Source organism: Nocardioides solisilvae, assembly GCF_003194625.1.
Classification (GTDB): Bacteria; Actinomycetota; Actinomycetes; order Propionibacteriales; family Nocardioidaceae; genus Nocardioides; species Nocardioides solisilvae.
This window is the reverse complement of sequence record NZ_QHKX01000004.1, coordinates 1-56,914: the sequence shown is the minus strand read 5'-3', so window position 1 is coordinate 56,914 and position 56,914 is coordinate 1. Positions and strand designations below refer to the sequence as shown.

Genomic DNA, 56,914 nt, shown 5'->3' with positions numbered 1-56,914 from the left:
GCCGTCGATCTTGTCGGTGATCATGGCGACCGCGAAGAGGGCGAAGGCGACCCATCGCCACGTCACCGAGTCGCCGCCGTCCTGCAGCAGCGCCCAGCCGAAGACCGGCACGAGCAGGATCCGCAGCGTCGTCAGCGCGTTGGGCACGTTGAGGTTGCTGGTCCGTCGCGCCTCGGCGGTCATCGGACAGCCCCCTGCACCCGGGCCACCAGGTCCACGCCCACCGTGTCCACGACCTCGGCCCGCAGCAGGTCTCCGACCCGCGCTCCCGCCGGGGCGCCGGTGAGGGTCGTCGTGCCGTCCACCTCGGGGCCCTGGTGCCGGGCGCGGCCCTCGACCACGCCGTCCTCGACCGACTCGACCAGCACCTCGACCTCCTCCCCCAGCCGCTCCTCGGCGCGCTGGGCAGTCAGCTCCTCCACCAGGGCGGTCACGTGCGCCACCCGCGCGGCGACCTCGTCGGCGTCCAGCTTGCCGTCGTAGCCCTCGGCCTCGGTGCCGTCCTCGTCGGAGTAGCCGAAGACGCCCGTGACGTCGAGCCGCGCGGCCTCCAGGAAGTCGCACAGCACCTCGAGGTCGTCCTCGGTCTCCCCCGGGAAGCCCACGATGACGTTGGAGCGGACGCCGGCCAGCGGCGCCTCCCCGCGGACCCGCTCCAGGAGGCCCAGGAAGCTGTCGGGGTCGCCGAAGCGACGCATCCGGCGCAGCACCGGCGCGCTCGCGTGCTGGAAGGACAGGTCGAAGTAGGGCACGACGCCCTCGGTGCCTGCGATCGCCTCGACCAGGCCCTGCCGGGTCTCGGCGGGCTGCAGGTAGGAGACGCGCACCCAGTCGATCCCGTCGACCGCGGCCAGCTCGGGGAGCAGCGTCTCGAGGAGTCGCAGGTCGCCCAGGTCCTTGCCGTAGGAGGTGGAGTTCTCGCTCACCAGGAAGAGCTCGCGCACCCCCTGCTCGCCGAGCCACCGGGCCTCGGCGAGCACGTCGGACGGGCGACGGCTCACGAACGAGCCGCGGAACGCCGGGATCGCGCAGAAGGCGCACCGGCGGTCGCAGCCGCTCGCCAGCTTGAGCGGCGCCATCGGGCCACCCTCCAGCCGGCGGCGCAGCACCCGGGGCCCGCTGGCGGGCGCCACGGCGGGGTCCAGGTCGGGGACCGCGTGCCCGGGCACCGTCACGTCCGCCACCGCCGCCCGGTCCACCGGGGAGATCGGCAGGAGCCGACGGCGGTCGGACGGCACGTGCGGGACGTGCTTCTCCCCCGCCACGATCGAGCGCAGCCGGGCGGCGATCTCGGGGTAGTCGTCGAACCCGAGCACCGCGTCGGCCTCGGGCAGCGACTCGGCGAGGTCCTGGCCGTACCGCTCCGCCATGCAGCCCACGGCCACCACCGCGCGGGTCGTCCCGTGCGCCTTGAGGTCGGCCGCCTCCAGCAGCGTGTCGACCGAGTCCTTCTTCGCGGCCTCCACGAAGCCGCAGGTGTTGACCACCACGGTCTCCGCGGACTCCGGGTCGGCCACCAGCCGGAAGCCGTCGGCCTCCAGGCGTCCTGCCAGCTCCTCGGAGTCGACCTCGTTGCGGGAGCACCCGAGGGTCACCACCGCCACACTCATCGGCGCCCCTGGGGCGTCCGTCCTCTGCATGGTCATAGGAGGTCGAGTATGCCGTCCCGGACCCCGCGGAGCGGATTCGCCGGGCCCGTGACGTCAGTCGCCCGCGTAGGTGCCCTGCGCCGCGATGCCCGGCTCGCCCACCGGGCCGCGGTCGACACCGTTGACCTGGACCGTGACGGCGCCGTCGCTGGACTGGACCCGCACGGGCGGGGAGGCGTCCACCGTCCGGCTGTCGCCGATGGCGAGGTTGCCCTGGAAGACCACGGCCCCGGAGCTGTCGCGCACCACGACTCGGGCCCCTCCCGCGGGCGCGGCCACGACGATCGGCACCGGGTCGGCCGCCACGGCGCTGCCCGCGTGCGGGCCGCCGGAGCCGTTGAGGACGGGGGCCTGGGTGAGGTCGGACGGCGTGTCCATCACGAGGCGGGCCACCGACCACGCCAGCACCAGGGCCATCACCGCCGCCACCAGGATCGACCAGTTCGCACCGCCGCGGGTCCCGCGGATCGGGCCGTGCGCCCCGGTGGCGAGCTCCGCCTCGAAGACCCGTCGCGGGTCGATCGGGGCGTGGGCGTAGCGCTCCTCGTAGGTCGCCAGCAGCGGGGCCACGTCGACCCCGAGCACCCGGGCCAGGGTCCTGAGGTGTCCCCGGGCGTAGAAGTCCCCACCGCAGGGGACGAAGTCGTCGACCTCGAGGGCCTCGATCACGTGCGGGCGGATCCGGGTCCGCTCGGCGAGCTGGTCGACCGAGAGCCGCAGCCGGGTGCGCGCGGCCGCCAGCTCGGGACCGACCACGGGGTCGCGCGCCGGCTCCACGGCGAAGTCGTCGAAGACCACGGGGGCCACCGGGTGGCCGCCCCGGGCGATCGGCCGGACGCGGTCGCCCCACGTCTGGGTGTCCTCCACCAGCTCCACCGCGGAGGGCAGCACCACGGTCTCGTCCTGCGCCGCGTCACGGCGGACCTCCGCACGCGCGGGCTGGGCCACCTCGCGCCCCGGCTCGGGGGCCGGCGACGCCTCGAGCGACCCGGCGAGCGCCTCGTCCGACGCCTCCGGAGAGACCTCGTCCGCGACGCCGTCCGACCCGGCCTCGTCCGCTTCGACGTCGTCGGGCGACACCTCCTCCGTGCGCGTGCGGCGGCGGCCCAGCGGGGCCGAGACCCGCGTCAGGGCACCGGCGAGCAGCGGACGCGGGTCGCGCAGGCGCGGCGTGCGCGCGGCCCCGGACTCCTCCGTGCCCTCCGTGGACGGCTCGGCACCGGCCGGCGACGCCCCCCGCTCCGCAGACGTCGAGGACGACGTGGGCTCAGCGAGCTCCGCGGCCTCCGGGGCGGCCGTCGCGAGGTCGGCCGTCGCGTCGGCGTCTGCCGCGCCCGAGCGCGCCTGCGGCGCGTGGACGACGACCTCCGCGCCCCGGTCGGCCAGCCGGGTGAGCGCCTCGGTGACGTCGACCCCCTCGCTGCTCACGCGGGTGGTGAGGCCCAGCGGCAGGGCGAGCGGACCGCCGTACATCCGGGTGGCGACCTTCGCCTGGCGACTGCCGGACCGGTCCAGCTCGGCGAGGAGCAGGTCGGGGTTGCGGGGCACGACGACCAGCCGGCCGTCCCGCAGCAGGCCGCGACGGGGCGTGTGCTCGACCCGCTCGACGGCCGACCAGGGCAGCCCCCGCCACGTGCGGCCGAGCCGGACCCGGACGCCCTGGGCGTCGGCGACGAGCAGCGGGGTGCGGGCGTCGAGGAAGGACGCGAGCCACGTGCCGGCGAGGACCCCCATCACCCCCACCAGGGCCCAGTCGAGGATCGTGCCGGTGCTCGTGGCCCGGGCCAGGTAGGCGATCGCCACGGCGGCCGACAGGCCCCCGACGGCGGCGGCCAGCCCGGCGTTGCGGCGGACCTCGACGAGTCCGGCGGCCAGCCGCAGCGCCGGACCGTCCGTCCCGTCCCCGGCGCCGGCCTCGTGGTCGAGGTGCTCCTCGGCTGCGCTCATCGCTCCCCCTCCAGTGTCGCGATCACGGAATCGATCTCGTCGGGCTTGACCAAGACGTCCCGGGCCTTCGAGCCCTCGCTCGGGCCGACCACGCCGCGGCTCTCCAGGATGTCCATGAGCCGACCCGCCTTGGCGAAGCCGACCCGCAGCTTGCGCTGCAGCATCGAGGTCGAGCCGAACTGCGTGGAGACCACGAGCTCGATGGCCTGGACGACCAGCTCCATGTCGTCGCCGATGTCGTCGTCGAGCTCGCGCTTGGCAGACGCCGGCGCGGTGACCTCCTCGACGTAGGTCGGCTCGAGCTGGTTCTTGCACGCCGCCACGACCTGGTGCACCTCGGCCTCGGTGACCCACGAGCCCTGCACCCGGACGGGCTTCGAGGCGCCCATCGGCAGGAAGAGCCCGTCACCCTGGCCGACCAGCTTCTCGGCACCCGGCTGGTCGAGGATGACCCGGCTGTCGCCGAGGCTGGAGGTGGCGAACGCGAGCCGGGACGGCACGTTGGCCTTGATCAGTCCGGTGACGACGTCGACCGACGGGCGCTGGGTCGCGAGGACGAGGTGGATGCCCGCCGCGCGGGCCAGCTGGGTGATCCGGACGATCGCGTCCTCGACGTCCCGCGGGGCGACCATCATGAGGTCGGCGAGCTCGTCGACGATGACCAGGAGGTAGGGGTACGGCGAGAGCTGGCGCTCGCTGCCGGGCGGCACCTCGACCTTGCCCGCCCGGACCGCCTTGTTGAAGTCGTCGACGTGCCGGAAGCCGAAGTTGGCCAGGTCGTCGTAGCGCATGTCCATCTCGCGCACCACCCACTGGAGGGCCTCCGCGGCCTTCTTGGGGTTGGTGATGATGGGCGTGATCAGGTGCGGGATGCCCTCGTAGGCGTTGAGCTCCACCCGCTTGGGGTCGACCATGATCATCCGGACCTCGTCGGGCGTGGCCCGCATCATGATCGAGGTGATCATCGAGTTGATGAAGGACGACTTGCCGGAGCCGGTCGCACCCGCCACGAGCAGGTGCGGCATCTTCGCCAGGTTGGCGACGACGAAGCCGCCCTCGACGTCCTTGCCGAGGCCGGCGATGAGCGGGTGGTGGTTGGAGCGGGCGGTCTCCGAGCGGAGGACGTCGCCGAGGGAGACGATCTCCTTGTCGGTGTTGGGGATCTCGATGCCGATCGCCGACTTGCCGGGGATCGGGCTGAGGATCCGGACGTCGGCCGAGGCCACGGCGTAGGCGATGTTCTTCGACAGCGCCGTGACCTTCTCCACCTTGACCGCCGACCCGAGCTCGACGACGTACCGCGTGACCGTCGGGCCACGGGTGTAGCCGGTGACCTGCGCGTCGATCCCGAACTCCTCCAGCACCTGCTGGAGCCGGTCGACGACCGCGTCGCTCGCCTTGGAGCGGGCCTTGTGGACCGAGCCCGGCTTGAGCACGTCGCTGGCGGGCAGGGTGTAGGTGATGTCGCCCGACAGGGCGAGCTGCTCGACCCGGGGCGGCAGCGGCGTGTGCGGGGGCGGCTCGACCTCGCCGGTGGCGGCGTCGTCCTCGGCGGCCGCGGTAGCGGCGTCCAGGATCCCGAGCCCCGCGTCGCCCTCCTGCAGCGCGACGTCGACCGGGTCCGGCTTGCGCCGGCGCTTGCGCACCTCGCGCTCCTCGAGCACCGGCGAGTCGTAGGCGGGGTCGCCCATGTCCTCGTCGACCGGCAGGCTGCGTCGGCGCTGCCGCACGGGCCTCGCCTCCAGCCCGTCGGGCTCGGCCTCCGGGGCCGCGGAGCGGCCCAGCAGGCGGTCGCGCAGGGCCGCGAGGCGGACCGGGACCTGGTAGAGCGGCGTCGCGGTGATCACCAGGACGCCGAAGACGGCGAGCAGGGCCAGGAGCGGGACGACGACCCAGGGGGTGCGGAGCAGGTCGAGCAGCAGGCTCGAGACCACGAAGCCGACGGCACCGCCGGCCTGCTGCAGGTCCTTGGCGTCCCCCACGCTGGGCTGCGGGTTGCCGTTGGCGATGTGCACGATCCCCAGCACGCCCAGGACGAACGCCGACCAGCCGATCACCTGGCGCCCGGCCGGGCCGTTGTGCTCGGGGTCGCGCAGGGTGCGCCAGCCGAGGTAGGCCAGCCAGAGCGGGACCGCCCAGCCGACCTTGCCGACGCTGCCGGCGGTGAGGGAGCGGACGAGGTCCATGGCGCCACCGGGCGGCTGCCACCACACGGCGCCGGCGACCACGAGGGCCGCGCCGAGGAGGAACAGCCCGACGCCGTCGCGGCGGTGCGCGGGATCGAGGTCGCGGGCCCCGTGGCCGACGCTGCGGGCCGTGGCCCCCACCCCGTGGGCCAGGCCCAGCCAGGCCGAGCGCACGCCACGGCCGAGCGCGCCGAAGCCGCGCGAGACGGGTCCGGGCCCGTTGCGGACGGCACGGGGCGCGGGACGGCGCGCGGCGGACTTCGCGGGCGACTTCTGGGGTCGCGAGGGGCTCTTGCCGGCTCGGCTCGAGCCAGTACTCCGGGATCGGGCGCTCGAGGGCTTCTTGGACGCGCTCGAGCTCCGCGACCCCGGCGGGGAAGACGTACGGGTCGCCATGCTCAGGACAGTAGTCGAACCGTCACTCCAGTCACACGCACCACAGCGTGCGTGTCGCGGGCCTCAGCCCAGCGAGGCCAGCCAGGGCTGGACGACCAACGCCGTGGGCAGCACGAGCACCGCCCAGGAGGCCAGGACCAGCGCGACTCCCTGCGCGCGGCGCGGCCGCCGGTCGGCCAGGACCCGCACCCGCTCGACGAGGTCGGAGCCGGAGGCCCCCATGGAGCCGGCCGGGACCCGGCCGTGGGCCATCGCGAGCAGCGCGGCGCCCAGGTCGTGGGCGCGTCCGACCTTGAGCGCCGCGCGGTCGGCGAGGATCTCGACCAGCAGCTGCACCTCGCGCAGGGCCGCGTCGCTGCTGACCCAGCGGGGGAAGGCCCGGTGCAGCACGGTGAACGCCTCGAGGACGAGGTCGTGCCGGGCGGCCAGGTGGGCGCGCTCGTGGGCCAGCACGGCGTCCAGCTGGGCGGGCTCGAGGTGCTCCAGCGTGGCGGCCGAGACCACGACCCGGGAGTGGGCCACGCCCGGCAGGCAGTAGGCCACCGGGACGTCGTGCTCGAGCACGTGCAGGTCGTCGTGCCGGCCGGCCACGAGGTCCACCTGCTCGCGGTGCTCGCGGCGCAGCGTCCGCAGCGACGTGCCGACCCGGTGCCCGGAGAGCAGGAGACGGGCGGCGACCACGAGCGTGACGGTCAGGGCGAGGACGGCCACGACGCCCCCGACCGGCCCGGGCTCCTCCCGCAGGGTCTGGCCGGTCGCCAGCGAGAGCCCGGCGCCCAGGGCGGCGAGGACGGCCGCGAGCGCGACGGCCTGCCAGAGCGTCATGGCGGCGAAGGGGGTGAGGTGCAGGCGCGAGGCCCGGGCCATGAGCGCCGGGACGGGGCCGGCCAGCGCGACGGCCAGCGCCCCCAGCACCAGGGGGGTGAGGTCCACGCCGGTCACGACTCCAGGGCGGCGAGGGCCTTCCGCAGGGCCGCCAGGTCCTCGGCCGAGGCGTCCTCGACGAAGGCCACCAGCGCCGGGGCGCGCTCGCTGCTGCCGAGGTCGGCGAGGGTGTCCCGCATCAGGTCGGCGGTCATCTCGGCCCGCGTCGCCTGGGCCCGGTACCGGTAGGCGCGCCCTTCCTTCTGCTGGACCACCACGCCCTTGCGCGCCAGCCGGTCCATCACCGTCATCACCGTCGTGTAGGCGACGTCGCGCCCCTCGGAGAGTCGCCCGTGCACCTCGCGCACCGTGGCGTCGGCGTCGGGCCCGAGGTCCCAGAGCACGTCCATGACGGCGCGCTCCAGCTCGCCGAGGCCGGCCTTGCCGGCACTGCCGGGAGCGGTCCGGGTGGTCCTGGTGGTCCTGTCCGTCTTGCGCACGGACCCAGCATACCTACGGATCCCCGTAGTACTACCCATCTCGTACTACCCGGCACGTACTACCCGGCACGTACTACCGGACACGTACTACCGGACACGTACTACGCCAGACGTACTACCGTGTGTAGTATCCAACCGCCGCCGGGCCCCACCGGCGCGTTCGACAGCTGGAGGCAAGGTGGACGTCCTCGAGATCGCTCGGTGGCAGTTCGGCATCATCACCGTGTACCACTTCCTCTTCGTCCCGTTGACGATCGGCCTCACGGCCCTGGTCGCCGGGATGGAGACCGCGTGGGTGCGCACGGGCAAGGAGGAGTACCTGCGGCTCACGAAGTTCTTCGGGAAGCTCTTCCTCATCAACTTCGCCCTGGGCGTCGTGACCGGCATCGTGCAGGAGTTCCAGTTCGGGATGAACTGGTCCGACTACTCCCGCTTCGTCGGGGACGTCTTCGGGGCCCCGCTGGCCATCGAGGGCCTGCTCGCGTTCTTCCTCGAGTCGACCTTCCTGGGTCTGTGGATCTTCGGCTGGGACAAGCTCCCCCGCGCGCTGCACGCCGCCTGCATGTGGCTGGTCCACCTCGGCACCCTCGCCTCGGCGTACTTCATCCTGGCCGCCAACAGCTGGATGCAGCACCCGGTCGGGCACGACTACAACCCCGAGACCGGCCGCGCCGAGCTCGTCGACTTCTGGGCCGTGATGTTCAACAAGGTCCAGCTCGTCACCTTCCCCCACGTGGTGCTCGCGGCCTACATGACCGCCGGCGCCTTCATGGCCGGCGTCGGCGCCTACCTCTACGTGAGCCGACGGCACCGCGACGACCAGCCGCTCTACCGCAAGGCGATCCGGATCGGCGCCGTCACCGCGCTGGTCGCGGGCCTCGGCGTCACCGTCTCCGGCGACGTCCAGGGCAAGATCATGACCGAGGTCCAGCCGATGAAGATGGCGGCGGCCGAGGCGCTCTACGACACCACCAGCAACGCCCCCTTCTCCGTGCTGACGCTGGGCCGCCTGGACGGCTCCGACCCGCAGCACCTCATCGAGGTCCCCGGCCTCCTGTCGTTCCTCGGCACCGGCTCCTTCGACGGCGAGGTCCAGGGCATCAACCAGCTCCGCGAGCAGTACGCCGAGACCTACGGCCAGGACCCCGGCGCGGCGTACTACCACCCCACCGACTACGTGCCGGTGATCCCGGTGACCTACTGGTCCTTCCGCTTCATGATGGGCCTGGGCTTCGCGGTCGCGGCCGGCGCCGCCCTGCTCCTCTGGGCCACCCGCAAGGGGCGCACCCCGTCGGGCCGCTGGCTCGCTTGGCTCGGCCTGGCCCTCCCGATCGGCGCCGTCGCCGCCAACTCGTTCGGCTGGATCTTCACCGAGATGGGCCGCCAGCCCTGGGTCGTCTTCGGCCTGATGACCACGCAGTCCGGCGTCTCCCCCGGCGTCTCCGTCTTCGAGGCCGCGACGTCGTTGATCGTCCTCACCCTGTTGTACGCGGTGCTGGCCGTCGTGGAGCTCGGCCTGCTGGCCAAGTACGTCAGGATCGGCGCCGAACCGTTCGTCGAGCCGCCCCAGGTCCCCGTCGGCGGAGCCGACGACGACCGTCCGATGGCCTTCGCCTACTGAGGGAGAGAGACCCATGGAGCTCACCACCGTCTGGTTCGCCCTCATCGCGATCCTCTGGATCGGCTACTTCACCCTCGAGGGGTTCGACTTCGGGGTCGGCATGCTGCTGCCGGTCCTCGCCCGCGACGAGCGGGAACGCCGCGTCATGTACAACAGCATCGGCCCCACCTGGGACGGCAACGAGGTCTGGGTGCTCGTGGCCGGCGGCGCCACCTTCGCCGCCTTCCCCGAGTGGTACGCCACGCTCTTCAGCGGCTTCTACCTCCCGCTGCTGCTGATCCTGGTCGCCCTGATCGTGCGCAACCTCGCCTTCGAGTACCGGGGCAAGAAGGACGACGACGGCTGGCGAACCCGCTGGGACGTCGCCGCGATCCTCGGCTCCTGGCTGCCCGCCGTCCTGTGGGGCGTCGCCTTCGCCAACATCGTCGCCGGCGTCCCGATCGACGCGGAGAAGGAGTTCACGGGCAACCTCTTCACCCTGCTCAACCCGCTGGGCCTCCTCGGCGGCGCCGTCACCGCGGCGCTGTTCGCGACCCACGGGGCGCTCTTCCTGGCGCTGAAGACCGACGGGGAGATCCGGCACCGCGCCCGGGCGCTCGCCGGACGGCTGGGGGTCCTGGCCGCCGGGCTGGCGGTGGTCTTCATGCTGTGGATCCAGCTGCGCACCGGGGACGCGGCCTCGGCCGTCGCCTTCGTGCTCGCCGCCCTCACCCTGGTCGGCGCCCTGGTGGCGAACCTGGCGGGTCGCGAGGGCTGGGCCTTCACCGGGACCTTCGCCACCATCGCGCTGGCCGTCGCCGGCCTCTTCCTGGCGCTCTTCCCCGACGTGATGCCCTCGACCACCGACGCCGCGTTCTCGCTCACCACGACGAATGCCGCAGCCACGGCGTACACGCTCAAGGTGATGACGTGGGTGGCGGTGGTCTTCACGCCGATCGTGCTCGGGTACCAGGCCTGGACCTACTGGGTCTTCCGCAAGCGGATCAGCGTCGACAGCATCCCCGCCGTGGCCGTGCCCGTCGCCCCGGCCGAGCCCGCGGAGCGCTGACCCCGTGGCCAAGCCCCTGGACCCGGCGCTCCTCCCCCACCTGCTGCCGGCCCGGCGCCACCTGGCGTCGGGCCTGGTGGCCGGGGTCGTGGGCGGGCTGCTGGCCGTCGCGCAGGCGTTCGCCGTCGGTCACCTGATCGTCCGGCTCGTCGACGACCCCGGGGGTGCGGGCTGGCTGGAGGGGCTCCGGGGCCCGGCGCTCGCCCTGGCCGCGGTCGTGGCGCTCCGGGCGGCGTGCGCCTTCGTCGTCGACGTGAGCGGCGCACGCGCCGCCGCCGTCGTCTCCGGCACCCTGCGCCGCCGGCTCCTCGAGGCGGCGGCCCGGATGGAGCCGCTGGCACTGTCCCGGCACCGCACCGGCGCGCTCGCCGCCCTCGCCACCCGGGGCACCGCCGCGGTGGAGCCCTACCTCACGCGGTACCTCCCCTCCCTCGTCCTCGCGGCCGTCCTGCCGGCGGCGACCGTGGCGGCGATCTTCTGGCTGGACTGGCTCTCGGGGCTGATCGTGCTCGCCACCCTCCCCCTCGTGCCCGTCTTCGCGGTCCTCATCGGCCTGAGCACCAGGGACCGCGCCGACCGGCAGTGGCGCCAGCTCTCGGCGCTCTCGGGGCACTTCCTCGACGTGGTCCGCGGGCTCCCCACCCTCGTCGCCCACCGCCGCGCCGGCGCCCAGTCGGCCGCCATCCGCCGGATCACCGACCGCTACCGCCGGGCCACCCTCGACACGCTCAGGGTCGCCTTCGCCTCCTCGGCCGCGCTCGAGCTGATCGCGACGCTCTCCGTGGCACTCGTCGCCGTCTGCGTCGGGCTCCGGCTGGCTGCCCAGGGCATCGACTTCCCCACCGCCCTGGTCGTCCTGCTCCTCGCCCCCGAGGCGTACTGGCCGTGGCGCCGGGTGGGCGCCGAGTTCCACGCGGCCGCCGAGGGCACGGCGACCTTCGCCGCGGCGACCGAGCTCCTCGCCTCCGCCCCGCCCGAGGCCGGGGCCGCAGACGACCGGGCCCTCCCCCACACCGCCCCCGTCCGGCTGGCCGTCCTGGGCGTGGGGCTCACCTACCCCGGTCGCGACGAGCCCGCCCTCGCCCCCCTGACCCTGGACCTGCCCGCCACCGGCCTGGTGGCGGTCGCGGGCCCGTCGGGCGCGGGCAAGTCGACCCTCCTGGCCCTCCTGGCCGGCGAGCTCACCCCCACCGTCGGCACGGTCCTCGTGGACGACCTGCCCCTCGACCCCTCGCGCCGGGCACGGTGGCGCGCCACCGTGGCCACCGCCCCGCAGCGGCCGTGGCTGACCGCCGGGAGCATCGCCGACAACCTGCGCGTCGCCCGGCCCGGTGCCGACGACGCCGCCCTCTGGCGCGCCCTGGCCGCGCTCGACCTCGCGGAGGTCGTGAGCGACCTCCCGCGCGGGCTGGACACCCCCCTCGGCGACGACGGCGCCGGCCTCTCGGCCGGGCAGCGGGCCCGGCTCGGCCTGGCCCGCGTCGTCCTGGCCGACCGCCCGGTGGTCCTGCTCGACGAGCCGAGCGCCCACCTGGACCGGGAGACCGAGGCCGTCCTGCTGCGGACCCTGCGGGTGCTGGCGCGGGACTCCCTGGTCGTCGTGGTCGCCCACCGGGACGCGGTGCTGGACGCCGCGGACCGGGTGGTGGAGCTCCGCGCCCCGGAGCCGGCTGGGGCGCCGCCGCCCGCCGGCCCCACCGCGTCCTGCGACGCCGAAGGTCCCGCCGCTGCCCGCCCCGGCGCACGCGAGCGGGACGCCGCTCCGGACGCCGCCCCGGCGCCCGCGCGCTTCGGGCTGCGCACCGGCACCCTGCTCGGCGCGCTGTCTGCCGCCTCGGGCGTCGCGCTCACCGCCACGGCCGCGTGGCTGATCACCCGCGCCGCCGAGCACCCGCCCGTGCTCATGCTCATGGTGGCCATCGTCGGCGTGCGCACCTTCGGCCTCGCGCGCCCGGTGCTCCGCTACGCCGAGCGTCTGGTCTCGCACGACGCGGCGCTGCGACTGCTGGCCAAGCGCCGGGCCGAGGTGTACGACGTCCTGGTCCCGCTGGTGCCCGGGCGTCTCGGCACCCGGCGCGGCGACCTCCTGGCCGGCGTGGTCGACGACGTGGACGCGCTGGTCGACGAGCAGCTGCGGGTCCGTCAGCCCCGCTGGACCGCGCTGCTGGTGGGTGCGCTCGCCGTCCTGCTCTCCTCGCTCGTGCTGCCGGCTGCCGGCGCCGTCGTGGCCGCCGTCTGCCTGGTGGCGGCGGCCGGGCACCTGGTCGCCCTGCGGGGCGTGCGACTCGCCGAGCCCGCGTTCGTCGCCGCCCGCGCCGAGGTCTCGACCCGGGTGGAGGCGGTGCTGCACAGCGTCCGCCAGCTCGAGCAGTGGCAGGCCACGGGCCGGGCGCTGGACGGCGTCGACGCCGCGGGCGCCGCGCACGGCGCGGCCGCGGTCCGGTCGGCCCGCGCGACCGCCCTGGCCCGGGCGCTGCCCGCCCTGGCCTGCGGCCTCGGTGTGCTGGCCGTGGCACGGGTCGTGGCCGACCCCCTGCTCGCGGGCGAGGTCTCCCCGGCCATGGCCGCGCTGCTGGTGATGCTCCCGCTGGCCCTGCAGGACGTCTTCCTGCCGCTGGCCGACGCCGGCGCCGTGGCCGTGCGCACCCGTGCGGCCGCCGCACGGCTCTCGCACATCGCCGCGCAGCGCCCGGCCGTCGTGCCCGATCCGTCCCGGGCCGTCGGACGGGTGGGCCCCCACCCGGCGGGGGCGCTGGAGTCGGTGACGGCGGGCTGGGACGAGCGCCCGGCGTTCCGCGGCCTCTCCCTCGACCTCCCGCCGGGCGCCCGGGTGGGCCTCGTCGGGCCCAGCGGTTCGGGCAAGTCGACGGTGGCCGCCCTGCTGATGCGCTTCCTCGACCCCGTCGCCGGCCGGGTCACCTGGGACGGCACCCCGGCGACCGACCTCGACCCCGACGCGCTGCTCGGCGCCGTGGGGCTCGTGGACGACGACCCGCACGTGTTCGCCACCACCCTGGTCGAGAACGTCAGGCTGGCGCGACCCGACGCCGACGACGGCCAGGTGCTGGCCGCGCTGGAGGAGGCCCGGCTGGGCGACTGGCTCCGCGCGCTCCCGCACGGCCTGGACACCATGCTGGGCGAGGGACACGCGCACGTCTCCGGCGGCGAGCGGGCCCGGCTCGCGCTGGCCCGCGCCGTGCTCGCCGACCAGCCCGTGCTGGTCCTCGACGAGCCCACGGCCCACCTCGACTCCGCGACGGCCGCGGCGGTCGCCGAGGCCCTCCTCGCCGGCACCGGGCGGTCGGTCCTGTGGATCACCCACGGCACCGTCGGCCTGGACGCGATGGACCACGTCGTGGCCCTCTCCCCCGAGGTCAGTCCCGGGCGCTCCCGGACGGAGGGCGCAGCGGCAGGCGCACGGTGAAGGTGCTCCCGACCCCGAGCTCGGAGTCGACCTCGATGGTGCCGTCGTGGAGCTCCACGATCCGCCGGGAGATCGCCAGGCCCAGGCCGGTGCCCGGCACCGACAGCGCGTCGGGGTTGGAGGAGCGGTGGAAGGGCGAGAAGAGGTGGGCCTGGTCCTGCCGCGAGATGCCGAGGCCCTGGTCGGTCACGGCCACGAAGGCCGTCCGCCCCGCCTGCCCGACCTCGACCGCGACGCCGCCGCCCGGGCGCGAGTACTTGACCGCGTTCCCGCAGATGTTCTCCACCACCCGCCGCAGCTCCTCGGGGTCGCCGAGCACGGTCACCGGGCCCGCGGGGCGGCGTACCTCCCAGCCGAGCTCGCCGCGGGCGACCTGGATCGCCAGCGCGTCGGCGACCTCGTCGACGAGGGCCACGAGGTCGACGTCGCGGCGGGCCGCCGACCGCTGCTCCTGGACCCGGGAGTAGCTCAGGAGGTTGTCGATCAGCCCCTGCAACCGCTGGGCGTTGCGCGCGATGGCCGCCAGCGACCGGGCCGGCGCGCCGCCGTCGGCGAGCAGCTCGGTGTGCCCGACGATCGAGGTCAGCGGCGTCTTGAGCTCGTGCGAGATCGTGGCGATCAGCTCGCCCTTGTAGCGGTCCAGCTCCTGCAGCTCGGCCACCAGCAGCTGCTCGGTGCTGCGGAGGCGGGCGTTGAGGACCATCTGGCCGAGCGCGCGCCCCACCTCGGCCAGGGCGTCGCGCTGGGCCCGGGTCAGCGCGGTCTGGTCGGCCGTCTGCATGACGACGACGTAGCCGAGGAGGTCGGCGCCGACCCGCATCGGGCTGACCGTCGCGCGGGTGGCGCCGTGCTCGCGCATCCTGCGCTGCAGCGCCCCGCAGCTCTCCGGCAGCGACGGGCACCCGTCCTGGTCGACGTGCAGCCCCACCGAGACCTCGTCGCCGCTCTCGAGGAGCCGGGACATGTCGTGGCGCAGCGACGGGATCCCGGCCGACAGGCGGTTGGGGGCCGGGTGACCCGCCGCGTGCTCCCCCGTCCCCCCGGGGCTCTCCGGGAAGCAGCGGAGGAACGTCTGCGAGACCCCGAGCCCATGGGTCACCGCCCGCGCGGCCTGCTGGACCACCATGTCGAGGTCGCCGAGGTTGCCGGCGAGCGCCACCTGCTTGAGCATCTCCCCCAGGGCCAGCCGCTCGGCCATCCGGCCCCGGTGCTGGGCGTTGGAGAGGGCCAGGCCGGCCTGGATGACGAACATCTCGAGCAGCTCGCGCTGCTGCCGGTCGGGGATCCGCCCCTCAGGGGGCAGGTCGACGGCCATGATGCCGAGCAGCTCGCCCGTCGCGGAGTAGAGCGGGGCGTAGAGCGCGTCCTCGGGGTGCCAGGCGTCGGGGACGTCCTGCGGCTCGTAGTCGGGGATCCACATCCCCTCGAGCGCCTCCTCGGAGACCCGCCCCCGGGGCACGTAGCGGAGGATGCCCCACTCGTCGCCGACCACGAACTCCTCGAGGATCAGCCGGACGGGGCGGCGGCGGCCGATGATGAACGGCCGCTCGTGCTCGGGGCCGGCGAAGGTCGTGGTCACCAGCTCCTCCCCCTCGAGCCGGGAGATGGCGGCGATGCCGTAGCCCAGCCCCTCCGTCACCCCACGCGCGATCTCGTCGAGCACCTGGGCGGTGTCGGCGGAGGAGTGGACCCTGCGCATCAGCTCGTAGAGGCGCGCCAGGCTGGAGTCGTGGCTCCGTGTCCCCTGCTCGAGCTCCACCCGTGTCTCCCCGTCCTCGGTCCCGACCCGCTCGGTCGCCACCGCCCGGAGTCTAGGGTCGCGCGCGCCCGCGGTGGTGGAGAACGCTCACGCCTCCACGACGACCGGGATGATCATCGGGCGTCGGCGGTGCGCCTTGCTCACCCACCGCCCGACCACCCGGCGGACGGTCTGCTGGAGCTGGTAGGAGTCGGTGACCCCGTCGGCCACGGCCCGGTCGAGGGCGTCGACGATGGCGGGCTTGACCTCGGCGAAGGTGTCCTCGTCCTCGGCGAAGCCACGTGCGTGGATCTCGGGGCCGCCGGAGACCTTCCCGGTGACCGAGTCGACGACCACGATGACCGAGATGAACCCCTCCTCGCCCAGGATCCGCCGGTCCTTCAGCGAGGTCTCGGTGACGTCGCCGATCGAGGTGCCGTCGACGAAGACGTAGCCGCACTCCACCTTGCCGGCGACCCGGGCGACGCCGTCGACCAGGTCCACCACGACGCCGTCCTCGGCCACGACGACGCGGTCGGCGGGCACCCCGGTCGCACGCGCCAGCGCCGCGTTGGCGTGCATGTGGCGGATCTCGCCGTGCACCGGCATCACGTTGCGCGGGCGCACCACGTTGTAGCAGTAGAGGAGCTCGCCGGCGCTGGCGTGGCCGGAGACGTGGACGAGGGCGTTGCCCTTGTGCACGACGTGGGCCCCCCACCGGGACAGGCCGTTGATCACCCGGAAGACGGCGTTCTCGTTGCCGGGGATCAGCGAGCTGGCGAGCACCACGGTGTCGCCCTCCTCGATGTGGACGAAGCTGTGGTTGCGCTGGGCGATGCGGCTCAGCGCCGACAACGGCTCGCCCTGGGACCCGGTGGAGACCAGGACCTGTCGCTCCGGCGGCAGGTCGGCGAGCTCCTTGGCGTCGACCAGCACCCCCGGGGGCACGGTGAGGTACCCCAGGTCCTTGGCGATCTGCATGTTGCGGACCATCGAGCGGCCGACGTAGGCCACCTTGCGACCGTGCGCGACCGCCGCGTCGAGGGCCTGCTGGACCCGGTGCACGTGGGAGGCGAAGCAAGCCACGATGATCCGCTTCTCGCTCTTGGCGAAGACACCGTCCAGGACCGGCCCGATGTCCCGCTCGTGGGTGGTGAACCCCGGCACCTCGGCGTTGGTGGAGTCGGTCATGAAGAGGTCGACGCCCTCCTCGCCCAGCCGCGCGAAGGCGCGCAGGTCGGTGATCCGGCCGTCGAGCGGGAGCTGGTCCATCTTGAAGTCCCCGGTGTGCAGGACCGTCCCGGCCGCGGTGCGGATGGCGACCGCCAGCGCGTCGGGGATGGAGTGGTTGACCGCCACGAACTCCAGGTCGAACGGGCCGAAGGAGATCCGATCGCCCTCGCGGACCCGGTGGTGGACGGTCTCCTTGAGCCGGTGCTCGCGCAGCTTGGAGCCCAGCAGCGCCAGCGTCAGCTCGGAGCCGACGAGCGGGATGTCGCCCCGCTCCCGCAGCAGGTAGGGGGTGGCCCCGATGTGGTCCTCGTGCCCGTGCGTGAGGACCAGCGCCTCGACCTGGTCGAGGCGGTCCCGGATCGGGGCGAAGTCGGGGAGGATCAGGTCGACGCCGGGGTGGTGCTCCTCGGGGAAGAGCACCCCGCAGTCCACGACCAGCAGCCGGCCCGCGTGCTCGAAGACGGTCATGTTGCGACCGACCTCGCCGAGGCCGCCGAGCGGGATGACGCGCAACCCTCCCTCGGGCAGCGGCGCGGGCGCGGTCAGCTCGGGGTGGGGGTGCGACATGGATCTCCTCAGATCAGGCCGGCGGCGGCGAGCCCCGCGCGCAGGGCCGCGTGCTCGGCCTCGTCCAGCGGCACCAGCGGCCCCCGGACGCGACGGTTGTCGAGCACGCCGAGCAGCTGCAGCGCGGCCTTGGCGGTGGTGGCCCCGTAGTTGGGCACCCCCATCACGGCCTCGAACGCCGGCACCAGGCGGTTGAACGTGGCCAGCGCCGCGACGTGGTCGCCGGCCAGGAAGTCGTCGATCATCCGTGCGAGGTCGGGCCCGGCGGCGTGGCCCGCCACCGAGACGAGACCGCACGCGCCGTGGGCGAGGAAGCCCAGGGTCGCCACGTCGTCGCCGGAGTAGACCGCGTAGCCCATCTGCACGAGCTTGCCCGCGCGGACCAGGTCGCCCAGCGCGTCCTTGATCGCGACCACGGTGGGCCAGTCGATGGCCTCCTCGAGCACCGGGGTGGGGATCGGGATGCCGGTCCGTCCGGGCACGTCGTAGAGCATCACGGGCAGGTCGGTCGCCTCGGCGACCGTGCGGAAGTGGTGCAGCACGCCGGCCGGGGAGGGCTTGTTGTAGTACGGCGTCACGAGCAGCGCGCCGTCGACGCCGACCTTCGCCGCGTTGCGGGCCAGCTCGACGGAGTGGGCGGTGGCGTTGGTGCCCACGCCCGCGACGACCGTGCCGCGCCCTCCCACGGCGTCCTTGACCACGCGCAGGATCTCCGCGTCCTCCTCCACCGTGGTGGTGGGCGACTCGCCGGTGGTCCCGGAGACGACGACGCCGTCGGAGCCGTGGCGGACCAGGTGGTCCGCGATCGCGGCGGTGCCCTCGAGGTCGACGGAGCCGTCCTCGGAGAACGCGGTGGCCATCGCGGTCAGCAGCCGGCCGAAGGGAGCTGCGGGAGCGGTCGTCATGGTGGACAAGGTTACTGCCCCGCCGCAGCCGGCCCGCGCCAGCATCTCAGGCGCGTCACAGCCGCGGCGCGACCTCCTCGGCGACCAGGCGCAGGTGGTCGAGGTCGGCGAGGTCGAGCACCTGCAGGTAGACGCGCTGCGCGCCCAGCTCGGCGTACCGGCCGATCTTGTCCACGACCTCCTCGGGCGTGCCGGCGAGGCCGTTCTCCCGCAGCTCGGCCGGCTCGCGGCCGATGGCCGCCGCCCGGCGCTCCACCTCGGCCTCGTCGGCGCCGACGCAGAGCACGAGGGCGTTGGACCACGTCATCGTGGCGGGGTCGCGCCCGATCGCCTCGCACCCCGCCCGGACCCGGCCGAACTGGTCGCGGGTCTCGGCCAGGTCGACGAAGGGCAGGTTGAACTCGTCGGCGTACCGCGCGGCGAGCGCCGGCGTGCGGCGCTTGCCGCGCCCGCCGACCAGCACCGGCGGGCCGGGCTGCTGGACCGGCTTGGGCAGGGCGGGGCTGTCGACCAGCTCGTAGTGGTCGCCGCGGTGGGTGAACCGCTCGCCCTCGGGCGTGCGCCACAGGCCGGTGACGATCGCGAGCTGCTCCTCGTAGCGGTCGAACCGCTCGCCGGTGCCGGGGAACGGGATGCCGTACGCCGTGTGCTCGGCCTCGAACCAGCCGGCCCCCAGGCCCAGCTCGACGCGGCCGCCGCTCATCTGGTCGACGCCCGCGACCTGGATCGCCAGCACGCCGGGGTGGCGGAAAGTCGCCGACGTCATGAGGGTGCCGAGCCGGATGGTGCTGGTGTCGCGGGCCAGGCCGGCCAGCGTCGTCCAGGCGTCGGTGGGGCCCGGCAACCCCTCGGTCCCCATCCCGAGGTAGTGGTCGGACCGGAAGAACGCCCCGAAGCCGAGTCGCTCGGCCTCCAGCGCCACCGCGAGCAGGTCGTCGTAGGTCGCCCCCTGCTGGGGCTCGGTGAAGATGCGCAGCTCCATGCCGCCACCCTGCCAGACGCCCCTGGGACCTCCGCCGGTCGGGAGTCAGGCGCCGCGCAGGGCCGGGATCACGTGCTCCTCGAGCATCGGCGCCAGGTCGTCGTGGAGGCGGTCCATGGGCGTCCAGCGCAGCTCCGCGATCTCCCCCGCGGCGACCGGCTCGGCCGGGAGCGCGGCGGTGTAGACGGTGGAGTGCAGGGTGTGCCCCGGCTCGTTGGCCGCGGCGCTGACGAACTCGCCCAGCAGCACGAGCTCGTCGACCTCGAGCCCCACCTCCTCCAGGGTCTCGCGGCGGGCGCACGCCTCGGCGTCCTCGCCCGGCTCCGGCTTCCCGCCGACCAGCATGAAGCGGGAGGTGCCTCGCTTGCGCACGGTGAGGACGGCGCCGTCGCGCACGAAGGCCACCGCCGAGACCACGATGGTGGTCACCGGCGTTCCCACCAGACCCAGTCGAGGTCGGGCCGCGACACGCGGCGCACCTCGCGCCACCCCGACAGGTCGACCTCGGGGAAGAAGGCGTCGCCCTCGGGCTCCGCGTGCACCTCGGTGAGGACCAGGTGGGTGGCCAGCGGCAACGCCTGCGCGTAGACCTCTCCCCCGCCCGCGACCACCACGTCGCCCGGCAGGTCGGCGGCCACGGCCATGGCTTCCTCCAGGCTGTGCGCCACCCGGACGGCGTCGGCGTGCGGCCCGGCGGTCCAGCCGGGGTCGCGGGTCACCACGACGGTGGTCCGACCGGGCAGCGGACGTCCGATCGAGTCCCAGGTGGCGCGCCCCATCACCAGCGTGTGCCCCAGCGTCTCGGCCTTGAAGTGGGCGAAGTCGTCGGGGATGTGCCACGGGATCTCGCCGCGGTTCCCGATGACCCGGTTGCGGGCGTACGCCGCCACCAGGACCACGCGTCCGGCCCCACCGTCCTGCCGCTCGTCCTGCCGCTCGTCCTGCCGCTCGTCCCGCTGCTCGTCCCGCTGCTCGTCCTGCACGCGGGGCACCCTACGCGGGCGGGCGCGCGTGCCGCAGTGCCCCGAGGAGCGCCGCGACCGCGGGGACGCGTTCGATCCCCCGCCGGTGGAGCACGTCGATGCGACGACTGCCCAGCTCCGGCAGCTCCGCGACCCGGACGTCGGGGTGCCGGAAGGCGGTGAGCGCGGTCTCGGGCAGCACCGCCACGGCGAGGCCCCTGGCCACCAGCGCCTGCACCACGACGTAGTCGTCGGTCACGTGCCGCACGCGGGGCGCGAAGCCCGACCTTCCCGCACAGGCGACGAGGTGGCCGCGGCACCGCTCGCACCCGGCGACCCAGGGCTCGTCCGCGAGCTCCGCCAGGCTCCGCGGCACCCCGGGACCCCCGGGCGGCAGCACCAGCCGGACCGGGTCGTCCCCCAACGGCACCGCCACGAGGCTCTCCTCGGCGCGGTCCTCCTCGTAGCCGAAGACGAGGGCGAGATCGACCGAGCCGCTGCGGACCAGGCCGATCGCCTCGGGGGGCTCGCACTCCACCAGGCCCACCTCGACGTCGGGCGCCTCGGCGGCCAGCGCGGCGAGCGCCGCCGGCACGACCACGGCGGAGCCGGAGGGGAAGGCGGCGAGACGGGCCGAGCCGCCGCGGAGCTCCGCCAGGTCGTCGAGCTCGGCACCCGCCGCGTCGAGGTGGGCGGCGACGGCGTCGGCGTGCACGAGGAGGCGCCGGCCCGCCTCGGTCAGGTCGACCCCGCCGGCGCCGCGGACCAGCAGTGGCCCGCCGGCCTCGCGCTCGAGGGCCTGGAGGTGCTGGCTCACCGCCGGCTGGGTCCAGCCGAGCGCGCGGGCGCCGGCGCTGATGGAGCCGGCCCGGGCGACGGTCCGGAAGATCAGCACGCGTCGGGGGTCCACCCCCCAAGCATCGCTTATGGCCGACCGAAGGAGAAGGGGTCTTCCTTGGGGCCCGGCGCCCGGCGGACCATGGCGGCATGACGACGCTGGGAATCATCGGGGGCATGAGCTGGCACTCGACCGTGGACTACTACACGCGGCTCAACGAGGCGGTGGCACGGGCCCGCGGAGGTCACCACTCCGCGGAGCTCCTGCTCGCCTCGCTCGACTTCGGCACGGTGCGTGCCATGCAGGTCGCCGGCGACTGGGACGGCGCGGGTCGGCTGCTCGGCGACGCCGGCCGGCGGCTGGAGGCCGCAGGGGCGGACGCCCTGCTGATCGCCACCAACCTCATGCACAAGGTCGCCCCCGCGGTGGAGGCGGCCGTCGGCGTCCCCCTGCTCCACATCGGCGACGCGATCGCCGACGCGGCGGTCCGCGACGGTCACCGCACGCTCGGGGTGGTCGGGACCCGATGGGTCATGGAGGAGACGTTCTACGCCGAGCGGCTCGCCACCCACGGCCTCGACTGCGTGGTGCCAGACGCCGCCTCGCGGCAGCTGGTCGACGACGTGATCTTCTCCGAGCTCACCCTCGGCGTGGTCCGGGAGGAGTCGCGCGCGGCGTACGCCCGCGTCTTCACCGACCTCGCCGAGCGCGGCGCGGACGCGATCGTCCTGGCGTGCACCGAGATCCAGCTCCTCGTCGAGGCCGGGGACAGCCCGGTCCCGCTGGTCGACTCGATGGCCGCGCACGCCGACCACGCCGCCCGGTTCGCGCTGGGCGCCCCCGTCTCCTGAGCCGGCCCGCGCAGGCCTGGCGCGGGTCGACGGGGCGGCTCAGACAGCGATGGGCGCCTTGATGCCTGGGTGCGGGTCGTAGCCCTCGACCCGGACGTGCTCGAGGTCGAAGGCGTCGAGCTCGGTGACCGACGGGTCGAGCCAGAGGGTCGGCAGCGCCCTCGGCTCCCGCGTCAGCTGGAGCCGCGCCTGGTCGAGGTGGTTGAGGTAGAGGTGCGCGTCGCCGAGCGTGTGGACGAAGTCGCCCACCCGCAGCCCGGTCACCTGGGCGACCATGTGGGTCAGCAGGGCGTAGGAGGCGATGTTGAACGGCACCCCCAGGAAGACGTCGCCGCTGCGCTGGTAGAGCTGGCAGGAGAGCCTGGCCGGGCCGCCGTCGTCGGCGGGCGCGACGTAGAACTGGAACATCGTGTGGCAGGGGGCGAGCGCCATGTCGGGGATGTCGGCGACGTTCCAGGCGCTGACCAGGTGCCGGCGGCTGTCGGGGTCGCGGCGGACCTGCTCGACCACCTGGGCGAGCTGGTCGACGTGCCGCCCGTCGGGCGTGGGCCAGGACCGCCACTGGTGGCCGTAGACGGGGCCGAGGTCGCCGTTCTCGTCGGCCCACTCGTCCCAGATGGTGATGCCGCGGTCCTGGAGCCACTTCACGTTGGTGTCGCCGCGCAGGAACCACAGCAGCTCGCCGAAGACGCTGCGGGTGTGCACCTTCTTGGTGGTCACCAGCGGGAAGCCCGCCGAGAGGTCGAAGCGCATCTGGTGGCCGAAGACGCTCAGCGTCCCGGTGCCGGTCCGGTCTCCCTTCTCCACGCCCTCGTCGAGGATCCGCTGGAGGAGGTCGAGGTAGGCCCGCATGCGCGCCACCCTAGTCGGTGCGTGCCGCTAGCGAGGGCCGAAGGCCACCCGGCCCTCGATCGCGGTGGTCGTGCTGCCCCCGACCCAGGTGGTGCTCGCCCCGGTCGACCCGTCCGCAGGCACGGTCTCCACGTGCACCCGCCCGAGGCGGCCCATCCCCGTGCCCTGGGCGGCGACGTACGACGTCGGGAGCCGGCCGGCGGCGACCAGCCACTGGGCCAGGCCCGCGTTGAGGCTGCCGGTCACCGGGTCCTCGAAGCGGTCGAAGAAGGCGCGCACCTCCACGTGCGCACCGACCGCCGCCCGCTCCCCCTCGGCGTGCACGCCGACCACGCCGACCTTGAGCCCCGCGAGGGCCGACCCGTCGGGCTCCAGCCCCAGCACCGTCCCGGCACCGTCGAGCAGCAGCCCCATCCAGCCGGGGCCGTTGTCCACCCACGCGGCGTCGAGGAGGCGGCCGGGGTCGAGGCGGAGCGCGGCGACCACCCGCGCGACGTCGCCCGGGGCCACGGGACCCGAGCGGACCAGCGGGGGCGCGGCGAAGGCGAGCCGCTCGCTGCGCCGCACCCGGACCAGCCCGGCCGCGCACTCCTGGACCAGGTGCTCGTCGGAGGCGGGGCGACCGCCCGCCTCGAGCCACGCGTGGGCGCTGCCCAGCGTGGGGTGCCCGGCGAACGGCAGCTCGCCCCTGCCGGTGAAGATCCGCAGCCGGTAGTCGGTCCCCGGCAGGGTCGGCTCCAGCAGGTACGTCGTCTCCGAGAGGTTGGTCCAGCGGGCGAAGGCGGCCATCTGCTCGTCGGAGAGGCCGTCCGCGGCGTGCACCACCGCGACCGGGTTGCCGGCGTGGGGGCGGTCGGAGAAGACGTCCACCTGGCTGAACCGGAGTCCGGCGCCGGGCGACCCGGTCATGCGTGCAGCGACATCGGCCCGTAGACGGTGCGCCCGTCCTCGTGCAGGGTCACGGCGTCGACCCCCTGCTCGGCGAGCTCGGCCCAGAACTCCCCCACCCAGGACTCGGCGTCGGCCTGGCTGGTGAAGCGCTGGCCCGCGAGCTCGCCGGTGACCTCCACCTCGGCGCCCGCGGCGTCGAGCAGGGCCCACCACCAGGGGCGCTCGGCCTGGGCGGGCTGGCGGAACGTGGTCGGCTGGTCGGGCAGCATTCAGTCCTCCCTGACGGACGGCTCGACGAACGGCGGACGGACGAGCTGGAAGATCTCACGGCGGCCCCGGACGTCGACCCCGACCTCCGCGTCGGCCGCGACCATGGTCGGCACCAGGGCCAGGCCGATCCCCTTGCGGAGGGTCGGGCTGAAGGTGCCGGAGGTGACCTCGCACAGCGGCACGTCGGGCAGCAGGCTCACCGACATCCCGGGGCGCGGGATGCCGCGGCCGGTGGCCAGGAGGCCGCGCAGCACCCGCTGGGGCCCCTCCTCCTTCTGGGCGAGCAGCGCGTCGCGACCCCAGAAGCGCTCCTTCTGCCAGCCCACGGCCCAGCCCAGCCGGCCCTCGAGCGGGGTCACGTCGGGGCCGATGTCCTGGCCGTGCAGCGGGTAGCCCATCTCGGTCCGCAGCGTGTCGCGGGCGCCGAGCCCGCAGGCGGTGACGCCGAGGTCGGCTCCCGCGGCCATGAGGGCGTCCCAGACCGCGGGGGCGAGGTCGTTGCGAACCACCAGCTCGTAGCCGCGCTCGCCGGTGTAGCCGGTGCGGCAGACCACGAGCGCCTGGTCGCCGGCCTCCCCCTCGCCGGCGCCGTCTCCTGCCCAGGCCGCCTCCACGAACGACATGTAGTCGTGGCCGGCCGGCAGCCCCACGGCCGTCAGGAGCTCGTCGGAGGAGGGACCCTGCACCGCGAGCACCGCGTAGTCGTGGTGGTGGTCGGTGATCCGGACGCCGTCGGGCGCCTGCGCCGCCAGGCGGCGGGCCACCTCGGCGGAGTTGGCGGCGTTGGGCACGAGCAGCACGTGCTCGTCGTCCTGCAGGTAGGCGATGAGGTCGTCGACGATGCCCCCCGTCGCCTCGTCGCAGCAGAGCGTGTACTGCGCCTGGCCCGGGGTGATCCGCCCGAGGTCGTTGGTCAGCGTCGCGTTGACGAAGTCGGCGGCGCCGGGACCGTGCACCAGCAGCTTGCCGAGGTGGGAGACGTCGAAGACGCCCACCGCGTCACGGACGGCCGTGTGCTCCTTGACCACGCCCGTCGCGTACTCCAGCGGCATCGACCAGCCGCCGAAGGCCGAGAACTTGGCGCCGAGGGCCTCGTGGCGCTCGTGCAGGGGTGACTGGTGGAGCTCCTCCGTGCTGGCCATGCGACCGAACCTACCCCAGTCCGGGCCCTGCGGAGCGGGGGTGGGCCGCGGCTATCCTGCCGGGGTGACGACGACCTACACGCTCCGCAAGGCCAGTCCCGCCAAGACCAGGGCGGACGCGGTGGTCGTCGGCGTCCGCCAGGGCCCGAAGGGGCCCGAGCTGGCCCCGGGTGGCGAGGACGTCGGGGCAGCCTTCGGCCGCAAGCTGCGCCCGCTCCTCTCCTCGATGGGCGTCACCGGCAAGGCCGGCGAGGCGGTGCGGATCCCCACCGGTGGCACCCTCAGCACCCCCGTGCTCGTGCTCGTCGGCCTCGGCACCGGCACGGACCTCGTCTCGGTGCGGCGGGCCGCGGGGGTCGCGGCCCGCAACGTCCGCAACGCCGCCTCCGTCGCGCTCGCGCTGCCCGCCGACGAGCCCGCCCTGGTCGCGGCGGCGGTCGCGGGCTTCCGGCTCGGGGGCTACACGTTCACCCGCTACAAGCAGGCCGACGGCGACGACACCCCCGCCGACCTGGTCGTCCTCTCCCCCCTCGCCCGCGACGACGCGGCCCGGGCGGCGTTCGAGGAGGCGCAGGTGGTCGCCGAGGCGGTCGCCACGACCCGCGACTGGGTCAACGAGCCGCCCGGCCGCTTCACCCCCGCCCTCTTCGCCGACGCGGTCACCGAGGCCCACCGGGTCGCCACCAAGGGCCGCGGCGCCCCGAAGGTGACGCTCGAGGTCCTCGACGAGGAGGCCCTGTCCGGGCTCGGCTGCGGAGGCATCCTGGGCGTCGGTGCCGGGTCCGACGCCCCGCCGCGCCTGGTCAAGCTCGACTACCGCCCCAAGGGCGCCGTCGCCCGCATCGCCCTGGTCGGCAAGGGGATCACCTTCGACTCCGGCGGCCTGACCATCAAGCCCTCGAGCAGCATGGGCACGATGAAGTCCGACATGGCCGGCGCCGCTGCGGTGCTCCAGGCCACCCTGGCCGTGGCCCGGCTGGGCCTGCCGGTGGCCGTCACCGCGTGGGCCCCGATGGCCGAGAACATGGTCTCCGGCTCCGCCACCCGGCCCGGCGACGTCCTCACCATCCGCGGCGGCCGCACCGTGGAGGTCCTCAACACCGACGCCGAGGGCCGGCTCGTGCTCGCCGACGCGCTGGTCCTGGCCGGCGAGGAGGAGCCCGACCTCGTCGTGGACGTCGCCACCCTCACCGGCCACATGGTGCTCGCCCTCGGCGACAAGGTCTGCGGCGTCCTGGGCACCGACGAGACCGTCGAGCAGGTGCTGGCGGCGGGCGAGCGGTCCGGCGAGGCGCTGTGGCCGATGCCCATCCCCGAGGAGATGTCGGAGCGGATCCGCAGCAGCAAGGTGGCCGACCTCGCCCAGCACGACTGGGTCCGCTGGGGCGGCGGGCTGTACGCCGCCGCCTTCCTGCGCGAGTTCACCGACGGGCGGCCGTGGGCCCACCTCGACATCGCCGGCCCGTCCTTCAACTCCGGCGGCCCGTTCGGCGAGTGGACGTCGGGCGGCACCGGCTTCGGCGTGGCCACCCTGGTCGAGCTCGTGCGCGGCCTGGCCGCGACGGCCACCGACTGACCCCGTGCGCGTCGCCGGGCTGCTGCTCGCCGCGGGGGCCGGCACGAGGTTCGGCGGGCCCAAGGCCCTGGCCCGCGAGGCCGACGGCACGGCCTGGCTCACCCGCTCCCTCGACGTCCTGTCGCTCGCCGGCTGCTCCCCCTCGGCGGTGGTGCTCGGCGCCGGGGCCGGGGAGGCGCGCGCACTCCTGGCCGCGGAGGGGACCCCGCGCGAGGTCGACCTCGTCGACTGCGCCGGCTGGGCCGAGGGCATGGGGGCCTCGCTCCGCTGCGGCCTGCGGCACCTCGAGGCAGCCCCCGCCGACGTCGTCGCGGCGCTGGTGCACCTCGTCGACCTCCCCGACGTCGGCGCGGCCGTGGCGGCCCGGCTGGTCGCGGCGGCCGACGGTCCCGAGGTCCTCGCCAGGGCGGCGTACTCCGGGCACCCCGGGCACCCCGTGCTGCTCGGGCGGGCCCACTGGGCGGCCGTGCTGGGCTCGGCGCGCGGCGACCGCGGGGCCCGCGACCACCTGGCCGCCCACCCGCACCGCCTGGTGGAGTGCGGCGACCTGGCCCGGGGGCTCGACCGGGACGAGCCCGGACCGGACGAGCGCTGACCGGCCCAACCCTCGACCAACGCCCGCGCGCCTACCCTGCAGGCATGGAGACGGTGGACGAGGTGGCTGCGGCACTGCGCCGCACGGGCTACGTCTGCGACGACTCGCTGGCCGTCGTGGTCCACCTCGCGCGCCGCATGCAGCGGCCCCTGCTCCTCGAGGGCGAGCCCGGCACGGGCAAGACCTCGTTGGCCGAGGCCCTCGCCGAGGCGCTCGACCAGCCGCTGGTCCGGCTCCAGTGCTACGAGGGCATCGACGCCACCCAGGCCCTCTACGACTGGGACTTCCCCCGCCAGGTGCTCCACCTGCGGGCCCTGGAGGCCGCCGGCGCGGCCGCCGACGCCGAGGAGGCGGAGAAGGGTCTCTACGACGAGCGGTTCCTGCTCGCCCGGCCCGTGCTGCGCGCGCTCCAGCAGGCGCCCGCGGTGCTGCTGGTCGACGAGGTCGACCGCGCCGACGACGAGTTCGAGGCGTTCCTCCTGGAGGTCCTCTCGACCTACCAGGTCTCCGTCCCCGAGCTCGGCACGGTGCGGGCCGCGACCCCGCCGCTCGTCGTCCTGACCTCCAACCGCACCCGCGACCTGCACGACGCCCTCAAGCGTCGCTGCCTCTACCACTGGATCGACCACCCCGACCTGGCCCGGGAGGTCGCGATCGTCCGCTCCCGCGCCCCGGAGGTCCCCGAGGCGCTCGCCCGACAGGCCGCGGAGGTGGTCCAGGCCCTGCGCCACGAGGCGGACCTGGTGAAGCCGCCCGGGGTCGCCGAGACCCTCGACTGGGCCCGCGCCCTGCACCACCTGGGCGTGGCGCAGGTGGACCTCGACTCCGCCGCCCGCACCCTCGGCGCCCTGGTCAAGCACCGCGAGGACACCGACCGGGCGAGGCGGGCGCTGGCGCGGATGGTGGCGCGATGAGCACCGTCCCGGTCCACGCCCCGGCCGACGAGGCCCTGCTGGGGCTCGCGCGCGCGGCCGGGGACGCCGGGGTGCCGGTCACCCCGGACCGGGCGCGGGGGTTCCTCGAGGCCGTCGCCACCCTCGGCCTCGGCGACCGGGCGGCCACCCGGCAGGCGGGCCGGGCCACCCTCTGCTCCGGGCCGGAGGACCTCGCGCGGTTCGACGCCGTCCTCGACGCCTGGTTCGGCGCCTGGCACGACGGCGACGGGCCCCGCGCCGCCCCGTCCGCGCCGCCCCCGCCGACCGAGCGCCGCGCCGAGCTGGCCCCGGACGCCGCCGACGAGGGCGGCGACGCCGAGGAGCGGCTGCGCGCGACCGCGAGCGGGACGGAGGTGCTGCGGCACCGCGACGTCGCCGACCTCGACGACGAGGAGCGCCGTCGGCTGGCCGGCCTCTTCGAGGGGCTGCGTCCGGTGGCCCCGCTGCGCCGGTCGGCCCGGCACCAGCCGTGGCGGCGGGGCACGGTCGACCTCCCGCGCACGCTGCGCGCCTCGCTGCGGCTCGGCGGCGAGCCGGCCCGGCTGGAGCTGCGCCGGCGGGCCCGCCGCCCGCGTCGGGTCGTGCTCCTGGTCGACGTGAGCGGCTCGATGGGTCCCTACGCCGACGCGCTACTCAGGCTGGCCCACCGGTTCGTCACCGCCTCCTCCGGGCCGGTGGAGGTCTTCACCGTCGGGACCCGGGTCACGCGGATCACCCGGGCCCTCGCCCTGCGCGACCCCGACCGGGCGCTGGCCGCGGCCGGAGACGTGGTGCCCGACTGGGCGGGCGGGACCCGCCTCGGCGAGTCCCTGCGCTTCCTGCTGGACCGCTGGGGGCAGGCCGGTCTGGTGCGAGGGGCCGTGGTCGTCGTGCTCAGCGACGGCTGGGAGCGGGGCGACCCCGACCTCCTGGGCGAGCAGGCGGCCCGCCTCGGGCGGCTCGCCCACCGCACGGTGTGGGTCAACCCCCACCGCGGCAAGCCCGGCTACGAGCCGGTGCAGGGCGGGGTCAGGGCAGTCCTCCCCCACGTCGACGACTTCCTGGCCGGACACTCCCTGGCCACCTTCGCCGACCTCGTGGAGGTGGTCCGCCGTGCGTGAGGTGCTCCCCCAGCTGCTGTCGTGGTGGCGGGCCGGCGAGAGCGTCGGCGTCGGCACCGTGGTGGCCACCTTCCGCTCCGCCCCCCGGCCGCCCGGCGCCTCGATGCTGGTCGGGCCGGACGGCGCCGCCTTCGGGTCGGTGTCGGGCGGGTGCGTGGAGGGGGCGGTCTACGAGCTGGCCCGCGACGTCGTCGGCTCGGGGCGCCCGGTCCTGCAGCGGTACGGCGTCTCCGACGACGACGCCTTCGCCGTGGGGCTGACCTGCGGGGGCGTGCTCGACGTCTTCGTCGAGAAGGTGGACCGCGACTCGTTCCCCGAGCTGGAGGAGGTGGCCGCCGACCTCGAGGCCGGTCGGCCGGTGGCCGTGGCCACGGTGATCGCGCACCCCGACCCCGACCGGGTCGGTCTCCGCACCCTGCTGCGGCCGGGCGAGCCGCCGCACGGCTCCCTGGGCTCGCCCCGGGTCGACGCGGCGGTCCACGACGACGCGCTGGGGCTCCTCGCGGCGGGGCACCACGCCGTCCTCGGCTACGGCCCGGACGGCGAGCGGCGCGGGGAGGGGCAGCAGGTCTTCGTGTGGGCCTTCGCTCCCCCGCCCCGGATGGTCGTCTTCGGGGCGATCGACTTCGCCGCGGCCGTGGCGAGCGTGGGCTCGTTCCTCGGCTACCGCGTGACGGTCTGCGACGCCCGCCCGGTCTTCGCCACCCCCGGCCGCTTCCCCGAGGCCGACGAGGTGGTGGTCGAGTGGCCGCACCGCTACCTGGCCGCCGAGGCCGGGGCGGGGCGCGTGGACGGGCGCACGGTGCTGTGCGTGCTCACCCACGACCCGAAGTTCGACGTCCCCCTGCTCGAGGTTGCGCTCCGGCTGCCGGAGGTGGCCTACGTCGGGGCGATGGGCTCCCGCCGGACCCACGAGGACCGGACCCGGCGGCTGCTGGAGGCCGGGGTGACCGAGGCGGAGCTCGCCCGGCTCCGCAGCCCGATCGGCCTGGACCTCGGCGCACGCACGCCCGAGGAGACGGCCGTCAGCGTCGCGGCCGAGATCATCGCCCACCGGTGGGGCGGCTCCGGCGCTCCGCTCGCCCGCACCGACGGGAGGATCCACGGCGCCGACGTGTGACCGCGCTCACACCCGGGCTGCTACGGTCGGCCCATGCACGGCTCCCCGCTGGAGGCGCAACGACAGGTGGCGCTGCGGGCGTGGACCGCCCTCGTGCAGGAGCACGGCGCCGAGGGCGCGGCCGCCGTCCGCCCCGAGATCCGGCAGAGCTGGCGGCGGTCGAGCGGCGTCCCGACCGCCCTGACGGCCGCGCCGCTGGCCGACGAGGACGACACCCGCGAGCTCTGGCTCCACTCCCCCCTGAGGGTCGCGGTCTCCCGGGTCGCCGAGGACCTGCGCCGCACGGCCGAGGACGGGGACCTCGTCCTGGCCGTGACCGATCCCGACACCCGGCTGCTCTGGACCCACGGCGGCCGGGTGATGCGCCGGCGCGCCGAGAGCGTGAACTTCGTGCCGGGGGCCCGGTGGGACGAGGGCAGCGTGGGGACCAACGCCCTGGCCCTGGCCAACCGGCGGAGCCGGCCCTCCAAGGTCTTCAGCGCCGAGCACTACGCCCCGATCGTGCACGGGTGGGTCTGCTGGGCGGCCCCGGTCCGCGACCCCGGGTCCGGCCGGGTGCTGGGGGTGGTCGACCTCTCCACCACCTGGGACCGGACCCACCCGATCGGCTTGGCCACCGCCCGGGTGCTGGCGCGCCTCATCGAGGACGCCGTCCCGGTGACCCCGCGCCAGGGGCTCTCGCTCCGCCTGCTGGGCCGCACGGAGGCGGTCCTGGACGGCGAGCGGCTCCGCCTCACCCGCCGGCAGGCCGAGGTGCTGGCCCTGCTGGCGCTGCGCCCCGACGGCCTCTCCCTCGACCAGCTGCGCACCCAGCTCTACGGGGACCACCCGGTGACGGCCTCCACCGTGAAGGCCGAGGTCTCGCACCTGCGCAGCCTGCTGGGCGGCAGGCTCACCTCCCGCCCCTACCGGCTGGACCTCCCGGTCCGGACCGACGTCGAGGAGGTCCTCGACGCGCTGCGCGCGGGCGACGCGCGGGCCGCCGTCACGGCGTACGGGGGCGAGCTGCTCCCCGGCACGGAGTCGCCGGCACTGGTCGAGACGGGGGCGTACGTCGCGGTGGCGCTGCGCGAGGCGCTCCTCGCCCACCCCGAGCCGGAGGCGGTCCTGCGCTACAGCGAGCTGGTCCCCTACGACACCGCGGTCGTGGAGGCCTGCCTGGCCAGCCCCGGGGCCCACCGGCACCCCGCCGCGCCGCTCCTGCGCGGTCGGCTCGCGGCCGCCCGGGGCTGAGCGGCCGGTCCGGTCCGGACCAACCCTCCGCCAACCGTCCGGCCCTAGCGTGACCTGCGTCACAGCCCGACCGACCAGGAGGCGCCATGGCCCGGATCACCCTCACCGTCGACGGCGAGCAGGTCACCGACGACGTCGAGCCCCGCACGCTGCTCGTCCACTACCTGCGCGAGCACCTCGGGAAGACCGGCACCGTGATCGGCTGCGACACCAGCAACTGCGGTGCCTGCACCGTCCACCTCGACGGGCGCAGCGTGAAGAGCTGCAACGTCCTGGCGGTCCAGGCCGACGGCCACGAGGTCACCACCATCGAGGGGCTGGCCCGGGGCGGCGAGCTGCACCCGGTCCAGGAGGCGTTCCGCGAGTGCCACGGGCTGCAGTGCGGCTTCTGCACCCCCGGGATGATCATGCAGAGCATCGACCTGCTGGCCGAGAACCCCAGCCCCACCGAGGACGAGGTGCGCCACGGCCTGGAGGGCAACCTCTGCCGGTGCACGGGCTACCACAACATCGTGCGCTCCGTGCTGCACGCGGCGGGAGGTGCCCAGTGACCGTCACCGAGGAGCGCGGCGCCGCCGCCGCCGGCGAGAAGGCCGAGATCGGGCGAGCCCGGCGACGCAAGGAGGACCAGCGGCTGATCACGGGCCGCACCCGGTGGACCGACAACCTCGTGCTGCCGGGGATGCTCCACCTCGCCATGGTGCGCAGCCCCTTCGCGCACGCCCGGATCGCCTCGATCGACACCGACGCCGCCCGCTCCGCCCCGAACGTCGTCGGCGTCTTCACCGCCGCCGACCTGGCCGAGCTGCAGGGCGTGCTGATCAACGCGTGGCCGATCACGCCCGACCAGAAGGCCCCCACCCACACCCCGATCGCCACCGAGCGCGCCACCTTCGCCGGCGAGGTCGTCGCGGTGGTGGCGGCCCGCAGCGCCGCGGCGGCCCGGGACGCGGCCGAGCTGGTGGACGTCGACTACGAGGAGCTGCCCGCCGCGCTGGACCTCAAGGAGGCGGCGGCCGACACGGTCCTGGCGCACCCCGACCTCGGCACCAACAAGTCGGCGTACTGGGTCTTCGACTCCGCCCAGGCCGGGACCGGCGGCGACGTGGAGGAGGCCATCGCCGCCGCCCGCGCGGACGGCATCGTCATCGAGCGCGAGTACCGGCAGCAGCGGCTGATCCCCGCCTTCATGGAGCCGCGCAGCGTGCTCTGCGACCCCACCGGCGAGCAGCTGACCCTCTGGACCTCCACCCAGGTGCCGCACATCGTCCGCTTCGCGCTGGCCGCGACCACCGGGATGCCCGAGTCGAAGATCCGGGTCGTCGCCCCCGACGTCGGGGGCGGCTTCGGCGGCAAGCTGCAGACAACCCCCGAGGAGTGGATCACCGTGGCCGTCGCCCGGCACCTCGGGCGGCCCGCCAAGTACACCGAGACCCGCTCGGAGTCGCTGGTCGCCGGCCACCACGGCCGGGACCAGTGGCAGACGCTCACGCTGGCCGCCACCAAGGACGGGCGGGTCACGGGGCTCAAGGTCGAGCTGCTGGCCGACCTGGGCTCCCACGTCTCGCTGGTCGGCGGCGGCGTCCCGGTGCTCGGGGCGTTCATGTTCAACGCGATCTACAAGTTCCCCGCCTACCACTTCGCGGTGCAGACGGTGCTGACCAACAAGACCTGGACCGACGCCTACCGGGGCGCGGGCCGGCCGGAGGCGACCTTCGCGATCGAGCGGCTGATGGACGAGCTCGCCACCGAGCTCGGCGTGGACCCCCTCGAGGTCCGGGAGCGCAACTGGATCACCCACGAGGAGTTCCCGTTCACCAGCGTGTGCGGGCTCGAGTACGACTCGGGCAACTACGAGGCCGCCACCGCGAAGGCCCGGGAGATGTTCGGCTACGACGAGCTGCGCGCGGAGCAGGCCCGGCGCCGCGAGGCCGGCGACCCGGTCCAGCTCGGCATCGGCGTCTCGACCTTCACCGAGATGTGCGGGCTGGCGCCCAGCCGGGTGCTCGGCTCGCTCGACTACGGCGCCGGCGGCTGGGAGCACGCGAGCGTCCGGATGCTCCCCACCGGGACCGTCGAGGTGGTGGTCGGCGTCAGCCCCCACGGGCAGGGCCACGAGACGGCGTTCAGCCAGATCGTCGCCGACCGGCTCGGCGTCCCGTTCGAGGCGGTCGAGATCCTGCACGGCGACACCCAGGTCTCGCCGCGCGGCCTGGACACCTACGGCTCGCGCTCCCTGGTGGTCGGCGGCGAGGCGGTGGTCAAGGCGGCGGACAAGGTGGTCGAGAAGGCCCGGGTCGTCGCCGCCCACCTGCTCGAGGCGAGCGCCGACGACCTCGAGTTCCGCGACGGCCGCTTCACCGTGCGGGGCACCGACCAGGGGATGGCCCTCACCGAGGTGGCCTCCGCGGTCTTCGCCGCCCACGACATGCCCGAGGGTGTCGAGCCCTCGCTGGACTCCGACGCCACCTACGACCCGGAGAACTTCTCCTTCCCGCACGGCACCCACCTGTGCGCGATGGAGGTGGACACCGAGACGGGCGCCGTGAAGATGCGCAAGTACGTCGCCTGCGACGACGTCGGCAACATCATCAACCCGCTGATCGTCGAGGGCCAGGTGCACGGCGGCCTCGTCCAGGGCATCGCCCAGGCGCTCTGGGAGGAGGCGGTCCACGACGACGCGGGCACGCTGGTCTCGGGCTCCTTCGTCGACTACCTGCTGCCGACCGCGGCGGACACCATCAGCTTCGACGTCGACCACACCACGTCGCCGGCGACCTCGAACTCCCTGGGCACCAAGGGAGTCGGCGAGGCCGGCACGATCGCCTCCACCCCGGCCGTGGTCAACGCCGTCGTGGACGCCGTCCGCCACCTCGGCGTGAACGACGTGCGGATGCCGTGCACCCCGGAGCGGGTGTGGCGGGCGATCCAGGACGCCCGCGCGGCGCAGGAGCCCACCGAGCCCGCGGCGATGCCGCACTTCGACGCCGACGAACCGGGCCGCAGCAGCACGGAAGGAGCAGGCGCATGATCCCGGCACCGTTCGACTACCTCGCCCCCACCACGGTCGAGGAGGCGCTGGCCGCCCTCGCCGAGCACGGGGACGACGCCAAGGTCGTGGCCGGCGGGCAGTCCCTCCTCCCGGTCCTGAGGATGCGGCTCAACACCCCCGAGGTGGTCGTGGACCTCGGGCGGATCGACAGCCTGCGCGGCATCCGCGAGGAGGGCGACCACCTCGTCGTCGGCGCCATGACCACCCACCACGAGGTGCGCACCAGCGACCTCGTCCGCACCCACGCCGCCGTGCTCGCCCACGCCACCGACCAGCTCGCCGACTCCCAGATCCGGCACCGCGGCACGCTCGGCGGCGCCCTCGCGCACGCCGACCCCGCGGGCGACCAGGGCGCCTGCGTCCTGTCGCTGGGGGCCGAGCTGGAGGTCACCGGCCCCGGCGGCGCCCGGACGGTCCCGGCCGACCAGTTCTTCCTCGGCCTCTTCGAGACCGCCCTCGGGGACGACGAGATCCTCACCGCGGTGCGGATCCCCAAGCACACGGGGTGGGGCGGCCACTACGAGAAGTTCGTCCGGGTCGTCCACCAGTGGCCGATCGTGGCGGTGGCCGCCTCGGTGCGGCTCGAGGGCGGCACCATCGCGGAGGCCCGCGTCGGGCTGACCAACATGGGGCCCACCTACCTGCGCGCCCGCGGCGTCGAGGAGGCGCTCGTCGGGGCGACGCCCACCCTCGACGGCGTCCGGGAGGCGGCTGAACGGGCGACCGAGGGCACCGACCCGCCGAGCGACCTCAACGGGGACGCCGACTACCGCAGGCACCTGGCCGGCGTGCTCACCGCACGCGCCGTCGTGGCGGCGGCGGGGGGCTGAGGTGGAGCTCGAGCACTCCTTCTCGCTGCCCCTGCCCGTCGAGGAGGCCTGGGCCGAGTTCCAGGACATCGGGTCGCTGGCGGAGTGCTTCCCCGGCGCCACGGTCAGCTCGGCGGACGCCGAGGGGTTCGCCGGGTCGGTGAAGGTCAAGCTGGGGCCGATCGCACTGGTCTACAACGGGTCGGGGACCTTCGTCGAGCGCGACGAGGTGAGCCGCCGGATGGTGATCGACGCGAAGGGCAAGGACAAGCGCGGCAACGGGACGGCCGGCGCCCACGTGGTGCTCCAGATGTCCGCGGCCGGGTCCGGGACCGGCGTGCGCGTCACCACCGACCTCTCCATCACCGGCAAGCCCGCGCAGTTCGGTCGAGGGGTGATGCAGGACGTCTCGGACAAGCTGCTGGGCCAGTTCGTCTCCTGCCTCGAGCAGCGGCACGCCGCTCCGGAGGTGGCGTCCGCCGAGCCGCCGGGGCAGGGTGCTCCGGGGCCCTCGGGAGCCTCGGGACCGTCGGGCGGACCCGAGCTCACCTCGCCCGCCGCCGTGGCCGGGGTGGACGCCGCCCCGCCCGTGGGCGGCCAATCGCCGCCGGTGCGCGGCCAGGCACCGCGCGGGCAGGACGCGCTGGACCTGGGGAGCGCCGCCCTCCCCGTGCTCGTCCGGACCTACGGGCCGTGGCTGCTGGGGGCGCTGGTCGTCCTCGTGCTGCTGCGCCGGCTGCTGGGCCGCTGAGGCAGCACCCTCACAGCGGGCCGCCCCCGGCCTTGCGGCGCCTGTTGTAGTCGCGCATCCGCTGCGGGACGCCCACCACCGCCGCGTCGTACGACGGCACCCGGTGGTGGTTGCAGAAGCTGTGGGCCCACTGCACCGAGGGGACGCGGCGCCGCGTCCACTCGCCGTCGTGGGCCACCAGCAGCAGCGTCACGTCGCTCACCGCGGTGCGCGGCTCCACGAAGCCCTCCACCCCGCGCCGGGCGGCCACCCACGCGTTGAGGTGGTCGGTGTCGGCCGCGTTCGCGGCGCGCACCGTGGTCGAGCCGGTGCGGGCGGTGTCCCCGGCGGGACGCCGCATGCGCCCGGAGCCGCGACGACGGAAGCGGTCGAACAGTCCCATGCGCACAGTGTGACGGGTGGACCCCCGCCGAGGCGGTGCTGGACACGATTGCCAAGGGTGCAAAGATGGGGCCTACCGCGTGGCCGGCGTCACGCGGGCACGACTTCACATCGCAGGACTCCGGATGGCAAGACACTGGTGGGAGGGAACCGACAGCGTGGCTGCGGCCGATTACGACGTACTCATCCTCGGGGCCGGATCCGGCGGCTACGCGTGCGCGCTGCGCGCGGCCCAGCTCGGTCTCTCCGTCGGGCTCGTCGAGAAGGGCAAGCTGGGCGGCACCTGCCTGCACGTCGGCTGCATCCCGACCAAGGCGCTGCTGCACGCCGCCGAGGTCGCCGACTCCGCGCGTGACGGCGCCAGCTTCGGGGTGCTGAGCAGCTTCGAGGGCATCGACATGGCCGGGGTCAACGCCTACAAGGACGGCGTCGTCCAGCGCCTCTTCAAGGGACTCACCGGGCTGGTCAAGGGCCGCGGGATCACGGTCGTCGACGGCGAGGGCCGGGTCACCGGACCCCGCGAGGTCACCGTCGACGGACAGGTCCTCACCGGGCGCCACCTGGTGCTGGCGACCGGTTCGCGCCCCCGCACCCTTCCCGGGCTCGAGGTCGACGGCGAGCGGGTCCTGACCTCCGAGCACGCCCTGGCCCTGGACCACGTGCCGTCGTCGGTCGTCGTCCTGGGCGGCGGGGTGATCGGCTGCGAGTTCGCCAGCGTCTGGCGCAGCTTCGGGGCGGAGGTGACGGTCGTCGAGGCCCTCCCCCGGCTCCTCGCCGGCGAGGACCCCGCCTCCTCGAAGGCCCTCGAGCGGGCCTTCCGCAAGCGTGGCATCGCCCTGCGGACCGGGACCCGCTTCGAGTCCGTCCGCCACACCGAGAAGGGGGTCGCCGTCGCCCTCGAGGGGGGCGCCGAGGTCGAGGCCGACCTCCTCCTCGTCGCCGTCGGCCGCGGCCCGGTCACCGAGGGGCTCGGCCTCGAGGAGCAGGGCATCGCGACCGACCGCGGCTTCGTGCTCGCCGACGACCGCTGCCGCACCAACATCGACGGCGTCTTCGCGGTCGGCGACATCGTGCCCGGCCTGCAGCTGGCCCACCGGGGCTTCGCCCAGGGCATCCTGGTGGCCGAGGAGATCGCGGGGCTCTCCCCCGCCCCGATCGACGAGGCCGGCATCCCCCGGGTGACCTACAGCCACCCCGAGGTGGCCTCCTGCGGCCTCGACGAGGAGACCGCCCGGGAGCGCCACGGGGACGACGCGGTCACGACCGTCACCTACGACCTCGGCGGCAACGGCAAGAGCCAGATCCTGCGCACCCAGGGCTTCGTCAAGCTCGTCGCCCTGCGGGACGGCCCGGTCCTGGGCGTCCACATGGTCGGCGACCGGGTGGGCGAGCTCATCGGCGAGGCCCAGCTGGTCTACGGCTGGGAGGGCCACGCCGCCGACGTCGCCCCTCTCGTCCACGCGCACCCCACCCAGAACGAAGCCCTCGGCGAGGCCCACCTCGTCCTGGCGGGCAAGCCCCTCCACGCACACTCCTGACCACCCACCCTCGAGACGACAGGAATCCCATGGCCTCCGAAGTCACCCTCCCCGCACTCGGCGAATCAGTCACCGAAGGCACCGTCACGCGCTGGCTCAAGCAGGTCGGCGACGAGGTGGCGGTCGACGAGCCCCTGCTCGAGGTCTCCACCGACAAGGTCGACACCGAGATCCCCTCCCCCGTCGCCGGCACCCTGCTGGAGATCAAGGCCGAGGAGGACGACACCGTCGAGGTGGGCGCCGTGCTGGCGGTCGTGGGCGAGCAGGGCGAGTCCGCCGGCGACGCCTCCGGCGCCGCGGAGCCCGAGGCCCAGCCGCAGGACGAGCAGGAGTCCGAGAAGAAGGCCGAGCAGGAGGAGCAGGTCGCCCAGGAGACCGGCGACCTGCCCCCGGGCGACTCGACTCCCGAGTCGGAGAAGGAGGAGGCGCCCGCCCAGGAGCAGCCCGCCGCGCAGGAGGCCGCCCAGGAGTCCGGTGGCTCCGGTGGCTCCGGCGGCGGTGGCTCCACCCCCGTCACCCTGCCCGCGCTCGGCGAGTCGGTGACCGAGGGCACCGTGACGCGCTGGCTCAAGCAGGTCGGCGACGAGGTGGCCGTCGACGAGCCCCTGCTCGAGGTCTCGACCGACAAGGTCGACACCGAGATCCCCTCCCCCGTCGCCGGCACCCTGCTGGAGCAGAAGGTCGCCGAGGACGAGACGGTCGAGGTCGGCGCCGAGCTGGCCCTCATCGGCTCCGCCGACGCCGCGCCCAGCCAGGCGGCGGAGGAGCCCCAGCAGGAGGAGCCCCAGCAGGCCGAGGAGGCCGAGGAGGCCGAGGAGGCCGAGCAGTCCCAGCAGGAGGAGCCCCAGCAGGAGCAGGCCGCCCAGGCGCAGCCGCAGCAGGCCGAGCAGCCCCAGCAGGAGCAGCCCAAGCAGGAGGTGGCCGCCCAGGAGCAGCCGCAGTCCTCGCCGCAGTCGGCCCCGGCGCCGAGCCGGGACGACGACCAGAGCACCTACGTCACCCCGTTGGTCCGCAAGATGGCGGCCGAGCACGGCGTGGACCTGGGCCAGGTGAAGGGCACCGGCGTCGGCGGCCGGATCCGCAAGCAGGACGTGCTGGACGCCGCCGCAGCGGCCAAGGCCGCGACCGAGGCCCCGGCCGCTGCCGCGCCCCAGTCCGCGCCCGCCGCGCCGTCGGCCCCCGCGGCCGCCGAGGCGTCGCCGCTGCGCGGCCGCACCGAGCCGATGTCGCGCCTGCGCAAGGTGATCGCCTCGCGGATGGTCGAGTCGCTGCAGACCAGCGCCCAGCTCACCACGGTCCTCGAGGTCGACGTCACCGCGATCTCGCGCAAGCGGGACGCGGTGAAGGCCGAGTTCCTGGCCCGCGAGGGCGTCAAGCTCTCCTTCATGCCGTTCTTCGCCAAGGCCGCGGTCGACGCCCTCAAGGCGTTCCCGATGGTCAACGCGACGATCGACACCGAGAAGGGCGAGGTGACCTACTTCGACCGCGAGAACCTCGCGATCGCGGTGGACACCGAGAAGGGCCTCCTCACGCCCGTGATCAAGGACGCCGGCGACCTGTCGATCGCCGGGCTCGCCCGCAAGATCGCCGACGTCGCCGAGCGCACCCGCAGCAACAAGATCACGCCCGACGAGCTCTCCGGCGGCACCTTCACCCTGACCAACACGGGCAGCCGCGGCGCGCTCTTCGACACCCCGATCATCAACCAGCCCCAGGTGGCGATCCTCGGCACGGGTGCCGTGGTGAAGCGGCCCGTCGTCATCGACGACCCCAACCTGGGCGAGACGATCGCGGTCCGGCAGATGGCCTACCTCGCGCTGACCTACGACCACCGCCTGGTCGACGGCGCCGACGCGGCGCGGTTCCTCAGCGACGTCAAGGCCCGGCTGGAGGCCGCCGCCTTCGACGTGTGACCCGCCGGGTCCGCCCCGCGGGCCCGAAGCACGACCCGGGAGGGCCGTCAGCCGAGGAGGCCGGCGGCCCTTCCGAGCACCCGGGCCAGGTACGTCGCGTAGAGGCGGCCGACCGTGAAGCCGTCGCGGTGCACCACCAGGCCGTCCACGACGGCGGGGCAGCGCCGCCGGGTGCAGAACCACGGACGGGTGTCGACGTACGTCGCGTCGCCCCGTGCCGCCGTCCGCTCCTCGCCCCGTCGGTGGACCTCGAAGGTCCCCCGGCGCGGGTCGGTGCCGCAGCGCCGGACGTCGCGACGCCGCTGCAGGCAGGTCTGGACGTCGTGCCCGGGGTAGGGGGTGTCCCCCAGCACGACCACGCGGGTCCCTTGCGACGCCAGCTCCTCGAGCGAGCTGAGCAGGCCCTCCTGCCACAGACCGTTCTCGGCAGGCTCCGGCACCCAGCCGTTGCCCGGGGTCGCGCGGCCGAGGGAGACCGGCGCACCGTCGCTCACGAGGCTGGTGCCGCGGACCGCGCCCGCGACCAGCACGACCTCGGGGGCCTGCTGCGCGACGATGTCCAGGGTGCCGGCGTTGAACTGGTCGCACTCGGCGTAGGGACGCTCCTCGGCGTGCAGCCAGGCCGTCGTCCCGGTCAGCGGCGGGCAGCCGTACTTGGTCCGCACGTCCACCCGCCACCCCTCCTCCAGACCCAGGGCGTCGAGGGCCGGGATCCACTGCGCGGCGTGCACGTCGCCCCACAGCAGCACCTCGCGGTCGGCGTCGAGGTCGCCGAGCAGGCACCGCTCGCCGTGCTCGACCGCGAGGTAGCCGAGGACGCACGCCTGGTGCCGAGGGGCGAGGGAGTTGCCCCGCGCGACGAGGGCGGCGGGCGGCAGGACGTCGTCGGGCAGGGTGCGGAGCGACACCCCCCGTCGCAGCGCCGCGCGCACGGTCTCCAGGTCGGGCGCCGGCGCGACGGCGGGGGCGGGGACGGCCTCGTCCGGCGGCGCGGGCTCGTCCTGCTCACCCCCGGTGCAGCCGGCGACGAGCGCGACCAGCAGCAGCGACACGAGGGCCGAGCGTGCGCGTACCGGCGTCCACGGGAACATGCCGGGACCCTAGAGGACAACCAGCGACCTGACACGCTGGGTCCATGCGCATCCTCGTCGCGGGTTCCTCCGGCTTCCTCGGCACGCACCTCGTCGAGCACCTGCGTCGCGGGGGCCACCAGGTCACCCGTCTGGTGCGGCACGACGCGTCGACCGGCGAGATCCGGTGGGACCCGTACGGCAGCGGACTGGCGGCCGGCGCCCTCGACGGGGTCGACGTGGTCGTCAACCTCGCCGGGTCGCCGACGCTCGGCAACCCCCACTCCGCACGCTGGGCCGAGGAGCTGCGGAGGAGCCGGGTGACGACCACCCGCGTCCTCGCCGAGGCCGTCGCCGCGGCGCCGACGCCCCCCGCGCTGCTGGCCGGCAACGGCATCTCGTTCTACGGCGACCACGGCTCCGCGGTGGTGACGGAGGAGTCCGCCTCGCTGGGGGACGCCCTCCTCACCCGGGTCACCCGCGAGTGGCAGGAGGCCACCGAGCCCGCCGTGGCGGCCGGCGCCCGGGTCTGCGTGCTGCGGACCGCCCCGGTGATGGACCGCCGGGCCGCCCCGCTGAGCCAGCTCGCCCTGCTGTTCCGGCTGGGCCTCGGGGCCAGGCTGGGCAACGGCAACCAGTACTTCCCGATGGTCTCCCTCCGCGACTGGGTCGGCGCCGTGGCCTTCCTGGCCGGGTCGCGGGACGTGTCGGGTCCCTTCAACCTCTGCTGTCCCCGGACCCCGACCAACCGGGAGATGACCCGCGCGCTGGCCCGCGCGGTCGGGCGCCCGGCCTTCCTCGCCGCCCCGGCTCCGGTGCTGCGCCTGGCCACGGGTCCGATGGCCCCCGAGCTCCTCGGCTCGGTGAACGCCCGGCCGGCCGCCCTGGAGCGGGCGGGCTACGACTTCGCCGACGCCGACGTCGACGACGTCCTCGCGACGGCCCTCGCGGCCGGGCGCCAGGACCCCGCGGGCACGGCCCGCTAGGACCCCGAGGGGGCGTCGACGACCTCGGCCACGAGCCACTCCCCCGCCCGCCGCACGACCTCCACGCGACGGCGTGTCGGGCGGTCCTCCGGCAGCGCGCGGCGTACGCCGTCACCGACGACGAACGCCGCGGCCACCCGGTCGACCACGTCCAGCACCAGGCGGTCGTCCTTCTGCTCCACCACGTCCACGGAGACCAGCTGCGTCTGCAGTCCCTCGACCCGGAGACCCCGGTCGCGGTAGCGCCGGAGCATCCGGACGTCCTTCCGCCCCGTGGCCGAGCCCGCGACGTAGAGCCGGCGCAGCACGGCGTGGTCGCCCTCGGCCCACGCCCGCGCCCGTCGGCGGTCCCACGCGCGCAGGACCTCGACGTGGGCGGGGCCCCGGGTCTCGGCGACCTCCCGGGGCGACTCGCGCGCCACCGCGAACCAGACGGCGGTGGTCGCCAGCAGGCTCGCCACCGCGACGACCACGCTGAGGACCGCGGCCCGGCGCAGGGCCACGGCGTGCGGCGGGAGGAGGACGGGTGAGGGCACGGGGCCACTCTGCCGCTTCCTGAGGAGGCCTGCTCCGTCCTCTCCACAGGCGGGCACCCGGGTTAGGGTCGAGGGCATGAGCCTGACCTACCGCGTGGCCGGCCTCGGCGAGGAGGCGGTGGAGTACCTGGCGGCCTGGGAGCTGCAGCGCGACGTCCACGCCCGGGTGGTCGACGGGTCCCTGCCCGACCAGGTGCTGCTGCTCGAGCACCCGCCGGTCTTCACGGCGGGCAAGCGCACCGACCCCCACGAGCGGCCGGCCGATCCCGGCGGCGCCCCGGTCGTCGACGTCGACCGCGGCGGCAAGATCACCTTCCACGGTCCCGGGCAGCTCGTCGGCTACCCCATCGTGCGCCTTCCCGACCACGTGAAGGTCGTGGACTACGTCCGGCGGGTGGAGGAGGCGCTCACCGCGACCTGTGCCGAGCTGGGCGTCACCACCGCCCGCGTGCCCGGGCGCAGCGGCGTCTGGCTGCGGGCCGACGCCCGGGGTCCGGAGCGCAAGGTGGCCGCGATCGGCATCCGGGTGAGCCGCGGCGTCACCATGCACGGCTTCTCGCTCAACTGCGACGTCGACCTCGGCTGGTACGGCCGGTTCGTGCCCTGCGGGATCGCGGACGCGGGGGTGACCTCGCTGAGCCGCGAGCTCGACCGGGACGTCACCGTGGCCGAGGTGCTCCCCGTGGTGCAGCGTCACCTCGACACCTACCTGGCCTGGCAGCCTTACACCGCCACCCCCGACTACGAGGCCCGTCCCGAGCCCGGTCGGGCGCCGCGCATCACGCTGGTCACGCCGGGCGGCTGAACCTGCGAGGATGCGCCCCGGCCCGCGGGCGCGGGGTTGACGACAGGGGGAGCCATGGCTGAGGCGGTCATCGAGACACGGGGGCTGCGCAAGGTCTTCGGGAGCGGGCGGGACGAGCGGGTCGCGGTCGACGACCTCGACCTCCTCGTCGGCGCCGGGGGCGTGCACGGCTTCCTCGGGCCGAACGGCTCGGGCAAGACCACGACGATCCGGATGCTGCTCGGCCTGGCCCGCGCGACCGGCGGCGAGATGCGCCTCTTCGGCACCCCGGTGCCGGAGCGGCTGCCCGAGGTGGTGGCCCGGGTCGGCGCCGTCGTGGAGTCACCGAAGTTCTCCCCGCGCTTCTCCGGGCGTCAGAACCTCACCCTGCTCTCCCGCTCGGTCGGGCTGCCCGACTGCCGGGTCGACGCCGCGCTCGAGACCGTCGGGCTCGCCGACCGCGACCGGGACGCCTACCAGGACTACTCCCTGGGCATGCAGCAGCGGCTGGCGATCGCCGCCACCCTGCTGCGCGAGCCTCGCCTGCTCGTCCTCGACGAGCCGACCAACGGCCTCGACCCCGCCGGCATCCGCGAGATCCGGGAGACCGTCCGCGACCTCGGCGCCTCGGGCGTCACGGTCCTCCTCAGCTCCCACATCCTGGCCGAGGTCCAGCAGGTCTGCGACGTCGTCACGATCATCGGCCGCGGCCGGCTGCTGGCCTCCGGCCGCGTCGAGGACCTGCTCGGCGGTCACGCCGCCGCGACACGGCACCGGGTCGTGGTGGACGACGCCGTCACGGCGGCCGGGCGGCTGCGGGCCGCCGGGCTCGGCGTCGAGGAGGCCGGCGACGCGCTCCTCGTCGAGGCCCCCGACGGGTCCGAGGTGGCACGGCTGCTGGGCGCCCACGGCCTGTGGGTGCGCGAGCTGACGCCCGTGCGTCGCGACCTCGAGTCGGTCTTCCTCGAGCTCACCTCCGCCTCTCCCGTCGCCCTCGGCGGTGGGCGCTGATGGGCACCCTGCTGCGCACCGAGCTCACCCGCCTGCGCTGGCGCCGGGCCGTCCTGGTGCTGCTCGCCGCCTGCGTCCTGGGACCCGCGCTGATCCTGGCGGGCGAGGCCTGGAACACCCGCCCCGTCAGCGACGCCGACCGGCACGCCGTCGAGCTCGAGCTCACCGCCCATCGGGAGGCGGTGGAGCGGGACGTCGCCCGGTGCACCCGCAGGCCCGAGGAGTACGGCCTCGGGGTCGAGGTCGGACCCGGCGCCACGCCGGACGCGGTGGCCACCCTGTGCCGGGAGCGGGTCTGGGGCCCGCCGATGAGCGTCGAGGACTGGATCGGCCGGCCCCGCCTGGAGCCGGCCCACGTCGCCGACGGGGCCGGGGTCGCCGTGGTCGTCGTCCTGGTGGTGGCCACGCTCCTGGCCGGAGCCACCTTCGTGGGCCAGGACTGGGCCAGCGGGTCCCTCAGCAACCAGCTGCTCTTCGAACCGAGGAGGGGCCGGGTCTGGGCGGCGAAGGCGCTCGCGGTGCTGGTGGGGTGTGCCGGCACCGCGGTGCTGGTGCTCACCCTCTTCTGGTTGGCCGTCTGGGCGCTGGGCCGCGCCCGCGGTGTCCCGGTCCCCGACGGTGCCTGGGGCGACGTCGCGGCCATGCAGGCCCGCGGGGTGCTGCTGGTGGCCGGCTCCGGGATCGTCGGCTACGCCCTGACGACCCTCTTCCGCAGCACCGTCGCCGCCCTGGGGCTCGTGGTGGCCGTCGTGGTGCTCGGCACCATCCTGCCGCTGGCCGTCCTCGGGTCGGGCGCGGAGCCGTGGCTGATCCCCATGAACGCCGGAGCCTTCCTGCAGGACGGCTACCAGTACTGGGTGGAGGGGGGCGTGACGGAGTACTCCTGTGCCACGCCAGAGGGCTGCGTCGGGGACGGCGGCAGCCGCACCCTCACGCTGGCCCAGGGCGCGACGTACCTGGCCGCGTTGCTGACGGCGACCCTGTCGGCCAGCCTGTGGTCCTTCCACGCCCGCGACCTGCCCTGATTGGGCCGTGCCGGGGCGCGGCGTAGAGTCGGGTGTCGTGACGTCCTCCGCCAGTCCCCAGCCCGACGGTCGCAAGCTGCTGCGCCTCGAGGTCCGCAACGCCGAGACCCCGATCGAGCGCAAGCCCTCGTGGATCAAGACGACGGCCAGGATGGGCCCGGAGTACACGGCCCTGCAGGGGCTGGTGAAGTCCGAAGGGCTCCACACGGTCTGCCAGGAGGCGGGCTGCCCCAACATCTTCGAGTGCTGGGAGGACCGCGAGGCGACCTTCCTCATCGGCGGCGACCAGTGCACGCGGCGCTGCGACTTCTGCCAGATCGACACCGGCAAGCCGCAGGCCCTCGACACCGACGAGCCCCGCCGGGTCGCCGAGTCGGTGCAGAAGATGGAGCTGCGCTACGCCACCATCACCGGGGTCGCCCGCGACGACCTGGCCGACGGCGGCGCGTGGCTCTACGCCGAGACCGTGCGCGCCATCCACGAGCTCAACCCCGGCACCGGGGTGGAGAACCTGATCCCCGACTTCAACGGCAAGCCCGACCTGCTGGCCGAGGTCTTCGAGTCCCGGCCCGAGGTGCTCGCCCACAACGTCGAGACCGTGCCCCGGATCTTCAAGCGGATCCGGCCGGCGTTCCGCTACGAGCGGTCGCTGGGCGTGCTGACCGCGGCGCGCGAGTTCGGCCTGGTCACCAAGTCCAACCTCATCCTCGGCATGGGCGAGACCCGCGAGGAGGTCTCCCAGGCGCTGCGCGACCTGCACGAGGCCGGCTGCGAGCTCGTCACCATCACGCAGTACCTGCGCCCCTCGGTGCGGCACCACCCGGTGGAGCGGTGGGTCAAGCCGGAGGAGTTCGTGGAGCTCCAGGCCGAGGCCGAGGAGATCGGCTTCTCCGGGGTGCTGTCCGGCCCGCTGGTCCGTTCGTCCTACCGGGCCGGCCGGTTGTACCGTCAGGCCATGGAGGCGCGCTCCACGGTCGTCACGGCCTGAGCCCCTCACCCTTCGATCCAGAGGCCACCAGGCCCCGGCAGCAAAGGCACCAGATTGTCCACCCCCGCCCCCGAGAACCTCAGTCGCCGGCAGCAGCTCGTCCGCTCCTACCAGATGGCGAAGCGGAGCGACCAGCGCCTGGGCCTGTGGATCCTGGGCGCTGCGCTCCTCGGCGCCGCCCTCGGCTTCCTCGTCATCTGGCTGCTGCCCGGTGAGGGCTGGATCTCGACCGTCTTCGCCGTGGTCGGAGCGATCCTGCTCGGTCTGCTGGCCGCCATCATCGTCTTCGGTCGTCGCGCGCAGAAGGCGGCGTACACCCAGATGGAGGGCCAGCCGGGAGCCGCCGCGGCCGCCCTGGGCATGCTGCGCCGTGGCTGGAAGGTCGACCCGGTCATCGCCTTCACCAAGCAGCAGGACGTCGTCCACCGGGTCGTCGGCCCGCCCGGCATCGTGCTGGTCGCCGAGGGCGGCAGCCCCGCGCGCATCCGCCAGCTGCTCGCCAGCGAGCGCCGCAAGCACGAGCGGGTCGCCTCCGAGACCCCGCTGCACGAGGTCGTCTGTGGCAACGGCGAGGGCCAGGTGCCGCTCCCCCGCCTCGTCAAGCACGTCACCAAGCTGGGGCGCAACGTCAAGCCCGCCCAGATGACCGACATCATCAACCGGCTCAAGGCGCTGGACGCCAACCGTTCCAACATCCCGCTGCCCAAGGGGCCGGTGCCCAGCAGCATGAAGGGGATGCGCGGCAACCTCCGGGGCCGCTGAGCCTGTCGCGGTTCCCCGTGGACGACGAAGGGGCGGGTACGGCGTGCGCCGTACCCGCCCCTTCGCGTGGGTCCGCGTGGAGCCGTGTCCTCGTCAGCCCGCGCTGGGCGGCGTCGAGGGCATCTGCGGCATCTCGGGCATCTCGGTGACCTGGTCGGCCGGCGGCTCCTCGATGGAGACGTCCTTGCCCCAGTCGGACAGGGTCATCGTCATCGTCCCGGCCGCGGAGCCGAGGTCGGCCTCGACGCGACGGTAGAGGCCGTCCTCGTCGAACCAGATGTCGTAGGCCATCTCCTCCGGGACGCCGCCGACGGCGCCCAGCTCGTCACCCAGCATCGCCTTGGTGTCGAGCGTCAGCGTGTAGCGGGTGAGGTCCTCGCCGTCGACCTCCTCCTCGCCCTGGTGGACGACGGACTTCATGCCCTTCTTCATGTTCTCCATCGACGAGCCGGGGTCGAGGCCCAGGCCGTTGCCGGAGAGGGACTCCATGGCGCCGGAGAGGTCGATCTTCATGTACTTGCCACCGAGGTCGGGCGACTTCACGTAGCTGACCGCACCGAGGGAGATGAGCTCCACCTCGCCCGTGGTCTCGTCCTGGACGGTCATCTTGGACGACGGCGGGGTGGTGGAGTAGTCGATGTCGCCCGTCATCTCCACGTCGGCCTGGCCACCCGAGGTGGTCATGGTGACGGCGGCGGTCGTGGCGCCCTCCAGGGCGGCCTCGAGGATCTCGGCGAAGTCCTCCACCGGCATCTCCTCGCCCTTCTCCAGACCGGGGTCGGAGGCGGCGCTGGAGCCCGAGGGCTCGTCGGACTCCGACCCGCAGGCCACGAGGGAGGAGAGGGCGAGCGGGACGACGAGTGCAGCCGCTGTCCGCCTCAGGGTCAGGGGTCGACGCATGGGTAGAGCCTTTCGCTGGAGACAGTTTCCGGCTCGAGCCTACGGGGCAGACGGGCGCAGGCTCGCCAGCGTCACGCACGCGGACCCCACCGCGAGGTCGTGCAGCCCGCGGCCGTCGGGACGGAAGACCAGCGGCGGGATCACCAGGGCCACGAGCAGCTGGCGCAGCACCGCCGGGAGCAGCTCGAGCGGACGCACGTGCTCGCCCACCCGGACCACGCGCAGCCGGGTGACCAGCTGGCCGAAGGAGCCGCCCACGACCGCGGTGAGGAAGGCGGACTCGACCACGAAGAGGCCCAGGGTGGCGAAGCCGGCCCAGGCGCTGTCGAGCCAGCCGCCGATCCCGAGGAAGAGCCACACCACGGCCTGGCAGGCGAGCCAGTCGACGACGAGGGCGAGGAGGCGTTGGCCCCAGGAGGCTGTCTCCCAGGTGGCGGGCGGGGTCACCGCAGGAGGATATCGAGGCGGCGGCGTGCCCACGGCACGGGGCAACTGTTACACGGCGGAAACAATCGGGATACGGTCAAGAAACTGCGTGTGCATAGTTTCCACGACAGCCGGTGCAGCGGCGCACCGATCTTCACCCAGACGTGAGGGCCACCACCCCGAGGGTGGCCGAGGAGGACGAATGTTCGCAAACAGCGACGAGCTGCTCAAGTACCTCAAGGACGAGCGCGTCGAGATGGTCGACGTGCGCTTCTGCGACCTGCCCGGCGTGATGCAGCACTTCACCGTGCCCGTGTCCTCGTTCGACCAGTCGGTCTTCGACGAGGGGCTCGGCTTCGACGGTTCCTCCATCCGTGGGTTCCAGGCGATCCACGAGTCCGACATGCAGCTCTTCCCGGACCCCACCACCGCCTACCTCGACCCGTTCCGGGTCGCCAAGACCCTGGTGGTCAACTTCTTCATCCACGACCCGCTCACCGGCGAGGCCTACTCCCGCGACCCGCGCAACATCGCCCGCAAGGCGATGAGCTACCTCGCCAGCACCGGCATCGGCGACAAGGCGTACTTCGCCCCCGAGGCCGAGTTCTACGTCTTCGACAACGTGCGGTTCGAGACCAAGGCCAACGCCGGGTACTACCACATCGACTCCGAGGCCGGCGCCTGGAACAGCGGCTCCGAGGACAACAACCGCGGCTACAAGGTCAAGTACAAGGGCGGGTACTTCCCCGTGGCGCCGTACGACCACTTCGGCGAGCTGCGCGACGAGATGGTCATCGAGATGGAGAAGGCCGGCCTGCAGGTCGAGCGGGCCCACCACGAGGTCGGCACCGCCGGCCAGGCCGAGATCAACTACAAGTTCGACGAGCTGCTCAAGGCCGCCGACGACGTCATGAAGTTCAAGTACATCGTCAAGAACGTCGCGTGGCGCAACGGCAAGACCGCGACCTTCATGCCGAAGCCGATCTTCGGGGACAACGGCTCCGGCATGCACTGCCACCAGTCCATCTGGAACGAGGGCGAGCCCCTCTTCTACGACGAGACCGGGTACGCCGGCCTGTCGGACATGGCGCGCCACTACATCGGGGGCATCCTCAAGCACGCGCCGTCGCTGCTGGCCTTCACCAACCCGACGGTGAACTCCTACCACCGCCTGGTGCCCGGCTTCGAGGCGCCGATCAGCCTGGTCTACAGCCAGCGCAACCGCTCCGCCTGCGTGCGGATCCCGATCACGGGCTCCAACCCCAAGGCGAAGCGCATCGAGTTCCGCTGCCCCGACCCGTCGGCCAACCCCTACCTGGCCTTCTCGGCCCTGCTGCTGGCCGGCATCGACGGGATCAAGAACAAGATCGAGCCCGCTGCCCCGATCGACAAGGACATCTACGAGCTGCCGCCGGACGAGATGGCCGAGATCGACCAGGTCCCGACCCGTCTGGACGACGTGCTCGACAACCTCGAGCGCGACCACGACTTCCTCACCGTGGGCAACGTCTTCACCCCGGACCTGATCGAGACCTGGATCCAGTACAAGCGCGAGAACGAGATCCTGCCGGTGCAGCAGCGCCCGCACCCGCACGAGTTCGAGCTCTACTACGACATTTAGTCCCGCGTGGGTGACGCCCACCGGCTGAGTGCCTGAAAACGGCCCCTGACCTGCGAAGACACCTTTCAACGTCTTTCATCGTCAGGGGTCGTTTTCCGTCCGCGTGTGGCCCCGGTGTGTCCCCAGGACCCCCTCGCGTCGCTGTGACCCAAGATGCTGTCAAGATCGAACTCGCCGCCGATCCCCTACCCATTCTCGTGCCGACCAAGATTCGTAGGGAGTGCATCCGACCAGCAGGCTCAAGAGGCCCACTGACGTGCGGATTCAGGCGGTGGCTGCTGTCGGTGTGCTACTTGCGAAGAGGTCCGAATCGAGCCAAGTGCCAATCGCCTCGATCAGTTCTTGAGGTCCAGTCGCGCCAGTGAGGGACATCAAGTTCAGAGGCAGCGCGGACAATTCGATGTCGCTGCCACCGAGCGCGGATCCGACCTGCCACACGGTGGTCTCGCGATCGTGGGCGACGGGGTAGGTCAGAGAGATCCGCTGGCACCCGAGGACGTGGCCCGCGGTGAGCACCTGATAGGTGTCAGCGGCCTTGGGCCGCGAGCCGAGCCGCTTGTACTTGGAGTCCGTCACAGCGACCGCACTGCCGTGGACATCGCGGAACACCACATCTGGCGTGGTCTCGAGCTTGGCCCCCTCCCCCGCGATCACGTCGCCGAACTTGATCGCGCCCTTGGTGACCCGCAGCCCGCGCTTGCTGGCCGCGCGACGGCATAGCCAAAAGATGTAGTTCTCGTAGATCACGTCGGAGTTCCACAGGAACCCGGACAGCGCGTGCTCGCCGCTGGCATGGTGGACACCAGCCCCCTCGAGGAGCAGCAAGCCGACGAGCCGGGCGGCCTCAAGCCCCTGGTGCTGGATCCCCAGCGAGATCCGCCGCGCGTCGAACAGGTGAGGTGGCTGTCGCCCAACGTGGGCCAGGCTAGCGGCGATCTCACGCACCGCGCGCGCCCGGCCCTGCGCCTTCACGGTTGCCGCGAGGCACTCCGCGGCCCAGCGGAGCAGGCGTGCCAGACGCGTGTCGTCGGTCAGCAGGTCAGCGACGTACGGGACCTCCCACGGCCGACCCACCCACTCACCGAGGCGAGAGGTGTCGAGGCTGCCTCGCAATGTGGTGCTTGAGGACTGCTCCGTCAGGTAGCCCCGAGGGAGTCCGCGAGCCGCGCCCTTGGCGTAGGAGGCGAGGAACATCTCCGCGAGCAGATCTGGCATAGACAGCGAAGCGAGCTCGTGGGCAGTCGTCAGGTTGTCGTCGACGTGGCCGCCTTCGACCACGGTCAGAATGTGCCACAGCACGGTCTGCCAGCTGCTGTCGGTGGCGCTCAAGAACTTCGGCGCAATCTCGATGTCGGTGTCACCGACCCGGACCACGCCCGTAACCGCTTCAGCCCGGAGTCGGACAAGGCCCTCGCCGATGTCCTCGACGCGGATGGGATCCCCCGCCAGCCCGAGCGCCCGACTCCAGCGCTTGTTGGCTTCGGTCAGTGCCTGCAGGTCCAGGTCTGCGGCGCGGCGCACAACGGGTGCGCCGTACTCCTGGAGTTCGATGCGCCCGGAGGTGCTCAGCGGGTCAGCCACCTGAAGGACCTCTTGATGACGTCAATGTCGAGCTCGCTCACGCGGACGGGCGCCAGGGTGCGGGACTCGACGGTGCCGCCCCTGGCAGTCCGGAGCCGCCATGCGTAATCGCCGGCGGGCGGCGCGGTGTCAATGTGGAGGAGATCCATCAGTTGCTCGGGGCGGCCGGAGTACCTGTCTTCGAGCTGCGGGAAGAGGACGTCGTCCCAGGTCTTGGCGAGGCTGCGCCAAGCTTCCTTCTCTTCCACGGGCTGGCTGCTGCCGTCAACCGAAGGCTTGGTCGCGAGCACCGGGGTGAGGAGGCCGTGGCCGAGTTCGAACTCTGGTCCGAGGTCAGACGCCACGGCGACATTGAGGCGGTCCAGGATCAGGTACGCCGTCTCATACGGCGTGAGGGTCTCCCAGTTGTCCTCCGCCGGCACCGGGACGGCGTCCGCATCGAGGCTCCAGTGCTTGACGAGCACGTCAAGGTCGGGGCGCATCTCGATGCGGTCGAACCGACGGGCCAGAGCGCTGTCGATCGGCACTGCCGCTCGGTCGACGCTGTTCATCGTCGAGACGATGTAGATGTGACGGGGAAAGGTGAAGCCTTCGGGGATCGTGGTGACCTTCCCGCCGGGGCGACGGATCTCGTCGCTCTTCCCGTCCTCGTAGGTCAGTTGGCGCAGGGGCAGGGGCAACGGCACCAGACCGCCGTCGCGGTAGTCGAAGTCGAGGAAGGTCATGAACTCGCCGAAGATCCGGGCCGCATTGCCGCGGTTGATCTCGTCGATGAAGATCACGACCGACCTGTACTCCGACTCGGGGTCTGCCAGCTCGAGCGCCGCGTCGAGGAAGACGCCAGCCCACGGCTGCAGGCGAGTGCCCTTCCCGGTGATCTCAGGCCGCAAACCGAGGACGAAATCCTCGTAGCCGTAGGACTGGTGGAACGTCGTCCATACAACCTTGATCGGCTGTGGGATCTTGATCTCCTGCTCCGGCCGCGTGAAGGGGCTCTCCTTGTCGGCCGGGTCGAACTGGATACCCTTCTTCGCCTCCGGCGGCGTCTCGAGTGCCTTGAAGAGCTCCGAGATGAGCCGCGTCTTGCCAGTGGCTGGCGGGCCGTAGAGCAGGGCATTCCGACCGCTGCTCCACGAGGTCAGGATGTCGTCGATCTTGTCAGCCACGTCGTTCCTCACTCATAGATAACGCCACCGACGACCTTGCCCTGCGGGTAGAGCTTGAACATCGGGCTGTTCGCGGTGACGCTGACGGGCCTCGGTCCCTTGGTGAAGCCGGCGAAGTACTCACCGTCTACGGTCTTCGCGATGTAGATGCGCAAGCCACCCTGCGGGAAGTACGGCAGCGCAGCCTCCTTGTTAGCCACGTCGTCCGGGGCCGTCGGGAAGCCCCGTGCGGCCATCCAGGCCGGGTGCCGTGCCGAGGAGGTTTGCTGGCGGTTCTGGCGGGCGATCCGCATGCGTCCGCCCTTCTTCCTCTGGAACTCGATCGGGCCGGAGAGGCCGGGGTGCCCCACGACGCCGGCCTCAATGGTGATCACCGGCAGCGCATCGACGTTCGCGCCGGTCGCGTCGAGGAAGTCGAGCGTCTCCGGCACCATCGAGCTCGGGATCTCAATGTAAAGCGACCCTCCACCACCCTGGATCTGCGGGTAGCGTTCGATGTTGTAAAACTCGCCCGGCTGGACGTTGCGCCACCAGATCCGGTCGACATTCAGTTTCTGAGACATGGTCAGAAGGCCTCGATGTGATAGAGCCGCTCAAGCACAGAGCCATCTTTCACACGATCGTTGCTCCTGTATCGGACATGAGGTAGTTCGTGCAGGGTGACTTTGCCGAAGTCGCCCAGAATTGAGTGCAGCTCGTCCTCCGCCACCTGGCCGTCCTCGCTGTAGGAGATGAACACGTGCGGGGCCTCGAGCCGCTTGAGCGTCTCGCGGAAGGCCTGGGCGGCGCTACGGCGGTAACAGAAGTCCGAGGCCTGGTCGGTCCACGGGCGCAGGCCTCCATCGCCTGCTGCCACGGGCTGGTCGCCACATGCGATGGTCTCGAGCACGTGGTAGTTCCCGGCGTACTGGCGTTTCGTGTACGGCGGGTCCAGGTACACGGCATCCGTGCCGAGCGTTGAAGCGAGCTCCTCAACAACGCCTTGGCGAACCACGTGGTCGCCCGGGGTGTCCTCGAACTCGATCGGCTCGAACGTCAGCGGCTTGAGCGCCGGCCCCGAAAGCGTGCGCCGGAAGTACCCGTAGGTGCCGCTGATGTTCGCGACCTTGTTCGTGGCGAGGATCAGGTGATGGAGCAGGACGCTGTGCTCCACCTCGTCGACGGCGTCCGCCGATGCCAGGTCGCGGATGCCGTGCCGGATGCCGTCGATGCGCGCGGCGTTCTCGGCAGAGAAGTACAGCCGGGGAGCGCGGCCGTTCGCCGGCTTGCCGCCTTCACCGAACTCGTTGAAGAAGTAGCCCTCGATAGGCGCGGCCGTGTTCAGCCATGCCAGCGCCTTGTCGTAGCCGCCGAGGGCCTTGAAGGCAGGCGGTCGCTTGGCGAGCAAGCGCGTGCGCGCGTGCACGACCGGGAAGGTCAAGGCATCCGCGGCAGTCACCGAGTAGCCGACGCGGGCAAGCGCGATCGACACTGAGGCGGTCCCGCACATCGGGTCAGCGATCGAGGAGCCGGCGGGCAGCACCCGGGAGATCTCGCCGACGATCCACTCGGTCAGGCGGGTCTTGTTACCGAGGTAGCGGTAGGACATGGCTGCCTCTCTGGTCCCTCATCGAGGTCAGGCCAGTTGCTTGTTGCGGATGACGATGCGGTCATACATACGGCGGAAGGTGCCGTCGCCGTTCGGCAGGTAGAACCGGGGCCCACCCTGCATGTAGGTGCCCTTCGGAGCAACTTCTGACATGGGGCGGCCGAGCGTCTTGCTGGAGCCCAGGATGTCGAACTGCTCTGGGTTGTACTTGTCCAGGAACGTGATCGGGACACCCATGGGGCCGTCGTAGTCAACCGGGATGTGCATGGTCTTGCTGACGTCGATCGCGTCGAAGTTGACGTACTTGGGGTACTCGCGCGGGTTGTAGGTCCTCTCGAGCTCGAGCTCCTCGTGTCGGCCCGGGTAGTCCAGGTTGGTGAACCAACGGACGCCCTTCACCCGCACGTACTTGTTGCCGTTGGCGTCAACCCGGGTGCCGGCCGCGGTGAGCGGGTAGTCGTCGGGCACCCTGAACTCGCGATCGCCACTGCGAATGCTCGGGCCATACCACATCTGGTCGTGCTGGAAGAGCGGGAAGATCTCCTTGTAGGTGAGCGCGTTCATGTTGCCGATAATCAGGAACTGCATATCGTGCTCGACAAGCTGCGCGACGTACTCCCGGAAAAGACTGAAGGGTGGATTCGTCACTACGATGTCGGCCTGCTTGAGAAGGTCGATGCTCTCGGCACTCCGGAAGTCGCCGTCGCCCTGGAGAGGCTGGATTCCGATCTCCTCCACGTCGGGGACACGGCTGCCGTTGCGATCGCCGTTGTACTCCAGGTAGACGGCTTGGCTCGAATCACCACGGCCGAACGAGCCGTCGTCTTGGCTGCGGTAGCAGGTGGTGATCAGTTGCTTCAGTCCGAGCTTCTCGAAGTTAGTCGCGAAGTAGTGGAAGAAGTTGCTGGCCCGCGGGTCGTCGCAGTTGCAATAGACGACCTTGCCCTCGAAGTGGCGGGTGTAGTGCTGCAGCTCCAACTCGATGTCGCTCAACGACGTGTAGAACTCGTCCTTCTTGGCCCGCCTGGCGTCATGGAAGTCGCGGTTCCGGGTCGCGGTCGACAAGCTGGCTCCTCCGTTCGTCCGCATTGCTCGAGACCCTCACGAGCGTTGTCGCACAGCGTAACTAGGGGGTCCGACGATGGTCGGGAGTACGCGCGGGCTGCCCAGAACCGACCGAGGTGGCACCGGGCTCGCCGGGCGCAGCGGGTGAACCCGACTCCGCCGCATCTGTCGGGCGTGCGGAGCAGAATGCTGGCATGACCACGCGACCGTCCGTCTGGGACCTCGTCCGCCAGTTCGCCGAAGCCCAGCGAGGTGCATGGAAGCAGGAGGAGATCGTCAGCTGGTTCCGGCGGCACGCCCCTGACCAAGCGAAGGACGGTACCGTCCGGGCGCACGTGCGCGGGGCTGCATGGAATGTCGGGGACCGGAGCCAGTTCGCCGGTCGAGAGCCCTTTCTCACCCGGGTCGACACGGGTTGGTTCCGCATGGCCACCGAGGCGGAGCTCGCGGCGTGGCGTGACGCCTGCGACAGGCCGGCTGAAGCCGTTGCGGCCCCGGTGATTACAGAGCCGAGGCCGGACGCCGACCCCAGCGACTGGCATACAGAGGAAAACGTCCAGCGGCTGCTCGTCGATCGGCTCAGCTCCACGGGCTGGACGATCCTCCGGACAGCCAACACCGCAACCGGCGAGACCGGCATCGACGTCGTCGCCGAGCGTAACGGCGAGACCGTCGGCATCGAGGTCAAGGGCTACCCCTCGAAAACCTACGCGAGGGGTGCCAGGAAGGGGCAGCCTAAGCGGACCGCGCCCTCGACCCAGGCCGCGCACTGGTTCTCCCACGCGATCCTCGCCGCGATGAAGCTGCGCGTAGCGCAACCGTCGTGGCAGAGCGTCATGGCGTTCCCGGACTTCCCCCGCTACCGACGCCTGTATGCGGCCACCGCGGCGCCGCTCGCCGCCGCTGGCATCGAGGTGTGGCTCGTGAGCCAGGGCGGAGCGATCGAGCCCCTGGAGTGACGGGCCGCGGCGTCCTGGTCGTTTCGGGCTAGCTGGCCCGCATGCGTCATGCCTCTCCTCTCAGGAGGTATGCAAAATGTGGTCCAAAGACCCAGGGTCTGCCCCCGGTCTTGTTGACACTCGGGGATTGCAGCAGTCAGGCCGCTTCTGCGGCCGCGTAGCATCTCAAACTCGACCGGCGTGAGCTTGCCGAGGGCTCGTTGGCGACAGCGGCGGTTGTACTTCGTTTCGATCCAGGTGACCATCGCCAGGCGTAGCTCGTCGCGGGCGTCCCAGCGGCGGGTGTTCAGCACGTTCTTCTGCAACAGCGAGAAGAAGCTCTCCATGCTGGCGTTGTCGCCGGCTCCGTAGGAGCGGCCCATCGAGCCGACCAGGCCGTTGTTAGCCAGGAGCCGCTGGGTGCGGTTGGCGCGAAATTGGCCGCCTCTGTCGCTGTGACACACGGTGCCGACGGGGGCGCGTAGGGCGATGGCGTTGCGCATCGCCGCACATGCCAGAGACGACTTCATTCTGGTGTCGATCGAGTAGCCGACGATCTTGTTCGACCACACGTCCTTGATCGCACAGATGTAGAGCT

At 73.3% G+C, this 56,914-nt stretch carries 51 protein-coding genes and 1 pseudogene (1 of these 52 cut by a window edge); 24 read left to right on the top strand and 28 right to left on the bottom strand.

Annotation, left to right across the window (positions count from 1 at the left end; all coding sequences use genetic code 11):
• The 6 genes from pgsA to DNK53_RS15455 all read right to left on the bottom strand — a co-directional run.
• A protein-coding gene (pgsA, locus tag DNK53_RS15480; RefSeq protein ID WP_110183252.1) for a CDP-diacylglycerol--glycerol-3-phosphate 3-phosphatidyltransferase crosses the window boundary here: on the bottom strand, window positions 1-183 show its beginning. 459 nt of this gene lie to the left of the window's left edge; only the first 183 of its 642 coding nucleotides appear in the window; it begins with the start codon at window positions 181-183; its stop codon lies beyond the left edge, outside the window.
• Window positions 180-1,610 (bottom strand): 30S ribosomal protein S12 methylthiotransferase RimO, encoded by a 1,431-nt coding sequence (rimO, locus tag DNK53_RS15475; protein ID WP_204163974.1) that lies wholly within the window; start codon window positions 1,608-1,610, stop codon window positions 180-182. Before rimO ends, pgsA begins: the two co-directional genes overlap by 4 nt.
• A gap of 93 nt (window positions 1,611-1,703) precedes the next feature.
• Entirely contained in the window at window positions 1,704-3,596 is a 1,893-nt protein-coding gene (locus tag DNK53_RS15470) for a helix-turn-helix domain-containing protein (RefSeq protein ID WP_110183250.1), read from the bottom strand.
• The gene (locus DNK53_RS15465) at window positions 3,593-6,178 is read right to left on the bottom strand and encodes a DNA translocase FtsK (RefSeq protein ID WP_110183249.1); all 2,586 of its coding nucleotides are present in this window, start codon (window positions 6,176-6,178) and stop codon (window positions 3,593-3,595) included. Before DNK53_RS15465 ends, DNK53_RS15470 begins: the two co-directional genes overlap by 4 nt.
• 63 nt (window positions 6,179-6,241) lie before the next feature.
• Window positions 6,242-7,120 (bottom strand): M56 family metallopeptidase, encoded by an 879-nt coding sequence (locus DNK53_RS15460; protein WP_204163973.1) that lies wholly within the window; start codon window positions 7,118-7,120, stop codon window positions 6,242-6,244.
• A complete protein-coding gene (locus tag DNK53_RS15455) occupies window positions 7,117-7,542 on the bottom strand; it encodes a BlaI/MecI/CopY family transcriptional regulator (protein WP_239456578.1) in 426 nt (141 codons plus the stop codon). Before DNK53_RS15455 ends, DNK53_RS15460 begins: the two co-directional genes overlap by 4 nt.
• Before the next feature lie 178 nt (window positions 7,543-7,720).
• Here DNK53_RS15455 and DNK53_RS15450 point away from each other — a divergent pair, with 178 nt between their 5' ends.
• The 3 genes from DNK53_RS15450 to cydD are packed head-to-tail and all read left to right on the top strand — an operon-like array spanning window position 7,721 to window position 13,635.
• Window positions 7,721-9,163 (top strand): cytochrome ubiquinol oxidase subunit I, encoded by a 1,443-nt coding sequence (locus DNK53_RS15450; protein ID WP_110183247.1) that lies wholly within the window; start codon window positions 7,721-7,723, stop codon window positions 9,161-9,163.
• A gap of 13 nt (window positions 9,164-9,176) precedes the next feature.
• Window positions 9,177-10,211 (top strand): cytochrome d ubiquinol oxidase subunit II, encoded by a 1,035-nt coding sequence (cydB, locus tag DNK53_RS15445; protein WP_110183246.1) that lies wholly within the window; start codon window positions 9,177-9,179, stop codon window positions 10,209-10,211.
• A gap of 4 nt (window positions 10,212-10,215) precedes the next feature.
• Window positions 10,216-13,635 carry a thiol reductant ABC exporter subunit CydD gene (cydD, locus tag DNK53_RS15440; RefSeq protein ID WP_110183245.1) on the top strand — a complete coding sequence of 1,140 codons (3,420 nt, stop codon included), beginning with the start codon at window positions 10,216-10,218 and terminating at the stop codon, window positions 13,633-13,635.
• Here the strand turns inward: cydD and DNK53_RS15435 are convergent.
• From DNK53_RS15435 to DNK53_RS15405, 7 genes are read right to left on the bottom strand one after another with little or no spacing between them, the layout of a single operon-like run.
• Window positions 13,586-15,436 (bottom strand): sensor histidine kinase, encoded by a 1,851-nt coding sequence (locus DNK53_RS15435; protein ID WP_110183244.1) that lies wholly within the window; start codon window positions 15,434-15,436, stop codon window positions 13,586-13,588. The genes cydD and DNK53_RS15435 overlap by 50 nt on opposite strands.
• A 45-nt stretch (window positions 15,437-15,481) precedes the next feature.
• Window positions 15,482-17,173 (bottom strand): ribonuclease J, encoded by a 1,692-nt coding sequence (locus DNK53_RS15430; RefSeq protein WP_110183243.1) that lies wholly within the window; start codon window positions 17,171-17,173, stop codon window positions 15,482-15,484.
• A gap of 8 nt (window positions 17,174-17,181) precedes the next feature.
• A complete protein-coding gene (gene dapA, locus DNK53_RS15425) occupies window positions 17,182-18,078 on the bottom strand; it encodes a 4-hydroxy-tetrahydrodipicolinate synthase (protein ID WP_110183242.1) in 897 nt (298 codons plus the stop codon).
• Window positions 18,079-18,133: 55 nt separating this feature from the next.
• The gene (locus DNK53_RS15420; protein ID WP_110183241.1) at window positions 18,134-19,060 is read right to left on the bottom strand and encodes an LLM class F420-dependent oxidoreductase; all 927 of its coding nucleotides are present in this window, start codon (window positions 19,058-19,060) and stop codon (window positions 18,134-18,136) included.
• 45 nt (window positions 19,061-19,105) lie between these two features.
• The gene (locus DNK53_RS15415) at window positions 19,106-19,489 is read right to left on the bottom strand and encodes an NUDIX hydrolase (protein ID WP_239456577.1); all 384 of its coding nucleotides are present in this window, start codon (window positions 19,487-19,489) and stop codon (window positions 19,106-19,108) included.
• Window positions 19,486-20,043, bottom strand: coding sequence for a dihydrofolate reductase (locus DNK53_RS15410; protein WP_239456576.1), 558 nt, complete (start codon window positions 20,041-20,043; stop codon window positions 19,486-19,488). Before DNK53_RS15410 ends, DNK53_RS15415 begins: the two co-directional genes overlap by 4 nt.
• Window positions 20,044-20,053: 10 nt before the next feature.
• Window positions 20,054-20,932 (bottom strand): LysR family transcriptional regulator, encoded by an 879-nt coding sequence (locus DNK53_RS15405; protein ID WP_110183240.1) that lies wholly within the window; start codon window positions 20,930-20,932, stop codon window positions 20,054-20,056.
• Between the two features lie 77 nt (window positions 20,933-21,009).
• On the opposite strand from DNK53_RS15405, the gene DNK53_RS15400 reads away from it, so the two are divergent.
• Entirely contained in the window at window positions 21,010-21,711 is a 702-nt protein-coding gene (locus tag DNK53_RS15400) for an aspartate/glutamate racemase family protein (protein ID WP_110183239.1), read from the top strand.
• A gap of 39 nt (window positions 21,712-21,750) precedes the next feature.
• On the opposite strand, the gene DNK53_RS15395 is transcribed toward DNK53_RS15400, so the two are convergent.
• Genes DNK53_RS15395 through gcvT form a run of 4 tightly spaced genes read right to left on the bottom strand, consistent with a single transcriptional unit; the run spans window position 21,751 to window position 24,866 of the window.
• Complete coding sequence (locus tag DNK53_RS15395) at window positions 21,751-22,563, bottom strand: thymidylate synthase (RefSeq protein ID WP_110183238.1); 813 nt, start codon at window positions 22,561-22,563, stop codon at window positions 21,751-21,753.
• 27 nt (window positions 22,564-22,590) lie between these two features.
• A complete protein-coding gene (locus DNK53_RS15390; RefSeq protein ID WP_110183237.1) occupies window positions 22,591-23,472 on the bottom strand; it encodes a PhzF family phenazine biosynthesis protein in 882 nt (293 codons plus the stop codon).
• Window positions 23,469-23,723 (bottom strand): hypothetical protein, encoded by a 255-nt coding sequence (locus DNK53_RS15385; RefSeq protein ID WP_110183236.1) that lies wholly within the window; start codon window positions 23,721-23,723, stop codon window positions 23,469-23,471. Before DNK53_RS15385 ends, DNK53_RS15390 begins: the two co-directional genes overlap by 4 nt.
• Complete coding sequence (gene gcvT, locus DNK53_RS15380; protein WP_110183235.1) at window positions 23,724-24,866, bottom strand: glycine cleavage system aminomethyltransferase GcvT; 1,143 nt, start codon at window positions 24,864-24,866, stop codon at window positions 23,724-23,726.
• Window positions 24,867-24,930: 64 nt separating this feature from the next.
• On the opposite strand from gcvT, the gene DNK53_RS15375 reads away from it, so the two are divergent.
• The 10 genes from DNK53_RS15375 to DNK53_RS15330 all read left to right on the top strand — a co-directional run bounded on the left by DNK53_RS15375 (window position 24,931) and on the right by DNK53_RS15330 (window position 36,037).
• On the top strand, window positions 24,931-26,442 hold the full coding sequence (locus DNK53_RS15375; RefSeq protein WP_239456575.1) for a leucyl aminopeptidase: 1,512 nt from the start codon (window positions 24,931-24,933) through the stop codon (window positions 26,440-26,442).
• 4 nt (window positions 26,443-26,446) lie between these two features.
• Complete coding sequence (locus tag DNK53_RS15370) at window positions 26,447-27,037, top strand: nucleotidyltransferase family protein (protein WP_110183234.1); 591 nt, start codon at window positions 26,447-26,449, stop codon at window positions 27,035-27,037.
• 44 nt (window positions 27,038-27,081) lie between these two features.
• Window positions 27,082-27,951, top strand: coding sequence for an AAA family ATPase (locus tag DNK53_RS15365; protein WP_110183233.1), 870 nt, complete (start codon window positions 27,082-27,084; stop codon window positions 27,949-27,951).
• On the top strand, window positions 27,948-29,072 hold the full coding sequence (locus tag DNK53_RS15360; protein WP_110183232.1) for a vWA domain-containing protein: 1,125 nt from the start codon (window positions 27,948-27,950) through the stop codon (window positions 29,070-29,072). Before DNK53_RS15365 ends, DNK53_RS15360 begins: the two co-directional genes overlap by 4 nt.
• A complete protein-coding gene (locus DNK53_RS15355) occupies window positions 29,065-30,192 on the top strand; it encodes an XdhC family protein (protein WP_110183231.1) in 1,128 nt (375 codons plus the stop codon). Before DNK53_RS15360 ends, DNK53_RS15355 begins: the two co-directional genes overlap by 8 nt.
• 33 nt (window positions 30,193-30,225) lie before the next feature.
• Window positions 30,226-31,425, top strand: a complete 1,200-nt coding sequence (locus DNK53_RS15350) for a sigma-54-dependent transcriptional regulator family protein (protein ID WP_110183230.1) — start codon at window positions 30,226-30,228, stop codon at window positions 31,423-31,425.
• A gap of 86 nt (window positions 31,426-31,511) precedes the next feature.
• On the top strand, window positions 31,512-31,976 hold the full coding sequence (locus tag DNK53_RS15345) for a (2Fe-2S)-binding protein (protein WP_110183229.1): 465 nt from the start codon (window positions 31,512-31,514) through the stop codon (window positions 31,974-31,976).
• Complete coding sequence (locus DNK53_RS15340) at window positions 31,973-34,456, top strand: xanthine dehydrogenase family protein molybdopterin-binding subunit (protein WP_110183228.1); 2,484 nt, start codon at window positions 31,973-31,975, stop codon at window positions 34,454-34,456. Before DNK53_RS15345 ends, DNK53_RS15340 begins: the two co-directional genes overlap by 4 nt.
• A complete protein-coding gene (locus tag DNK53_RS15335; protein ID WP_110183227.1) occupies window positions 34,453-35,307 on the top strand; it encodes an FAD binding domain-containing protein in 855 nt (284 codons plus the stop codon). The genes DNK53_RS15340 and DNK53_RS15335 overlap by 4 nt, the downstream gene beginning before the upstream one ends.
• A gap of 1 nt (window position 35,308) precedes the next feature.
• Window positions 35,309-36,037, top strand: coding sequence for an SRPBCC family protein (locus DNK53_RS15330; RefSeq protein ID WP_110183226.1), 729 nt, complete (start codon window positions 35,309-35,311; stop codon window positions 36,035-36,037).
• Window positions 36,038-36,047: 10 nt separating this feature from the next.
• Here DNK53_RS15330 and DNK53_RS15325 read toward each other — a convergent pair whose 3' ends face one another.
• Window positions 36,048-36,419, bottom strand: a complete 372-nt coding sequence (locus DNK53_RS15325) for a hypothetical protein (protein WP_239456574.1) — start codon at window positions 36,417-36,419, stop codon at window positions 36,048-36,050.
• Between the two features lie 157 nt (window positions 36,420-36,576).
• On the opposite strand from DNK53_RS15325, the gene lpdA reads away from it, so the two are divergent.
• Both lpdA and sucB read left to right on the top strand, forming a co-directional pair.
• Window positions 36,577-37,956: a dihydrolipoyl dehydrogenase gene (lpdA, locus tag DNK53_RS15320; protein WP_239456573.1), complete on the top strand. Its 1,380-nt coding sequence runs from the start codon at window positions 36,577-36,579 to the stop codon at window positions 37,954-37,956.
• Between the two features lie 29 nt (window positions 37,957-37,985).
• Window positions 37,986-39,869, top strand: coding sequence for a 2-oxoglutarate dehydrogenase, E2 component, dihydrolipoamide succinyltransferase (gene sucB / locus DNK53_RS15315; RefSeq protein WP_110183224.1), 1,884 nt, complete (start codon window positions 37,986-37,988; stop codon window positions 39,867-39,869).
• Between the two features lie 47 nt (window positions 39,870-39,916).
• On the opposite strand, the gene DNK53_RS15310 is transcribed toward sucB, so the two are convergent.
• Window positions 39,917-40,960, bottom strand: a complete 1,044-nt coding sequence (locus tag DNK53_RS15310; RefSeq protein ID WP_162599980.1) for an SGNH hydrolase domain-containing protein — start codon at window positions 40,958-40,960, stop codon at window positions 39,917-39,919.
• Between the two features lie 44 nt (window positions 40,961-41,004).
• Between DNK53_RS15310 and DNK53_RS15305 the strand changes: the two genes are divergently transcribed.
• A complete protein-coding gene (locus DNK53_RS15305) occupies window positions 41,005-41,925 on the top strand; it encodes a TIGR01777 family oxidoreductase (protein ID WP_110183222.1) in 921 nt (306 codons plus the stop codon).
• Here DNK53_RS15305 and DNK53_RS15300 read toward each other — a convergent pair.
• Window positions 41,922-42,461 carry a hypothetical protein gene (locus DNK53_RS15300; protein ID WP_110183221.1) on the bottom strand — a complete coding sequence of 180 codons (540 nt, stop codon included), beginning with the start codon at window positions 42,459-42,461 and terminating at the stop codon, window positions 41,922-41,924. The two genes, DNK53_RS15305 and DNK53_RS15300, sit on opposite strands and share 4 nt — an antisense overlap.
• Before the next feature lie 19 nt (window positions 42,462-42,480).
• Between DNK53_RS15300 and lipB the strand changes: the two genes are divergently transcribed.
• The 5 genes from lipB to DNK53_RS15275 are packed head-to-tail and all read left to right on the top strand — an operon-like array spanning window position 42,481 to window position 47,031.
• Complete coding sequence (gene lipB, locus DNK53_RS15295; RefSeq protein WP_275425771.1) at window positions 42,481-43,266, top strand: lipoyl(octanoyl) transferase LipB; 786 nt, start codon at window positions 42,481-42,483, stop codon at window positions 43,264-43,266.
• Window positions 43,267-43,320: 54 nt separating this feature from the next.
• Entirely contained in the window at window positions 43,321-44,256 is a 936-nt protein-coding gene (locus tag DNK53_RS15290; protein ID WP_110183219.1) for an ABC transporter ATP-binding protein, read from the top strand.
• Window positions 44,256-45,281 carry a hypothetical protein gene (locus DNK53_RS15285; protein WP_110183218.1) on the top strand — a complete coding sequence of 342 codons (1,026 nt, stop codon included), beginning with the start codon at window positions 44,256-44,258 and terminating at the stop codon, window positions 45,279-45,281. Before DNK53_RS15290 ends, DNK53_RS15285 begins: the two co-directional genes overlap by 1 nt.
• 37 nt (window positions 45,282-45,318) lie before the next feature.
• The gene (lipA, locus tag DNK53_RS15280; protein WP_110183217.1) at window positions 45,319-46,269 is read left to right on the top strand and encodes a lipoyl synthase; all 951 of its coding nucleotides are present in this window, start codon (window positions 45,319-45,321) and stop codon (window positions 46,267-46,269) included.
• A 54-nt stretch (window positions 46,270-46,323) separates the two neighbouring features.
• Entirely contained in the window at window positions 46,324-47,031 is a 708-nt protein-coding gene (locus DNK53_RS15275) for a DUF4191 domain-containing protein (RefSeq protein ID WP_110183216.1), read from the top strand.
• Between the two features lie 93 nt (window positions 47,032-47,124).
• On the opposite strand, the gene DNK53_RS15270 is transcribed toward DNK53_RS15275, so the two are convergent.
• Both DNK53_RS15270 and DNK53_RS15265 read right to left on the bottom strand, forming a co-directional pair.
• On the bottom strand, window positions 47,125-47,931 hold the full coding sequence (locus DNK53_RS15270; RefSeq protein ID WP_110183215.1) for an SCO4651 family lipoprotein: 807 nt from the start codon (window positions 47,929-47,931) through the stop codon (window positions 47,125-47,127).
• 39 nt (window positions 47,932-47,970) lie between these two features.
• The gene (locus DNK53_RS15265; RefSeq protein ID WP_110183214.1) at window positions 47,971-48,378 is read right to left on the bottom strand and encodes an RDD family protein; all 408 of its coding nucleotides are present in this window, start codon (window positions 48,376-48,378) and stop codon (window positions 47,971-47,973) included.
• Window positions 48,379-48,559: 181 nt separating this feature from the next.
• Between DNK53_RS15265 and glnA the strand changes: the two genes are divergently transcribed.
• On the top strand, window positions 48,560-49,978 hold the full coding sequence (gene glnA, locus DNK53_RS15260; RefSeq protein WP_110183213.1) for a type I glutamate--ammonia ligase: 1,419 nt from the start codon (window positions 48,560-48,562) through the stop codon (window positions 49,976-49,978).
• Window positions 49,979-50,242: 264 nt separating this feature from the next.
• Here glnA and DNK53_RS15255 read toward each other — a convergent pair whose 3' ends face one another.
• From DNK53_RS15255 to DNK53_RS15235, 5 genes are read right to left on the bottom strand one after another with little or no spacing between them, the layout of a single operon-like run.
• The gene (locus DNK53_RS15255) at window positions 50,243-51,559 is read right to left on the bottom strand and encodes a 5-methylcytosine restriction system specificity protein McrC (protein ID WP_110183212.1); all 1,317 of its coding nucleotides are present in this window, start codon (window positions 51,557-51,559) and stop codon (window positions 50,243-50,245) included.
• Entirely contained in the window at window positions 51,544-52,725 is a 1,182-nt protein-coding gene (locus DNK53_RS15250) for an AAA family ATPase (RefSeq protein WP_162599979.1), read from the bottom strand. The genes DNK53_RS15255 and DNK53_RS15250 overlap by 16 nt, the downstream gene beginning before the upstream one ends.
• An 8-nt stretch (window positions 52,726-52,733) precedes the next feature.
• Complete coding sequence (locus DNK53_RS15245) at window positions 52,734-53,288, bottom strand: hypothetical protein (RefSeq protein ID WP_110183210.1); 555 nt, start codon at window positions 53,286-53,288, stop codon at window positions 52,734-52,736.
• Window positions 53,289-53,290: 2 nt separating this feature from the next.
• The gene (locus DNK53_RS15240) at window positions 53,291-54,313 is read right to left on the bottom strand and encodes a DNA adenine methylase (protein ID WP_110183209.1); all 1,023 of its coding nucleotides are present in this window, start codon (window positions 54,311-54,313) and stop codon (window positions 53,291-53,293) included.
• Window positions 54,314-54,340: 27 nt separating this feature from the next.
• Window positions 54,341-55,378, bottom strand: a complete 1,038-nt coding sequence (locus DNK53_RS15235) for an adenine-specific methyltransferase EcoRI family protein (protein ID WP_204163971.1) — start codon at window positions 55,376-55,378, stop codon at window positions 54,341-54,343.
• A gap of 194 nt (window positions 55,379-55,572) precedes the next feature.
• On the opposite strand from DNK53_RS15235, the gene DNK53_RS15230 reads away from it, so the two are divergent.
• Window positions 55,573-56,337 carry a DUF7669 domain-containing protein gene (locus tag DNK53_RS15230; protein ID WP_110183207.1) on the top strand — a complete coding sequence of 255 codons (765 nt, stop codon included), beginning with the start codon at window positions 55,573-55,575 and terminating at the stop codon, window positions 56,335-56,337.
• A gap of 158 nt (window positions 56,338-56,495) precedes the next feature.
• Here the strand turns inward: DNK53_RS15230 and DNK53_RS18210 are convergent.
• Window positions 56,496-56,914, bottom strand: a pseudogene (locus DNK53_RS18210) (transposase); the annotation flags it as partial.

What these genes read in the sequence shown, in the direction of transcription:
- rimO (WP_204163974.1), bottom strand. Translation starts at nt 1,610, where the DNA reads ATGAGTGTGGCGGTGGTGACCCTCGGGTGCTCCCGCAACGAGGTCGAC.
- DNK53_RS15470 (WP_110183250.1), bottom strand. Translation starts at nt 3,596, where the DNA reads ATGAGCGCAGCCGAGGAGCACCTCGACCACGAGGCCGGCGCCGGGGAC.
- DNK53_RS15465 (WP_110183249.1), bottom strand. Translation starts at nt 6,178, where the DNA reads ATGGCGACCCGTACGTCTTCCCCGCCGGGGTCGCGGAGCTCGAGCGCG.
- cydB (WP_110183246.1), top strand. Translation starts at nt 9,177, where the DNA reads ATGGAGCTCACCACCGTCTGGTTCGCCCTCATCGCGATCCTCTGGATC.
- DNK53_RS15430 (WP_110183243.1), bottom strand. Translation starts at nt 17,173, where the DNA reads ATGTCGCACCCCCACCCCGAGCTGACCGCGCCCGCGCCGCTGCCCGAG.
- dapA (WP_110183242.1), bottom strand. Translation starts at nt 18,078, where the DNA reads ATGACGACCGCTCCCGCAGCTCCCTTCGGCCGGCTGCTGACCGCGATG.
- DNK53_RS15420 (WP_110183241.1), bottom strand. Translation starts at nt 19,060, where the DNA reads ATGGAGCTGCGCATCTTCACCGAGCCCCAGCAGGGGGCGACCTACGAC.
- DNK53_RS15400 (WP_110183239.1), top strand. Translation starts at nt 21,010, where the DNA reads ATGACGACGCTGGGAATCATCGGGGGCATGAGCTGGCACTCGACCGTG.
- DNK53_RS15395 (WP_110183238.1), bottom strand. Translation starts at nt 22,563, where the DNA reads ATGCGGGCCTACCTCGACCTCCTCCAGCGGATCCTCGACGAGGGCGTG.
- DNK53_RS15390 (WP_110183237.1), bottom strand. Translation starts at nt 23,472, where the DNA reads ATGACCGGGTCGCCCGGCGCCGGACTCCGGTTCAGCCAGGTGGACGTC.
- DNK53_RS15385 (WP_110183236.1), bottom strand. Translation starts at nt 23,723, where the DNA reads ATGCTGCCCGACCAGCCGACCACGTTCCGCCAGCCCGCCCAGGCCGAG.
- gcvT (WP_110183235.1), bottom strand. Translation starts at nt 24,866, where the DNA reads ATGGCCAGCACGGAGGAGCTCCACCAGTCACCCCTGCACGAGCGCCAC.
- DNK53_RS15365 (WP_110183233.1), top strand. Translation starts at nt 27,082, where the DNA reads ATGGAGACGGTGGACGAGGTGGCTGCGGCACTGCGCCGCACGGGCTAC.
- DNK53_RS15360 (WP_110183232.1), top strand. Translation starts at nt 27,948, where the DNA reads ATGAGCACCGTCCCGGTCCACGCCCCGGCCGACGAGGCCCTGCTGGGG.
- DNK53_RS15350 (WP_110183230.1), top strand. Translation starts at nt 30,226, where the DNA reads ATGCACGGCTCCCCGCTGGAGGCGCAACGACAGGTGGCGCTGCGGGCG.
- DNK53_RS15345 (WP_110183229.1), top strand. Translation starts at nt 31,512, where the DNA reads ATGGCCCGGATCACCCTCACCGTCGACGGCGAGCAGGTCACCGACGAC.
- DNK53_RS15335 (WP_110183227.1), top strand. Translation starts at nt 34,453, where the DNA reads ATGATCCCGGCACCGTTCGACTACCTCGCCCCCACCACGGTCGAGGAG.
- DNK53_RS15325 (WP_239456574.1), bottom strand. Translation starts at nt 36,419, where the DNA reads ATGGGACTGTTCGACCGCTTCCGTCGTCGCGGCTCCGGGCGCATGCGG.
- sucB (WP_110183224.1), top strand. Translation starts at nt 37,986, where the DNA reads ATGGCCTCCGAAGTCACCCTCCCCGCACTCGGCGAATCAGTCACCGAA.
- DNK53_RS15310 (WP_162599980.1), bottom strand. Translation starts at nt 40,960, where the DNA reads ATGTTCCCGTGGACGCCGGTACGCGCACGCTCGGCCCTCGTGTCGCTG.
- DNK53_RS15305 (WP_110183222.1), top strand. Translation starts at nt 41,005, where the DNA reads ATGCGCATCCTCGTCGCGGGTTCCTCCGGCTTCCTCGGCACGCACCTC.
- DNK53_RS15290 (WP_110183219.1), top strand. Translation starts at nt 43,321, where the DNA reads ATGGCTGAGGCGGTCATCGAGACACGGGGGCTGCGCAAGGTCTTCGGG.
- DNK53_RS15285 (WP_110183218.1), top strand. Translation starts at nt 44,256, where the DNA reads ATGGGCACCCTGCTGCGCACCGAGCTCACCCGCCTGCGCTGGCGCCGG.
- DNK53_RS15270 (WP_110183215.1), bottom strand. Translation starts at nt 47,931, where the DNA reads ATGCGTCGACCCCTGACCCTGAGGCGGACAGCGGCTGCACTCGTCGTC.
- glnA (WP_110183213.1), top strand. Translation starts at nt 48,560, where the DNA reads ATGTTCGCAAACAGCGACGAGCTGCTCAAGTACCTCAAGGACGAGCGC.
- DNK53_RS15245 (WP_110183210.1), bottom strand. Translation starts at nt 53,288, where the DNA reads ATGTCTCAGAAACTGAATGTCGACCGGATCTGGTGGCGCAACGTCCAG.
- DNK53_RS15240 (WP_110183209.1), bottom strand. Translation starts at nt 54,313, where the DNA reads ATGTCCTACCGCTACCTCGGTAACAAGACCCGCCTGACCGAGTGGATC.
- DNK53_RS15230 (WP_110183207.1), top strand. Translation starts at nt 55,573, where the DNA reads ATGACCACGCGACCGTCCGTCTGGGACCTCGTCCGCCAGTTCGCCGAA.